The 57,671-nt window shown below is 64.4% G+C and carries 51 protein-coding genes and 1 pseudogene (2 of these 52 running past the window's edge); 40 read left to right on the top strand and 12 right to left on the bottom strand.

The annotated features are described in order from the left end of the window. The 11 genes and pseudogenes from ASE49_RS11470 to ASE49_RS11420 form a co-directional block, all read left to right on the top strand. Positions 1–989, top strand: partial view of an aldehyde dehydrogenase family protein gene (locus ASE49_RS11470; protein ID WP_235522952.1) — the 3' portion only. Its footprint begins 652 nt before the window's first position; the window shows 989 of its 1,641 coding nt (coding positions 653–1,641); its start codon lies beyond the left edge, outside the window; it ends in the stop codon at positions 987–989. Then, positions 986–2,191, top strand: coding sequence for an FAD-dependent oxidoreductase (locus ASE49_RS11465; RefSeq protein ID WP_056772114.1), 1,206 nt, complete (start codon positions 986–988; stop codon positions 2,189–2,191). The genes ASE49_RS11470 and ASE49_RS11465 overlap by 4 nt, the downstream gene beginning before the upstream one ends. A 26-nt stretch (positions 2,192–2,217) precedes the next feature. Then, a pseudogene (locus tag ASE49_RS18875) lies at positions 2,218–2,774 on the top strand (maleate cis-trans isomerase family protein); the annotation flags it as partial. A gap of 180 nt (positions 2,775–2,954) precedes the next feature. Further along, positions 2,955–3,098 carry a hypothetical protein gene (locus tag ASE49_RS18940; protein WP_442945991.1) on the top strand — a complete coding sequence of 48 codons (144 nt, stop codon included), beginning with the start codon at positions 2,955–2,957 and terminating at the stop codon, positions 3,096–3,098. A gap of 204 nt (positions 3,099–3,302) precedes the next feature. Next, on the top strand, positions 3,303–3,578 hold the full coding sequence (locus tag ASE49_RS11450) for a hypothetical protein (RefSeq protein WP_056772112.1): 276 nt from the start codon (positions 3,303–3,305) through the stop codon (positions 3,576–3,578). Next, positions 3,575–4,729 (top strand): class I SAM-dependent methyltransferase, encoded by a 1,155-nt coding sequence (locus ASE49_RS11445; protein ID WP_056772110.1) that lies wholly within the window; start codon positions 3,575–3,577, stop codon positions 4,727–4,729. The genes ASE49_RS11450 and ASE49_RS11445 overlap by 4 nt, the downstream gene beginning before the upstream one ends. A gap of 380 nt (positions 4,730–5,109) precedes the next feature. After that, positions 5,110–7,260, top strand: a complete 2,151-nt coding sequence (locus tag ASE49_RS11440; RefSeq protein WP_235522951.1) for a TonB-dependent receptor — start codon at positions 5,110–5,112, stop codon at positions 7,258–7,260. Positions 7,261–7,341: 81 nt separating this feature from the next. Beyond that, positions 7,342–8,367: an alpha/beta hydrolase gene (locus ASE49_RS11435; protein WP_056772107.1), complete on the top strand. Its 1,026-nt coding sequence runs from the start codon at positions 7,342–7,344 to the stop codon at positions 8,365–8,367. A gap of 140 nt (positions 8,368–8,507) precedes the next feature. Beyond that, positions 8,508–9,092, top strand: a complete 585-nt coding sequence (locus ASE49_RS11430; protein WP_056772104.1) for an ureidoglycolate lyase — start codon at positions 8,508–8,510, stop codon at positions 9,090–9,092. A 7-nt stretch (positions 9,093–9,099) separates the two neighbouring features. Next, positions 9,100–9,456: a hypothetical protein gene (locus ASE49_RS11425; RefSeq protein WP_056772416.1), complete on the top strand. Its 357-nt coding sequence runs from the start codon at positions 9,100–9,102 to the stop codon at positions 9,454–9,456. Between the two features lie 55 nt (positions 9,457–9,511). After that, the gene (locus ASE49_RS11420) at positions 9,512–10,696 is read left to right on the top strand and encodes a class I SAM-dependent methyltransferase (RefSeq protein WP_056772101.1); all 1,185 of its coding nucleotides are present in this window, start codon (positions 9,512–9,514) and stop codon (positions 10,694–10,696) included. A 40-nt stretch (positions 10,697–10,736) separates the two neighbouring features. Here ASE49_RS11420 and ASE49_RS11415 read toward each other — a convergent pair whose 3' ends face one another. From ASE49_RS11415 to ASE49_RS11390, 6 genes are all read right to left on the bottom strand, one after another. Continuing rightward, a complete protein-coding gene (locus tag ASE49_RS11415; RefSeq protein WP_082456415.1) occupies positions 10,737–11,699 on the bottom strand; it encodes an alpha/beta fold hydrolase in 963 nt (320 codons plus the stop codon). Positions 11,700–11,814: 115 nt separating this feature from the next. Continuing rightward, a complete protein-coding gene (locus ASE49_RS11410; protein WP_082456436.1) occupies positions 11,815–13,191 on the bottom strand; it encodes an MFS transporter in 1,377 nt (458 codons plus the stop codon). Positions 13,192–13,217: 26 nt separating this feature from the next. Next, positions 13,218–14,234: a phosphotransferase enzyme family protein gene (locus ASE49_RS11405; RefSeq protein ID WP_056772094.1), complete on the bottom strand. Its 1,017-nt coding sequence runs from the start codon at positions 14,232–14,234 to the stop codon at positions 13,218–13,220. Then, on the bottom strand, positions 14,203–15,036 hold the full coding sequence (locus ASE49_RS11400; RefSeq protein ID WP_056772092.1) for an alpha/beta fold hydrolase: 834 nt from the start codon (positions 15,034–15,036) through the stop codon (positions 14,203–14,205). The genes ASE49_RS11405 and ASE49_RS11400 overlap by 32 nt, the downstream gene beginning before the upstream one ends. Positions 15,037–15,128: 92 nt before the next feature. After that, on the bottom strand, positions 15,129–16,529 hold the full coding sequence (locus ASE49_RS11395) for an MFS transporter (RefSeq protein WP_056772084.1): 1,401 nt from the start codon (positions 16,527–16,529) through the stop codon (positions 15,129–15,131). Further along, positions 16,529–17,407, bottom strand: a complete 879-nt coding sequence (locus ASE49_RS11390) for an alpha/beta fold hydrolase (RefSeq protein WP_056772080.1) — start codon at positions 17,405–17,407, stop codon at positions 16,529–16,531. The genes ASE49_RS11395 and ASE49_RS11390 overlap by 1 nt, the downstream gene beginning before the upstream one ends. Before the next feature lie 119 nt (positions 17,408–17,526). On the opposite strand from ASE49_RS11390, the gene ASE49_RS11385 reads away from it, so the two are divergent. From ASE49_RS11385 to bla, 9 genes are all read left to right on the top strand, one after another. Further along, a complete protein-coding gene (locus ASE49_RS11385) occupies positions 17,527–18,828 on the top strand; it encodes a M24 family metallopeptidase (protein ID WP_056772076.1) in 1,302 nt (433 codons plus the stop codon). After that, a complete protein-coding gene (locus tag ASE49_RS11380; protein WP_056772073.1) occupies positions 18,825–19,685 on the top strand; it encodes an LLM class flavin-dependent oxidoreductase in 861 nt (286 codons plus the stop codon). The genes ASE49_RS11385 and ASE49_RS11380 overlap by 4 nt, the downstream gene beginning before the upstream one ends. After that, entirely contained in the window at positions 19,685–20,911 is a 1,227-nt protein-coding gene (locus ASE49_RS11375) for an LLM class flavin-dependent oxidoreductase (RefSeq protein WP_235522950.1), read from the top strand. The genes ASE49_RS11380 and ASE49_RS11375 overlap by 1 nt, the downstream gene beginning before the upstream one ends. Continuing rightward, positions 20,908–21,921: an alpha/beta fold hydrolase gene (locus tag ASE49_RS11370; RefSeq protein ID WP_056772066.1), complete on the top strand. Its 1,014-nt coding sequence runs from the start codon at positions 20,908–20,910 to the stop codon at positions 21,919–21,921. Before ASE49_RS11375 ends, ASE49_RS11370 begins: the two co-directional genes overlap by 4 nt. Before the next feature lie 122 nt (positions 21,922–22,043). Next, a complete protein-coding gene (locus tag ASE49_RS11365) occupies positions 22,044–23,252 on the top strand; it encodes an FAD-dependent oxidoreductase (protein WP_056772063.1) in 1,209 nt (402 codons plus the stop codon). A 43-nt stretch (positions 23,253–23,295) separates the two neighbouring features. Beyond that, positions 23,296–23,586, top strand: a complete 291-nt coding sequence (locus ASE49_RS11360; protein ID WP_056772060.1) for a DUF1330 domain-containing protein — start codon at positions 23,296–23,298, stop codon at positions 23,584–23,586. Positions 23,587–23,751: 165 nt separating this feature from the next. Beyond that, positions 23,752–25,149, top strand: coding sequence for an MFS transporter (locus tag ASE49_RS11355; RefSeq protein ID WP_056772056.1), 1,398 nt, complete (start codon positions 23,752–23,754; stop codon positions 25,147–25,149). Continuing rightward, positions 25,142–26,182, top strand: a complete 1,041-nt coding sequence (locus tag ASE49_RS11350) for a Gfo/Idh/MocA family protein (RefSeq protein WP_056772052.1) — start codon at positions 25,142–25,144, stop codon at positions 26,180–26,182. The genes ASE49_RS11355 and ASE49_RS11350 overlap by 8 nt, the downstream gene beginning before the upstream one ends. 89 nt (positions 26,183–26,271) lie before the next feature. Then, positions 26,272–27,183 carry a subclass B3 metallo-beta-lactamase gene (bla, locus tag ASE49_RS11345; RefSeq protein WP_056772050.1) on the top strand — a complete coding sequence of 304 codons (912 nt, stop codon included), beginning with the start codon at positions 26,272–26,274 and terminating at the stop codon, positions 27,181–27,183. A gap of 75 nt (positions 27,184–27,258) precedes the next feature. Here bla and ASE49_RS11340 read toward each other — a convergent pair whose 3' ends face one another. Beyond that, positions 27,259–28,185, bottom strand: a complete 927-nt coding sequence (locus ASE49_RS11340; RefSeq protein ID WP_056772046.1) for a formylglycine-generating enzyme family protein — start codon at positions 28,183–28,185, stop codon at positions 27,259–27,261. A gap of 472 nt (positions 28,186–28,657) precedes the next feature. On the opposite strand from ASE49_RS11340, the gene ASE49_RS11335 reads away from it, so the two are divergent. Genes ASE49_RS11335 through ASE49_RS11325 form a run of 3 tightly spaced genes read left to right on the top strand, consistent with a single transcriptional unit; the run spans position 28,658 to position 31,859 of the window. Next, complete coding sequence (locus ASE49_RS11335) at positions 28,658–29,662, top strand: ABC transporter substrate-binding protein (RefSeq protein WP_056772042.1); 1,005 nt, start codon at positions 28,658–28,660, stop codon at positions 29,660–29,662. A 36-nt stretch (positions 29,663–29,698) separates the two neighbouring features. Next, positions 29,699–30,490 carry a class II aldolase/adducin family protein gene (locus ASE49_RS11330; protein ID WP_056772039.1) on the top strand — a complete coding sequence of 264 codons (792 nt, stop codon included), beginning with the start codon at positions 29,699–29,701 and terminating at the stop codon, positions 30,488–30,490. 16 nt (positions 30,491–30,506) lie between these two features. After that, a complete protein-coding gene (locus ASE49_RS11325; RefSeq protein WP_056772035.1) occupies positions 30,507–31,859 on the top strand; it encodes an LLM class flavin-dependent oxidoreductase in 1,353 nt (450 codons plus the stop codon). A gap of 129 nt (positions 31,860–31,988) precedes the next feature. On the opposite strand, the gene ASE49_RS11320 is transcribed toward ASE49_RS11325, so the two are convergent. Then, positions 31,989–34,334 (bottom strand): TonB-dependent receptor, encoded by a 2,346-nt coding sequence (locus ASE49_RS11320; protein ID WP_056772031.1) that lies wholly within the window; start codon positions 34,332–34,334, stop codon positions 31,989–31,991. A 429-nt stretch (positions 34,335–34,763) separates the two neighbouring features. Between ASE49_RS11320 and ASE49_RS11315 the strand changes: the two genes are divergently transcribed. The 4 genes from ASE49_RS11315 (at position 34,764) to ASE49_RS11300 (ending at position 39,407) form a co-directional block, all read left to right on the top strand. Beyond that, positions 34,764–36,140 carry an FAD/NAD(P)-binding protein gene (locus ASE49_RS11315; RefSeq protein ID WP_056772029.1) on the top strand — a complete coding sequence of 459 codons (1,377 nt, stop codon included), beginning with the start codon at positions 34,764–34,766 and terminating at the stop codon, positions 36,138–36,140. A 138-nt stretch (positions 36,141–36,278) separates the two neighbouring features. Beyond that, entirely contained in the window at positions 36,279–37,271 is a 993-nt protein-coding gene (locus ASE49_RS11310; RefSeq protein ID WP_056772027.1) for an ABC transporter substrate-binding protein, read from the top strand. Between the two features lies 1 nt (position 37,272). Further along, positions 37,273–38,448 carry an acyl-CoA dehydrogenase family protein gene (locus ASE49_RS11305; protein WP_056772024.1) on the top strand — a complete coding sequence of 392 codons (1,176 nt, stop codon included), beginning with the start codon at positions 37,273–37,275 and terminating at the stop codon, positions 38,446–38,448. 2 nt (positions 38,449–38,450) lie between these two features. Beyond that, entirely contained in the window at positions 38,451–39,407 is a 957-nt protein-coding gene (locus ASE49_RS11300) for an NAD(P)-dependent oxidoreductase (RefSeq protein ID WP_056772021.1), read from the top strand. 48 nt (positions 39,408–39,455) lie between these two features. Here ASE49_RS11300 and ASE49_RS11295 read toward each other — a convergent pair whose 3' ends face one another. Together ASE49_RS11295 and ASE49_RS11290 are read right to left on the bottom strand one after the other, a co-directional pair. After that, on the bottom strand, positions 39,456–40,130 hold the full coding sequence (locus tag ASE49_RS11295; protein ID WP_056772018.1) for a peroxiredoxin-like family protein: 675 nt from the start codon (positions 40,128–40,130) through the stop codon (positions 39,456–39,458). Positions 40,131–40,236: 106 nt separating this feature from the next. Beyond that, positions 40,237–41,076, bottom strand: coding sequence for a LysR substrate-binding domain-containing protein (locus ASE49_RS11290; RefSeq protein ID WP_056772016.1), 840 nt, complete (start codon positions 41,074–41,076; stop codon positions 40,237–40,239). A 289-nt stretch (positions 41,077–41,365) separates the two neighbouring features. Here ASE49_RS11290 and ASE49_RS11285 point away from each other — a divergent pair, with 289 nt between their 5' ends. From ASE49_RS11285 to arsH, 13 genes are all read left to right on the top strand, one after another. Beyond that, positions 41,366–42,148, top strand: coding sequence for an ABC transporter permease (locus ASE49_RS11285; protein WP_056772014.1), 783 nt, complete (start codon positions 41,366–41,368; stop codon positions 42,146–42,148). 75 nt (positions 42,149–42,223) lie between these two features. After that, positions 42,224–43,018, top strand: a complete 795-nt coding sequence (locus ASE49_RS11280; RefSeq protein WP_156370275.1) for an ABC transporter ATP-binding protein — start codon at positions 42,224–42,226, stop codon at positions 43,016–43,018. Further along, positions 43,015–43,659: a cysteine dioxygenase gene (locus tag ASE49_RS11275; protein ID WP_082456413.1), complete on the top strand. Its 645-nt coding sequence runs from the start codon at positions 43,015–43,017 to the stop codon at positions 43,657–43,659. Before ASE49_RS11280 ends, ASE49_RS11275 begins: the two co-directional genes overlap by 4 nt. Continuing rightward, positions 43,656–44,882, top strand: coding sequence for a rhodanese-like domain-containing protein (locus ASE49_RS11270; RefSeq protein WP_056772008.1), 1,227 nt, complete (start codon positions 43,656–43,658; stop codon positions 44,880–44,882). The genes ASE49_RS11275 and ASE49_RS11270 overlap by 4 nt, the downstream gene beginning before the upstream one ends. Positions 44,883–44,911: 29 nt before the next feature. Next, positions 44,912–46,012, top strand: coding sequence for an LLM class flavin-dependent oxidoreductase (locus ASE49_RS11265; protein WP_056772005.1), 1,101 nt, complete (start codon positions 44,912–44,914; stop codon positions 46,010–46,012). A gap of 111 nt (positions 46,013–46,123) precedes the next feature. Beyond that, entirely contained in the window at positions 46,124–47,458 is a 1,335-nt protein-coding gene (locus ASE49_RS11260) for an LLM class flavin-dependent oxidoreductase (RefSeq protein WP_056772004.1), read from the top strand. Between the two features lie 24 nt (positions 47,459–47,482). Further along, a complete protein-coding gene (locus ASE49_RS11255) occupies positions 47,483–48,343 on the top strand; it encodes a TauD/TfdA dioxygenase family protein (protein ID WP_056772001.1) in 861 nt (286 codons plus the stop codon). 102 nt (positions 48,344–48,445) lie between these two features. Continuing rightward, positions 48,446–49,300: an ABC transporter substrate-binding protein gene (locus ASE49_RS11250; RefSeq protein WP_235522949.1), complete on the top strand. Its 855-nt coding sequence runs from the start codon at positions 48,446–48,448 to the stop codon at positions 49,298–49,300. 151 nt (positions 49,301–49,451) lie between these two features. Continuing rightward, positions 49,452–51,983, top strand: a complete 2,532-nt coding sequence (locus tag ASE49_RS11245; RefSeq protein WP_056771995.1) for a TonB-dependent receptor plug domain-containing protein — start codon at positions 49,452–49,454, stop codon at positions 51,981–51,983. A 728-nt stretch (positions 51,984–52,711) separates the two neighbouring features. Beyond that, positions 52,712–53,041: an ArsR/SmtB family transcription factor gene (locus ASE49_RS11240; RefSeq protein ID WP_056771992.1), complete on the top strand. Its 330-nt coding sequence runs from the start codon at positions 52,712–52,714 to the stop codon at positions 53,039–53,041. Positions 53,042–53,051: 10 nt separating this feature from the next. Further along, complete coding sequence (arsC, locus tag ASE49_RS11235) at positions 53,052–53,480, top strand: arsenate reductase (glutaredoxin) (protein WP_082456412.1); 429 nt, start codon at positions 53,052–53,054, stop codon at positions 53,478–53,480. Further along, positions 53,480–54,766, top strand: a complete 1,287-nt coding sequence (locus tag ASE49_RS11230) for an arsenic transporter (RefSeq protein ID WP_056771987.1) — start codon at positions 53,480–53,482, stop codon at positions 54,764–54,766. The genes arsC and ASE49_RS11230 overlap by 1 nt, the downstream gene beginning before the upstream one ends. Then, the gene (gene arsH / locus ASE49_RS11225; RefSeq protein WP_056771984.1) at positions 54,767–55,522 is read left to right on the top strand and encodes an arsenical resistance protein ArsH; all 756 of its coding nucleotides are present in this window, start codon (positions 54,767–54,769) and stop codon (positions 55,520–55,522) included. Positions 55,523–55,720: 198 nt separating this feature from the next. On the opposite strand, the gene ASE49_RS11220 is transcribed toward arsH, so the two are convergent. Both ASE49_RS11220 and ASE49_RS11215 read right to left on the bottom strand, forming a co-directional pair. Further along, positions 55,721–57,028, bottom strand: coding sequence for a GGDEF domain-containing protein (locus tag ASE49_RS11220; RefSeq protein ID WP_056771981.1), 1,308 nt, complete (start codon positions 57,026–57,028; stop codon positions 55,721–55,723). Beyond that, a protein-coding gene (locus tag ASE49_RS11215; protein WP_235522948.1) for an alpha/beta fold hydrolase crosses the window boundary here: on the bottom strand, positions 57,025–57,671 show its 3' portion. Its footprint extends 103 nt past the window's final position; 647 of the gene's 750 nt are visible here — the last part of the coding sequence; its start codon lies beyond the right edge, outside the window; its stop codon occupies positions 57,025–57,027. The genes ASE49_RS11220 and ASE49_RS11215 overlap by 4 nt, the downstream gene beginning before the upstream one ends.

Below are 57,671 nucleotides of genomic sequence, written 5' to 3'. Positions count from 1 at the left end.
CCGGCGTGCCGGCCGGCGTTATCAATATCGTCACGGGCCTTGGCGCGGAAACGGGCGCGGCGCTGGCTAATCATCCTGATATAGACAAAATCGCCTTCACCGGTTCCACGGCAACGGGCCGCGCCGTGCTGGATGCGGCGAAGACCAACTTCAAGCGGGTGACGCTGGAACTGGGCGGCAAGTCGCCCACCATCGTCATGCCGGACGCGGACCTGTCGCTGGCGATCCCCGGTGTCGCCAATGCGATCTACTTCAACGGTGGCCAGGTGTGCATTGCCGGCTCGCGCCTCTACGTCCACCGCTCGATCCACGATCAGGTGGTGGAAGGGGTGGCGCAATACGCCAAAGGGCTGAAGCTGGGCCACGGGCTTCACCCGGATACGCAGATGGGGCCGGTGGTGTCGCAGCGCCATGCGCAGCGGGTGGAAGGCTTCCTGCAACGCGCCAGCGCACAAGGCGCAACCATGCTGACCGGCGGCGAACGCACTGGGGAGGCCGGCACCTTCATCACGCCTGCCTTGTTGGTGGACGTTAAGCCGGACATGGAGATCGTGCGAGAGGAGGTATTCGGCCCGGTGCTGGTGGCGCAGGCTTTCGATGACGCGGACGAGGTGATTACGGCTGCCAACGACAGCGCGTATGGCCTTGCGGCCAGCGTGTGGACACAAGGCTTGTCCGACGCCCACCGCATGTCGAGCGCGATCAAGGCGGGCACGGTGTGGATCAACTGCCACGCGATGTACGATCCTGCGCTCGCCATCGGTGGCGTGAAGCAGTCTGGTTGGGGTCGGGACAGCGGACGGCAGGCGCTGGAAAACTACCTTGAGTGGAAGACGGTCTGCGCGGTGGTGTCCGCAAGGGTGCGTCCTTTTTTGTKGCGRTGCCRCCGGTTCCCCGAACCTCGGATAGTTGCGTGCGCCTGCCGATACTTGCGCCAAGGCCGGTCCATACCGGCCAGAGACAGGATCAAGGGGAGTCCGCTTGTATGAAGGCAGTTGAACGGTGCCAGGTGGCGATTGCTGGCGCCGGACCGGTGGGCACGGTCCTGGCCACGCTGCTGGCACAAGCGGGTATCGAGGTGGTGTTGCTGGAAGCGGGCACAGATTGCGCGCAGGACCTGCGCGCCTCCACGTTCCATCCGCCGACCCTGGAAATGCTGGACCAGATCGGCATCACCGGCATGCTGCTGGACAAAGGCCTCAAGGCGCCGGTCTATCACTGGCGAGACCGGATGTCGGGGGAAGTGATCGACTTTGACCTGGCCGAGATTGCCGACGTCACGCGCTATCCGTTCCGGATCCAGTGCGAGCAGTATCACTTGTCCCGCGCCCTTGCCGATGGGCTGGCGCAGCACCCGAGCGCATCGGTGCGCTTCGGAGCCCGGCTGCTGACGTTCGACGAGGCCGCCGATGGTGTCGACGTGGCGTATGAAACGATGAGCGGCATCGAGCGGCTGCGCTGTGATTATCTGATCGGCGCCGATGGCGCCAATTCCATCGTGCGCAAATGGCTGGGCGTGGAATTTGACGGGTTCACCTATTCCGAGCGGTTCCTGTGCCTGTCCACGTCATACGAACTGCGCGATGCCATGCCTGACCTGGCGCTGGTCAACTATGTGTCGGACCCGCAGGAATGGCTGGTGCTGCTGCGGGTGCCGACCTTGTGGCGCGTGCTGGTCCCCACCGATGGCACGTCGTCCGACGATGAGCTGCGTTCCGACGCCATGAAGAATGCGATATTCGATCGCCTGGTCGGGGAYGGCGCTGCGGTGCACACGCAGCATCGCACCTTGTACCGGGTCCATCAGCGGGTGGCGAAATCGTTTCGGGAGGGCCGGGTGATGCTGGTCGGCGATTCGGCGCATCTCAACAATCCGCTGGGCGGCTTCGGGATGAACTCGGGCGTGCATGACGCGTTCAACCTGTTCGACAAGCTGCTGCCGGTGCTCAAGGGCCAGGCGGGCGAGGAGAACCTCGCGCTTTACGATCGYCAGCGGCGCGAGGTGACGCACAGCTTYACCCAGACGCAGACCCGGGAAAACATGGCGATGATCCGCGGTGGSCAGGACGATGCCCACCAGCGTCGCCGGGAAGCGATGCTGGCGATCAAGCAGGATGACGCGCGGCGCCGGGCGTACATGCTGCGCCAGTCCATGTACGAAAGCCTCGCGCAGGCGGCGCAAATCGCCTGAGTACGGGCCAGCAGGGAGTATATGCGATGACCGACGTTCTGGGTTGGCGAAAGCTGATGGGGGTGATTGCGCCTTCGACCAATACCGTGGTCCAGCCTGACATGGAGCGCATGCGGCCCAGCGGCGTCACCAACCATTTTTCGCGGATCTACGTCGAGGATCCGGTGGCGCTGTCGAACGARGATTTTATCGCCGGCACCACCGCGATCGCCGCGAACACGCTGGATGCGGTGCGCTCGGTGATGACGTGCCGCCCCGATTACCTGGTGCTGGGCATGTCGGCGATCACCTTCTACGGCGGCGTGGAGGGTAGCCGCGTGTGGAAGCGGCAGGTCRAGGATCTCGCCGGGGTCGGCGCATCGACCGGCGCGGAGTCGGTTGCCGCCGCGCTCCACGCCTATGGCGCCAGGACGGTCAGCTTCGTGTCGCCGTACTATCCGGTCGCCAATGCCGAAGTGCGCAATTTTCTGGAGGAATCCGGCTTCACCGTGAAGCGGGACGCGGCGCTGGAGTGCAAGCGCTGGACCGATATCGCCAAAGTGACGCCTGACACCTTGCGCGACGTGATCGCCCACCTCGATGGNGAACAGGCTCAAACGCTGCTGGAGGCCGTCGCGGCTTCACCGTGAAGCGGGACGCGGCGCTGGAGTGCAAGCGCTGGACCGATATCGCCAAAGTGACGCCTGACACCTTGCGCGACGTGATCGCCCACCTCGATGGAGACGACGTCGACGCGATCGTGCAGGTCGGCACCAACCTCTCGATGGTCGATCTGGCAGCCGAATACGAAGCGAAACTGGCCAAGCCGGTCATCGCCATCAACACCGCGACATACTGGCACGCCCTGCGCGCCGTCGGCATCACCGACAAAATCAAGGGCATGGGACGCCTGTTGAACGAATTTTGAACGTCCCAAGCCGCCACCCCGCGCCGGCGAAATTCTCGGATCACCGATGAATTTGCCGTTCCGCACGACCACATGGGACAATACTGTTATCGTTTGCAGGGTCACCGCACCCGGCCAGATGCCTCAGGAGCCTGATACCCGATGACCCGATCGACATTGCCTCGCACGCCCAAACGTCTTGATGCGATTGACGGCGGCCGGCCGATGGATGAACAATTGCTGGCGATGATCGTCGGCCTGACATCCGAAGTGACGATACTGCGGGCCCGCCTCGATTCGTGCGAACGTCTGCTTGCCGCAACGGGGGCCTTGCCGGCCGGCGCGGTGGATGGCTTCGAGCCGGACGATCAGGCATCCGTGGAACGCGAAGGTTTGCGACGCGCGACGCTGCAGAAGGTTTTTCGCCCCTTGCGCGAAGCGGCGCTAGCGGAACTTGCCCAGACCGAACAAAAGTTTGCCGACGAGGACCTTGCGCGATGAGCGACCAAATTTCCGAACGCCGCCAGCAGTTCGACCACCCGTTGATCGCGGTTCCCAGTCATGACGAATTGACTGAGCAGTTGTTCGTCCGCGATCTCAAACTCTACGTCATGGGCGAGATCGAGCCGGTTCAGGCGCGCATTGCCGCAGCGGAGCAGCGCGGGGCGCGCGCAACGGGCGGAAACGATGGCGCCGGCGCGCTGCGTGCCCGGATGGCCCAGCACGAAAGTTTCGGCACCTGGCTGTCGCTGAAGCGCGAATCGCAGCGGCAGTTGTGGTCAAGCGTGGCCGCCAGCGTGGAGCGGCAGGCAGATCAGCTCGAACAGCTGGCTGACATCGCCGCCCCGCTGGGTTCGGTGCGGACCGATCCCGGTTTCGTGCCGCCCGACTATATCCAGCGCGGCGATATTCACCTTATGCCGGGCGGCAACGCGCATGATGACGGCTCGATCCTGCAGGGTGCGGTCATGGACCGGGGCGGGGCGGTTTACATGCTGGGTCGCAACGGCGGCATGCTGAACGACCTGCGCGGCCAGACGGCGATGGCGCATGTGCTGACGCGCTTCCCGGACCTTGCGCCCCGCCGTATCCTCGACATGGGCTGCGGCATCGGCACCAGCACGGTTCCCGCCGCCACCTGCTTCCCCGACGCCGAAGTGCACGGCATCGACGTTGGCGCATCCATGCTGCGCTATGCCCATGCCCGGGCCGAGCACTTGGGCGCCGCGGTTCATTTCTCGCAGCAGTCTGCTGAGCGGACCGACTTCGCGGACGGCAGCTTCGATCTCGTTTTCAGCTGCGTGATGTTCCACGAGACGTCGCAAGCGGCGAGCATGGCCATCATCGCCGAGAGCCGCCGCCTGCTGCGACCCGGCGGCGTGGCCGTGCACCTGGAGGTGCCGTTGCTGCACGACAATCAGGATGCCTGGGTCGAACTGTCGGGCGAACTGGAAGCCCAGTACAATAACGAGCCGAACTGGCATGGCGCTCTCACTGCGGATTACCGTTCGTTGTTCGAGGCGGCGGGCTTCAACGCGGTTGAAACCGGCTACCAGGCCACCAGCCCGGCGGCACGCCAGGGGCCGTTCCGCTTTGGCCCTGAAAGCGAGGGTGTGTTCCGCTCGTGGTTCGTCGCTTCCGGCGTCGCCTGACCTGAAAACCCGAAAGTGAAGCAGCGCCCGTCATTGCGAAATGACGGTGTTGTAATGCGATCAGGTGAGACGATGGAGCTTTGCGCGATCATCGCTTAGCCGCGCCTTTATGTGGCCCTGTGAGGCGCGGCGACATTCCTTGCGATGGCTGCAGGCGAAATCCCGCAGGAACGTCCTGATCCACGCCCGTTTCTATCCGCCCTTCGGTGAACTGGTCCTTCGCTGCGTGCCGTGTGCCTTCGGCAAGGCATCCTTGCCTCATAAGGCGCAGCCCCGATGCAAGCGGCGCGCACAGCTTGGGGGAATGCTTCGTACGCTCGCCCGAAAGGGCCGAGCGGCGGAACAAAGGCTGGTTCAGGGGTAGATCGGAAATGTTTCGTATGAAGAAGAAGTCCGTCGCGTGCCGCCTCGTGCGAACGAGCGTGCTTGGCGTCGCCCCGATGATGATGGCAGTGTCGGCTAACGCACAAACCGTACCTGCTGCCCAGCAGTCCGAGACGAGCGAGGGCGCGTTCGGCGACATCGTGGTCAGCGCCCAGCGTACCGATCAGCGCCTGCAGGATGTCCCTATTTCGGTAACCGCTATCACGGCTGACGAAATCGAAACCCGGCAGGTTCTGTCCGCAACGGACATTGGCCGGCTTGCCCCGAACGTCAACCTGACGTCGGTTACCGGCGGCTCGGCCGGACTGACGGCTTACATCCGCGGTGGCGGCGTCACCGATGGCGGCTACATCATGTCCGAGCCGGAAGTCGCGCTCTACGTGAACGACGTCTACAACGCGCGCATGCAGGCGGCCTTGCTTGACTTCGCGGAGATCGAGCGGATCGAAGTGCTGCGCGGGCCACAGGGCGTGCTCTATGGCCGCAATGCGGCGGCGGGCGCGGTCAACATCATCACCAAGAAGCCCGCCGACACGCTGACGGGCAACGTTCAGGTCGGTTACGGCACTTGGAACGAGCGGCGGGTGAAAGGCTATCTTTCGGTCCCGCTAAGCGCTGACGGCAAGTGGGCCGCCTCGATCAACGGAATCGTGCGCGCGCGGGATGGCGGGCGCCAGTACGACGCCACGCTGGACCGCAAGGTGGGCAACGAGGATTTCCAGGGCGGCCAGTTCGACCTTGCGTACAAGGGCTCTGTGGTCAAAGCGCGGCTGAACCTGTTTTATTTGCATCTGAAGACCGACGGTCAGTACGCCAGCAACACCATCGTCAATGACGAAGGCAAGACCGTACCGCTTTCCGGATCGTATCGCACGGTGCTCTCGCCGTTTCCGTCTTATACGCGCGTCACGCAGAAAGGGGGCTCGCTGCGCCTTTCGGCTGACTACCCGGGCGGAACACTTACCTCGATTACCGCGTACTCGCGGCTCAAGGATTCGTGGGCACAGGATTTTTCGGGCGGTGTCTATCCGGCGATGATCGGCGCGCCGGGCGACGAACCGCTTGCGCTCTACACGCGCGAAAGCGGCTCGAAGTCCTGGCAGGCCAGCCAGGAAACCCAGGCCGCAGGTGTGCTGGGTGATGACCTGGTGAATTACGTCGTGGGGCTTTACTATTTCCACGAGCAAGGCAACCAGAACATTGATTCGGTCATCTTCTTCGCACCCGCGGCGACCCGCTTTCGCGCTTCCACCGATGCCTGGGCGGGCTACGGCCAGTTCACCGTCAACGTCACCGACCGGCTCTCGCTGGTCGCGGGCGGACGCTACACGCTGGAGGACAAGTCCCTCGATGCGACGGTGAGCGGACAACCGGCGGTCAGCCGCGACCACTACGAGAAATTCACGCCCAAGTTCGGCGTCAACTTCAAGGCCGCGCCGGACATATTGCTCTACGGTTCTTACACCGTGGGCTTCAAGTCCGGCGGCTACAACGGGCTGGCCTCCACCGCCGCCCAGCTTGCCGATGCCTACCGCCCGGAAACCACAAAGGCCTGGGAAGCCGGCATCAAGGCCGACATCGGACGCACGCTGCGCGGATCGCTCGCGGGCTTCGTCAACAAGATTACCGATCGGCAGGAAACCGTGAACCTCAACGATGGCGGCTTCCTGGTCGAGAACTATAACGTGCGTATCGCCGGGATAGAGGCGGAACTGGCATGGCGGCCGGTCATGGGTCTGCAGTTCTGGGGCAACGGATCGGTGAATTGGGGCAAATACCTGTCCACCGATTCTACCGTGGCTTCGCTGATCGGCAACGATCCGCCCTCGCTGCCAAAGTACCAAGGGACGATCGGCTTCGACTATTCGATGCCGGTGGCATCCGGTACCGCCAAGCTGGGTGCTGACCTGGCACTTCGCGACCAGTACTACGCCACGCCGGATAACCTGGAGGTGGGCCACGTCAAGTCGACGCAGCTCGTCAATGCTTACGCCGGGTTCGATACCGGCCCCTGGAGCTTCCAGATCGCCGGCAAGAATCTGTTCAACCAGATCTACTGGACGACCGGCTTCGGTTTTTCGGTGATCAACCCGCGCTTCATGGCCAATCCGCGCACGGTGCTGGGCACGGTCAAGTACAGCTTCTGATTATCGCGGGAGGGGGAAGGGCGCAGGCACGGTCTCGCATCTTCCCCATAAAAACGCAGACGCAACTTGAAGGACTTTTGCATGCGCCATCGCTTCACCATTGCGTTGCTTGCGGCCATTTGCACGACGCCAGTCGCGGCTGCGGCGCCGGCATTGCAACCGACGGCCTTGGGCGCCGCACCTGCGGGTATCGCCGCAGACGGCGTTCGCGTGCTGGCGCCCGTAGCCGTCTGGCCGAAGGGCGCGCCTGAAGAAGCGGGCTGGCCTGGCAAGGCTGCTGTTTCTGTGCGCGAGGAAGTGCGGGAAAATGGCAACCTCTTCAACGTCACTGTGCCAAGCTATCAGGCGTTCCTCCCGCCGCCGGGCAAAGCGACCGGGGCGGCGGTCATCCTTGCGCCCGGTGGCGGCTTCCGGCTGCTCGCCATGAAGACCGAGGGCGTGGACGTGGCGCAATGGCTGGCCGCGCACGGCGTCGCCGCGTTCGTGCTGAAGTATCGGTTGATCCAGACGCCGCCGGGTGAAACCAACGAAGCGATGCGCAAGCGCGTCAACGCTACGCTGGCCCCGGGCGTCGGCGGAAACCCCGGCGTTGTGGACGGGTTGGAAGCCCTGCGGACTATCCGGGGGCGCGCATCTGAATACGGGATCGATCCCAAGCGTATCGGCGTGGCGGGATTTTCAGCCGGTGGCCACGTTGCGGGGATGATGGCCCTGGCCCCGAACATCGCGGACCGCCCCGCGTTCGCAGGCTTGATCTACGGGATGCCATTCACCGCGCCCCTGCCAGCTATACCCCCGGCAAACCTGCCTTTCCCGCCAGGCACGCCGAAAGAACCCTGGCTGCAGCCGACGGCCACGCCCGCACCCGAACGCCTGCCACCGCTGTTCATGGCGCAGGCGCAGGATGACGTGGTCGTCGGCATGGGTTTTCGCACCTTTTATGAGGCGCTCTATGCTGCCGGCTACCGCCCCGAAGTCCACCTCTACCAGCGCGGCGGGCACGGGTTTGGGGCGCGGTTCATCGGCGGCACGACTGACCACTGGCTTGACGAGTTTGTGTGGTGGCTGGACGGTGAAGGCATGACTAAGCCGCGCCGCGAGCGGTAACGTCGTGCTTGCCTATCCGACCAGCGATCAAACGGCTCTGTTTTTCCCAGAAGTATCAATGCAGGCGCATGATCGTGATTGACGGGACCCTGCGCGATGACTTGCGTGGATGACAGGGCGACAATTCAGGCAGGGCAAGGATGACCAAGGACAACCCCGTTCGCGAATGTACGGTAATCGACCTCGTGGTCGAGCCGGCCAGCGCCGAGGCATTGGCGCCATTCGGAGCGATCATCGGCCGCGATGCGCCGGTGACGCCGATCGCCGTGGATTTCTACAAGGGTGCGGTCAAGATGAGCTACCCGGCCCGCTTTGTGAGCGAGCATCCCGTAGAGGTGACGCTGGCGCAGATGGATCGGCGGCCGGGCGAAGTGCGCTATATGGAGCGGCATTTCCAGCATACCCAGGCGTTCCTGCCGCTGGGCGGAAAGCCCTTCATCGCGGTGATGGCGCCGCCGGGCGCGGGCGATCTGCCGGACATCTCGCAGGTTCGTGCCTTCCGGTTCGACGGTTCGGCCGGTTTCGCGATGCATCTGGGCACCTGGCACGAGTTTCCTTTCGCTCTTGAGGACGGCACCGACCTGGTCGTCATCCTGTCGAGCCAGACCGGCTACGATCTGAAGGGCAAGGATGCGATCACCGAGGAGGCCCACGGTCCCGACCTCGACAAGAAGGACATCGTGGCCCGCACCGGCAACGTGTTCCGTTTCGAACTGATGGAGTGACGTGACGATGGCAGAGCGCATCAATCTCGATCGCAAGGCGCGGTCGAAGGGGAGCCAGCCAACCGTGTTCGACGACGCCACGACCGATGCACTGGCCGGGCTGGTGCTGGCGCTTCTGGGCGAAGTGGTGGTGCTGAAGGATCGGCTCGACGCGAACGAGCGGCTGCTGGCGGCAGCGGGCTTGCACGGGCCGGCGGATGTCGACACCTTTGCGCCTGATGAGGCGGCACGCGCGTATCGCAGCGTCTATCGGCAGGGCATTTACGACCGGGTCCTGGGAACCGCGCGTGACAAGCTGACGCCGGAAGCGCTTGCTGACCAGCATGACTATGAAGGCGTGCTTGAGGCCGTGACCCGCCCCTGACGCGCGGGCCGTCGATACAGGTAATACCGACCCCCCACGGGAGCGAAAAGACGACATGGAACAATACCGCCAGGAACATTTCGGCCACGCCGTGATGCCGCAGTCCAACCACGATGAGCAGGCGATGGAAGACCATTTCCTTGCCATGCGCGCCTGGACCAACCGGAACATGGACCCGCTCGACCGGCGCCTTCTCGACGAAGTGATCGTGCCCGCCATCCAGAAAAAGTCCGGCGCCAGGCCGACTTCCAGCGTGCAGGTACGACAGGCGCTGGAGGCGCATCCGCTGCACCGCTACTGGCTCACCCTCTCGCTGTTCTACCAGGACCGCATCTGGGTGACGCTGGACGGCGCAATCGATCGCCAGTTCGATGATCTGGCGGCCAGGATCGAAGCGCAGGTGGCTGCACCCCGGGGCAGCCTGCGGCTCAACCCCGATCTGGAAATTCCACGCTATATCTCTGCCTTCGACCATCACCGGATGCCGGGCAGCTATGTTGTCGATACCGCGCAGGACGATTTCCGCGCCGGCGCCTTGTATGACCGCTTTGCCTCGACATACCTGCGCAACCTTAACGGTGGCTGGAAGAACGATGGGCGCGGGCATACGCTGGCCAGCCACGTCCAGGATTTCTATCCTGACTTCAAGCCGAAGCGCATCCTCGATCTCGGCTGTTCGGTGGGTCATTCGACAGTCGCAATCGCGCAGGCATTTCCCGATGCAGAGGTCTTCGCGGTGGACGTGGGCGCACCGATGCTGCGCTACGGACACGCTCGCGCCGAAGCGATGGGCGCCGCAATCCATTTCAGCCAGCAGGATGCCGAACACACCGACTTTGCGGATGGGAGCTTCGACCTCGTCTGCTCATCCGCAGTCTTGCACGAAACATCGACCAAGGGGATGCGCGGCATCTTCAAGGAATGCCACCGTCTGCTGCGCGATGGCGGGGTGATGTGCCACGTGGATGTGCCGCCGCGCCACGAACATATGTCGCTGTGGGACCAGATGCGCTGCGACTTCGAAAGCCATTACAACAACGAGCCGTTCATGACCTCGCTCGCGCGCACTGACTGGACCAAGGTTGCGGTGGACGCCGGATTCGATCCGGACGAGGTGCTGGTCGGCTATCGCAAGGGCACTTTCTTTCTCAAGCCCGACCGGGAGGACTTCTATACCGAGGGGCATCCCGAAGGCCGCGCGATGATCGGCAGCTGGTACGCCTGCTCGGCACAGAAATAAGCGAAAGCATCGCCCCCGGCCAAGGTCGGGGGCGACACGCTTACCGGCCGGTTACGCGCTTCAGAAACGGCATGACCCGTTCGAGCGCGCGGCCTGGACAGTCGAGCGGCATCATGTGCCCGCAGCTTGCCACGACATCCAGCGACTTGTCCTTGCTTGCCAGCAGCTGCAGCGCCTGCCGCCCGTCGCGATCGGCGGGCGTCTCGTGGTCCTGCGCACCCCACAGAAGCAGCGTCGGCGCTGTAATACGGCTGAGATCGCCGGGCGTGCGCGCAAAGGACGAAGACGCCGCCGCCGCCTTGCCGATAGCCGGATCACGCAGCATGCGGTTGTTAAGGTCGGTCCACTGGCGCACCAGCGCCGGCGTGACGCGCGCTGTATCGACCACGTTGGCCAGGATGATCTGGCGCCAGAACTCTTGCGAGTGCCAGGTGGGGTGTTTCATGTCCTGCGCCACTGCGGCCTTGAGCGCGGCTGATCCACGGTTCGGATCGAACTTGAGCGGCCCGGCGGCGATGTTGTTGAGCACCACGCCGCGGATACGCTGGGGGCGCGCGGCCACATAGGCGGCAGCCGGCAGGCCGGCGCTGGACGTCGCGACGATGACGAAGCGCTGAATGCGCAGCTTGTCCATCAACCCGTCAATCACCCGGATGCGATGATCAATCGAATAGTCGCTGGTGGGGCTTGGGCCGGACAGGCCGGCGGGCGACTGATCGTAGCGGACCACCCGGTAATGGCGGGACAGCTTTTCCGTCCACGCGTCCCACTGGCGCAGGCTGGCGAACGAGCCATGCAGCAGCAGGATGGCAGGGCCTTTGCCTTGCGCCACGTAATGGACGGTCTCGCCGTCGATCTCGGCGAACTGCGAGGCGGGCAGGGCATAGCGGCTTCGCAGCGTTGCGTCGTCCGGCAGGGCGGGTGCGTCCTCAATCGCGGCTATGGCAGGCGAGGCGGTGAGGGATGCCAGCAGACAGGCGAGAGCGAGCATTGGTTTGGTCATCGGTTGCCCTTCTTGCGCGTCGCCTGAAAAGCGAAGCGGCCGCGCCAGATTTTCCTGACGCGGCCGGTATCGCAAGTGCCCTGCGCGAGAATGACCGATTGGCGGCCTTCGCGGTTCAGCGCGGCGTTTCACCGATCAGCAGCATGGCGCATTCGCCGTCCCCACGCTCCACCGCGCGGCGCATCGCCCGGCGGGCCATGGCGTAAAGCCCGGCGGCGATGAGCAGGAACGGCGCGCAGACGAACGCGATCGACCAGCCGACTTGTGCCGGATCATGCAGCACACGTTCGGTGAAACTGGCAACCATCAGCGGGCCCAAGCTGGCGCCCAGGATCGTGTTGAGCACCAGCGTCAAGGCGATGGAGCTGCCGCGCATGCGCGCCGGGACCACCGACTGCAGCGTTGCGAACATGACCGTGCCGATCACCGAGAACACGGCGTTCGACGAGGCGACCAGAACGGTGGCGGCATGCAATTCGCCCGCCAGCACCGCCAGCACTGAAGGCAGCGCAAACACCGGGGCGATGGCCAGGATTGCGAAGCGCTTCATCGTGTGCCCCGACCGCATCGAGCGATCCAGCAGGGTTCCGCCGATCAACGGGCCGATGGCGGAAAACAGGATCGAGAGTGGGCCCAGCCACTTGCCCAGGAATGCCGGCGTGGCCCCGTAGGCGCGCATCAGCATCGTGGGTGCCCACGACGATGCGCCGTACGCCACGACGAAGGCGGTGGCGAAACCGAAGTACAAGGGCAGCAGCACCGCCTTGTTGCGCCAAAGATAGGCAGCCTCCGCTGCGCCCGGCGTGCGGGCAGGACCTTGCGCCGCCTGCATATGGCGCGCAGGTTCGCGCGTGAACAGCAGCAGGCCGACTGCAACGATCAGTCCGGTCGATCCGAACACCACGAAAACGATCCGCCACGGGACCAGGTGGCCAAGCAGCGGCACCCCTAGAAACGCACCGGCGCCCGCAGCCGTGACCAGCAGGCCGGTGAGGGAAATCGCAATGCCGTTGGCGAGGCCTTGGCCCATCATGTAGACCGAGATGGGGCGGCCGCGCCGTTCGGGGGCGAAGAGGTCGGCAATGAGCGAGATCGCCGCCGGACCCAGCGCCGCTTCGCCCAGGCCGACCATCAGGCGGCCGGTGAACAGCCACCCGAATGTCTGGGCAAGCCCGCTGCCGATCGTTGCCACGCTCCACAGCGCAATGCCGGCAACGATCAGGTTGCGGCGCGGAACGCGGTCTGCCAGCAGACCCATGGGCAGGCCCATGAACGCGTAGAACAGTCCGAAGGCGAAGCCCTGCAGCAGCCCGACCTGCTCGTCGCTGATGCTGAGATCCTGGCGGACGGGATCGACCAGGATGTTCAGCGCCGCCCGGTCGATGACCGACAGAATCCCGGCCAGGAACAGCATCCCGACCATGATCCATGCCGAGCGTGGATTGGGCCAGCTGCGGGCAGCGGCCGAAACCGCCGTCGGGGCATCGGGCATATCGCGCGCCACCGGACCAGCCACGGTCAGAGCAGGCCGCAGGCGCGGGCGCGGGTCTTCACGTAGTCGCCCAGCCAGTCGAGATTACGGAAGCGCAGCGTGCCGCGTCCCACCGCTGTCGAGCTATGCGCCATGCCAGCGATCAGGCGCAGGGCCTTGGCCATCAGGAACAGCTCGATGTTGTCCTTTTCTTCCGAGGTGAAGGGGCGCACGGATTCGTAGCCCTTCTCGAACGCTTCGCCGATCTTGGGGTCGAAGCCGTAGAACAGGTTGCCCCACACGAAGTTCTGGACATCCTGCATCAGGAAATCCTCGCCCGCCGCGTCGAAATCCAGCAGCGTGATCTTGCCGTCTTCATCGACGTGCACGTTGCTGGGGTGGAAGTCACGGTGGCAGACGCCGAGCGGGACCTTGCCCGAAGCAGCCAGTTCGTCGAGCCGCTTGTCAAGATTGGCAGCGATGATCGGGTAATCGTGCAGGTCGTCCGGACGATCGTACACGAAGTCGATCAGCGCGGGCATGCAGATGTTGTAGTCCTTGGCCGTATCGGTCGAGAACTGGTGGTCCCGTCCGGCCCATTCATAGCCGTGAAGGTGCATTTCGGCCATGGCCGCGCCAATGCGGAAGGCGGTTTCTTCGGACAATCGGTCGCCGAACTTCACGCCGGGCGCCCAGTCGTAAAGGGCAATCGCGCGCTCGCCTTCGGGCGATGCGACCTTGAAGTACAACGCGCCGTCATGCTGGGGCACGCCAACCGAGGCGGCAAAGCCCTGCTGGCGCAGATAATCAAGGAAATCCAGCTCGTAAGCTACGTCATCGACGTCGCGGTACGTCTTGCGCCAGACGCGCAGGGCATACTTTGTGGTCTCATCCTGAACGAGATAGACGTCGTTCATGCCGCGATAGAGCAGGAAGCACGTCAGTTCGCCATTGATCGGATACCGGCGCGCGACTTCGCGGGCGATGAAATCGGGGTGAAGGACCGAGTGCGAGACCTCGGCAATGGGAAGCTCAGAGGCCGTCAAGGAAGTCACGCAGTTCATTGGCAATTCGCTCCGGTGCAATATCGAAAATGTCTTTGTTGAGGTCGAGAAGTTCCACCGTCGTGCAGGACGGCATGCGGCCAGCGGCCTGCTTGGAGATTTCCAGCAGATCCTCGGCTGTCTGGATGAGCACGGCAGGCTGGGTGACCAGCCCCAGGCGGGAGAAATCCCATGCCCATACGCCGGTATAGGCCCAGGTGAAGCGGTGTAGGACGCGCGCCTTGTCCGCGAAGTTCCAGATCGCCTTATCAAGCGACTGCCGCGGGTCGCGATCGACCACGATGTAACCCCACAACCGGCCAAGCAGACCCAGGATGACGTCGCCGCTTTCGTCCGGTTCCGGGAAATGTGTGGCTTCGTCCAGCTTCTTCGCCAGCGTTTCGGCATCGAACATCGGGATGCCTGTAAGACCCAATGCCCGAACGCGGTCGGGGCGGGCAATCGCCAGTTCGCACGAGAGCAGCGTTCCGGTGTGAAAGCCGTAAAGATCGACCATACCGTCAAGCACGCCGGCGGCAGCCAGGGCATCCAGCCCGTCGGAGAACGCCGCCGCATAGCCGGCCATGCCCGGCGGTGCGGGGGGCGCGTCGGACATGCCGTAGCCGGGCGTGTCGAACGAAACTACCAGCCGGTCCCGTGCGAGTTCGCGGATCAGGGCCTCGTACTCGTACCCCGAAGAGGGGTTTTGGTGCAGCAGCACGATCGGAACGTGGCCGCCAGTTACCTCTCCGGCGATGCGATAATGCATCTGGCCGTAGCGGCAGGTGGTGTATGCGCGGCTGATGACGGGCGTTTGGGTCATGGGAACACGATGCTCTTAGTGTGTTGGAAACCGTCTTGTCGAACACGGACTCTCCGCGCAGCGGCGAGTCCAGCGGCCAACCGCAACGGGTACTAGGTCGCCGTGTCGCCCAGGCCTTCCGGGGTTGCCAGGCGGGTGGCTGCGAGTTTGTCTTCGTCAAGGTCGTAGGCCCACAGGAACAAGCCGTTGATGGCGAACATGGCGGACGGAATGACCGCAAAGCCCATCTTGAGCGCCAGCATCGCGCTTGCTGGCTGCAGGACCAGCGCGCCGCCGGTGGTCGGAACGTAGCCCAGGGCATGAAGGAACAGTCCCAGCACGGCAACGCCCAGCGCGAAGCTGACCTTCTCGATCACCGCGATCGCGCTCGATAGCAGGCCCTCTCGCGCCTCGCCGCTCAGCAGGCGATCGTAGGCCTGGGTGTCGCCAAGCATGGAGATCGACATCAGGATGATCGCGCCTGATCCAAGCCCGCCGAAAACGCCGCGCGCAGCGATGCCCAGGTTGGTGATTGACTGGTCGGCCAGCAGCCAGCTGAGCGTGGTGAGGCAGAAAATCATGACACCGATCAGGTACGTGCGACGCTTGCCGATGGTCCTGCCGGTCCACACCCAAAGCGGCATGGCAAGCGCGGTGACCACGTTCTGGACGACGGCGAAGACGATCTGCCCATCGTAGCCCACCTTCAGCACGTTGAGCATGAACAGCAGCATGGTGGACGCGACCGAGGCGAACGATAGGAACTGGAAGACCTTGGCGCCCAGCAGCATCATGAACGGGCGGTTGCGCGCAATGGCCCGCATCTGCGCAAAGCCGGGGAGGTGCTTGCCGGCGACAGGGGCGGTGCCGTGCTGGACGGGCACGGAGAGCACGGTTCCGGTCATGCTGCCGCCGATGATCAGCGCCATGACGACGCCCATCGTCGCGAAACCGGATCGTCCGCCCCCGCCGCTCTGGATCAGCCAGGCGGTGCCTGCCATGGCCAGCAACTGGCCGATCGACACGAACACGGTGCGAAAAGAGATGAGGCGGGTGCGTTCATGGAAGCCATCGGTCAATTCCGACGGCAGCGCCATGTAAGGCACGTTGAATAGCGAATAGGCGGTGGAATAGATCACCAGACCCGCCACCATCCATACCATCAGCGCGCCCTGGCCCATCATCGGCGGGGCGAACAGCATCAGGAACGCGACCACCGAAAGCAGCGCGCCGCCCAGCATGAACGGCTTGCGGCGGCCCCAGCGCGTGCGGGCCCGGTCCGACATGCTGCCGACGGCAACGTCGATCACCGCGTCCGCGAGTTTGGAGATCATCAGCAGATAGCCTGCGATCTCGGGCGACTGGCCCAGCACCGTGGACATCAGCGCGGGGAAATACGTCGTCACGGTGTTGAGCATGATCGACACGCCCACGGTGCCGACGCCAAAGCCCAGGCAGGTGCGCATGCTGATGCGCGCCTGCGGGGCGGCATGCGGGAAAACCGGCGTCTTCATCATGCGTCCTTTTCCAGGAATGCGCCGATCGCCAGTGCGCGCGCGCTGGCCGATCCGGCGGTCGTTGCCGCCTGGCCGTCGGCCAGCAGCCCCAGCGCCGTATCCACCGAAGCATTGAGCAGGGCCAGTTCGGTTTCCGGCTTGAGCAGCAGCGTAGGCGCGGCGATGGCGGGCATGCGTTCGAATGCGCGATACCGGAAGGCGGCGATGTATGGCTTGGAATATGTGTCCAGCGCCTTCAACACGTCCAGCGTGATGCGGTGCAGGATTTGCGGCGGCGGCATGCCCACGGCCAGCCGATGCTCTGCATCCTGCAGGAAATGCGGGAAGAACAGCGCCTGGTCGCGGCAGAAATTGAAAGCCCAGATCAGGTGGCGACCGTAAGCGTCAGGTTCCACCACCGGAGCATAGTTTGCGATGACCGCGTCGCGCAGATCGTCGGCATATTCGGTGATGCCGTCAAGCACAAGCCGGCGCACCCGTGCAGGATATCCCGCCGCCAGTTCGCAGGCGATACGCGCCCCGGTGTGCGTGCCATAGGCATCCACCGCGCCAAGGCCGAGGGCGGCGCAGAGCCGGTCCATCGATCCGGCAAAATAGGCGATGTCAGGCTCAGCCGGGGAGGGTGCGACCGAGTCGCCGTTGCCCAGCGTGTCCGGCGCGATGATTTCGCCCAGGCGCCCTGCTGCGCGCAGTTCCAGCATCAGGTCCTGCATGAACCATGAGGACGCGGGCGATGCGTGCAGAAGAAGGACGGGCGTGTGGCCCGGCTCGGCGGCGGGCAGGCGGCGCATGTGCACCTGGCCTTCCTCGATCCTGACGAAGGCGCGTTCTATGGCGTTGCCGCTGTCTGCAAGGTGGGGGTCTGGCTTGCTCATGTGCCGCAGACCTACCGCGCAGCGCGCGTCGCGGCCCCCTGCAGGAAAACTTGATCAGCAGGCGGATAGTTTGATCCCCTTCGACCACTTTGGCGCGCAGGCGGCTCCATAACACGGCGATGCAGACGGTTACGCACCCCGATGACGAGGGGCTCCTCAATGCCCTTGGACGCACAGGGCCGATAAACCTGGCCCGGGCCGTCGCGGTCATGGAGCGGCACGGTCTCGACGGCCTCGTACTGGGCGATCCTGTCAACGTTTTCCATGCGCTTGGTCACTGGCCGCAGATCGGGCGGACGCGGGCAGGCCAGCCGCCCGGCACTTTCGCGCTGATCGTGCGCGAGCGTCCCGAGCAGTTCGGGCTCGTCACCTCGCGTTTCCTGCACCACTATTCCTGGGCCGATGGCCGCGACCGCAACGATGTCGCCATCTGGCTCTACACCATGCTTGGCGACGAGGGCGATGAGACGGTCGGCGCCGTCCCCTCCACGCCCGTGCTGCCGCGCGGCGATGACGCCGTACGCACCGCTGCCGAACGGCACCGCGATGCGATCTCCGGGCGCGAGGCCGGCGCGATGACGGCGCTGCATGACGCGGGCGGGGCCATCGTCGCGGCCATGCGCGGGCTGGGGTTGTGGCAGGGCCGCATCGGCTACGACCATCCGGTCATCGCGCAAGTCGCAGGGCGGCACGAACATCCCGGCGCCATGGTGCAGGCCGACAACGTGCTGCGCGAGATCCGACTGGTGAAATCGCCGCTGGAACATGCGCTAATGGCGCGGGCTGCCATTGCGAACGTCGATGCGCTCAACGCGGTCGGCCATGCCGTTCGCGCTGGCGCCACCCATGCCGAGCTGCAGGCGCTGTTCCGCGTCGAGACCGCCGTGCGTGGCAACACCGCCGTCTTCCTCAACGTCGATCGCGTGTCGTCGGAACTGTCGCGCCTTCAGGTCGCGGATGGGCAGACGATCATGCTGGATGGGGTGAGCCAGCACCTTGGCTATCATGGCGACTTTGCGCGTACTGTGTTCATCGGCGAGCCCACGCGCGCCGCCGCCAAGGCGGCCGAGGCGGCGGCATTCGGCTGGCAGGCGGTGCGCGAACAGCTGCGGCCAGGCCTGCGCTATTCGCAGATCGCGGCGCTGGGCGAGGCGGCGATACGAGCCGCCGGGTATGAGGCCGTGATCGGCTTTGGCCCCCACAGCGTGGGGCTGGCCCATACCGACGAGCCGGGCGAAGTGCACGGCGGTTTCTGGCGCAAGCCCGACATCGTGCTGGAGCCGGGCATGATCATCTCCGTCGATTGCCCGACGCTCGATACCGGCATCGGCGGGTCCGCGCATTGCGAAGACCTTGTGCGCATAACCGACACGGGCTGCGAGCCCATCCATCCTCTTCACGAACCGGTGATCATCGTATGACCAGACCCTTCATCCTGTCCGCCTCCGTTGCCGAGGCTTCCTTCGCCGTGCCCGATGATGGCCTGACGGTGCTGCGCGCAGCCGAAGATGCGGGGCTGGACCTGCTGGTCATGGGCCGCGCCGGCGAACGGCCGTTCGATGCGCAGGTGCTGCTGGCGTGGGCCGCGCCGGTGACCTCGCGGCTTGGCCTCGTCGCCACCGTTCCGGCCACGAACGCGCATCCGTTTCATGTCGCCCGGGCGCTGTCGGCGATCGACTTCCTCAGCAACGGCCGCACCGGCTGGTCGGTCATTCCCGAAGGCGCCCCCGATGGCATGGCCGAGGATATGGTCGGTGCTGCACGCGCGCTCTGGGACGGCTGGGGTAGCGAGACGCTGATCCTCGACAAGGCCAGCGGGCGATATCTCGATGCGTCCAAGGTCCAGGCATCGAACTACGATGGCCCGTTCTTCAAGGTGGCCGGTCCGGTAAATGCCATGCGTCCGCCTCTGGGCCACCCCGTGCTGGTCGTGGACGGTGAGGCGTCGATCGCGATTGCCGATGCCGATATCGCCCTGTTCGTCGACGGGGCCGCGGCGCCTGCGGCGACCAAGCGCCTGCTCAAGGTGGCGGTCGACGCCGATCCTGCCGGGCTGCGCGCGCGCTTCGATGCCGGCGAGATCGACGGCGTTCACTTCACCCTCACTGACGGTGCGGCGCAGCTTGCGGCGATCGGCGCGCGCTTCGGCAGCCTTGTCACAACCCATGCCGATGCGGGCGCCGACTTGCGCCAGCGCCTTGGTCTGCCGCTGCCCACGACCGCGTCCAACCAGCCTGGCGGCGCCGTGATCCCTGCGATGCATTCGGAGTTCGCATGATGGACAATCAAATTCACTTGTGGGCCTTCCTTCAGGGCATCGGCTTTTTCCCCAGCGGTTGGATGCACCCGCGTGCGCGGCCCGAAGGCGTGTTTGCGATGGACTACTACGCCCGCGTCGCGGCGCTGGCTGAACAGGGCCGCTTCGATGCGATCGTCTTTGGCGACCAGCTCCAGTCGCGCGGAGCCGGTGGCCGCACGCCCGAGCGTATGGCGATGCCGACGCTCGATCCCGTCAGCCTGTTGACCGCGATGGCGGCGGTAACCCGGCACATCGGTCTCGTCGCCACCGTGTCCACCACCTATAACACGCCCGAGATGCTGGCCGAACGCTTCGGCACGATGGAGCGGATCACCGGCGGGCGATCCGGCTGGAACATCGTCACCACCGCGCATCCGGCAACCGCGCCCAACTTTGGGGAGGCTGACCTTCCGCCCAAGGACGAGCGCTATCGCCACGCCAAGGATGTTGTCGCCAAGGCCTGCGAATTGTGGGCAGCGATGGACCAGGAAGGTCCGGCTCTGCCGCAGGGACGTCCCGTCTTGGTGCAAGCTGGCCAGTCCGCCGATGGCCGCGACTTCGCGGCGCGCACCGCGGAGGCCATCTTCTGCCCCGCCGCGACGATCGAGGCCGGCATCGATTTTCGCAATGACTTGCGCGCCCGCGTAGCCGACGTTGGGCGCAACCCGGACGCTGTGCGCATCATGCCGGGCCTGTCGTGTGTCCTTGGCGGAACCGAAGAAGAGGCGCGCAGCAATCACGCCGCGATCCTCGATCTGGCCGACGATGCGCTGGGAATCGAGTATCTGTCGGAATCGCTGTGTTGTGACCTGACGGGCTTTGATCCGGCCGGGCAAATCCCGGTCGATACGATCCTGGCGCAGACCCTGCTGCCCAAGGCCGACATCGCCCGCGCCATTACGCCGGCGGCCGAGAAGGGCACCCCGCTTGGCGAATTTGCGGCGCACTTCATGCGTCATCCGCGTGGACACAACGTGTTCCTGGGAACGCCGGAACAGATGGCCGAGATGATGATCGCCTGGCGTGATGCCGGGGCGTGCGATGGCTTTACGTTGCAGCCCAGCTACATGCCCGGCGGCCTGGAAGATTTCGTCGAGCAGGTGGTTCCGATCCTGCAGGCGCGGGGTCGGTTGCGTACCGAATATCCCGGATCGACCTTGCGCGCCTCGCTGGGCCTGCCCGCTCGTGAAACGGTGACGGCGTGAGGATCCGGAACGTTCTGCTGGCAACGCTCGGAGCGATCGTTCTTGTCGGCGGTGGCACGGTCCTGGCGTTGCGCGCCGGTGCTGGCGAGACCGACCGCGCGCAAGCGGAGAAGCGCTGGGCGGATGGTACCTCGCGCTTCGTGGAAGTGGATGGCGTGGCCGTTCATGTGCGCGAGGAAGGCCCGGTCGGTGCGCCCGTCGTGGTGCTGCTGCATGGCTCCATCGTCAACCTGCACGAATGGGATGGCGTCGCCGATCGGCTCAAGGACCGCTACCGTGTGGTCCGGTTCGACTGGTCACCTTACGGGCTGACCCGGCCTGACCCGTCCGGTGTCTATTCCACGCCGCGCGCCGCGCAGCTTATGGATGGACTGATGCGCAAGCTGGGGCATCAGCGGTTCGCGGTGGTATCGACGTCCAATGGCGCCAACGTTGCGCTGGAGAACAACCGCGCGTATCCCGGCCACGTCACGGCGATGGCCTTTTCCATCCTGCCGCTTGAACGGCCAAGCCAGACCCGCAAGGTTGACTGGCGCCTGACGTGGATGCTTGCGTTCCATAAGGCGGTGCTGCCGAACTGGCGCTCGCACCTGTTCTGGAAGCTGATGCTGGAAGACACCACGCCGCCGGGGTTCCACCCCACCGAACGCATGGTCGACCAGATCTACGACATGAACAACCTGCCCGGCGCGCTCGAACGGCAGGCGCAGTACATCCAGGCCAACGTCAAGGCGTTCCAGACTTCGGACGTGGGCGCGGTTGCCGAGGCGGTGCGCGTGCCGGTTCTGCTGCAGTGGTGCACGTACGACGACGTCATATCCCAAGGCCCGCAAGCCTCGGTGAAGCGCTTCACGCATGCCCCGGTCACGCTGATCACGTACCCCGACCTTGGGCACTTCCCGATGTGGGAGAACCCCGAAAAGTTCACGCGCGACATCAAGTCCTGGCTCGACACCATCAAGTCTGTGCCATCGCCCGCGCCCACGGCCGCGCCCACACCCCGGGTCTGACCGCCTACCTCATCGTCCCGCCGATCCGGCCACCGAGTGTCGGATAGATCCCGCAGTGCGTGCCCAGACGCAGATAGCCGGGAATAGGCCTCTGCGTACTAAAGATTGGAGTTTCCTCAAAAATGTCAGGGATAGATCGTTGCCAGGTGGCGATTGCCGGCGCCGGCCCCGTGGGCACCGTCATGGCCACATTGCTTGCCCAGGCCGGCATATCGGTGATCGTGCTGGAGGCCGGGCAGGACTGCGCCCGCGATCTGCGCGCCTCTACTTTCCATCCACCAACCCTTGAGATGCTTGACCAGATCGGCATCACCCCGATGCTGCTCGACAAGGGTTTGAAAGCGCCGGTCTACCAGTGGCGCGACCGTGGGTCAGGCGAAAAGATAGAGTTCGACCTGAGCGAACTGTCCGACATCACCCGTTATCCGTTCCGCATCCAGTGCGAGCAATATCACTTGTCCCGCGCTCTTGCGGAAGGGTTGGAAACCCACCCGCAAGCCGACGTGCGGTTCGGCAATCGTCTGCTGTCATTTGTCCAGGATGATGCCGGTGTGGATCTGTCGGTCGAGACGATGACGGGTATCGAGCGCATCCGCGCCGATTTCCTGATCGGTGCGGACGGCGCGAACTCGGTCGTGCGCAAGTGGCTTGGCATCGAATTTGACGGATTTACGTATCCCGAGCGGTTCCTGACGCTGTCAACCGAAACCGATCTGGCCGCGTATCTGCCCGACCTTTCTTACGTGAACTACGTGTCGGATCCCAGCGAATGGCTGGTGCTGTTGCGCGTGCCGTCGGTGTGGCGCGTGCTGGTGCCCGTGAACGGGGCTGTAGACGAGGCAGAGCTGACGTCGGATGTGAACAAGAATGCGATCTTCGATCGTCTGATCGGCAGCGGGGCTTCGGTGAACACGCAACATCGCACGCTGTACAAGGTGCACCAGCGCGTCGCGAAATCGTTCCGCGAAGGCCGAGTGATGATCGTGGGCGACGCCGCCCATCTCAACAACCCGCTGGGCGGCTTTGGCATGAACTCGGGTTTGCATGACGTGTTCAACCTGTTCGAAAAGCTGCTTCCGGTGCTGAAAGGACAAGCGCAGGCAGACCCGAACCTGTCCTTATACGAACGGCAGCGGCGCGAAGTGACGCACTCGTTCATCCAGAGCCAGACCAAGCAGAACATGGCGTTCATCAGTGGCGGCGCAGGTGCGGCGCATGAGGCACGTCGTCGCGAATTGCTGGCGATCCAGCAGGATGACGCGCGTCGCCGGGCCTATCTGATGCGCCAGGCCATGTTCCAGAGCCTGGAAGACGCAGCCCTGATCCGCTGAACCTGCCGGGTACGACCGCACGGCCCCAAACAAGAGGTTTCCTATGCCCGCATGGTTCGTCATCACCACCAAGGTCCATGACCGCGAAGCCTTCACCCGGCTCTATTCCCCTGCGGTCGCGGAACTGGCGCAGCGCCACGGCGCCCGCTACCTGCTGCGCGGTCGACAGGGTCGCATACTGGAAGGCGAGGGCTACGAAGGTGGCGGCGCGGTGATCATGGAATGGCCGGACGCCGAGATGGCGATGACGTTCTGGAACTCGCCCGAATACGCGGACGTCAAAAAGCTGCGCGAAGGTATCGCCGACGTGAGCGTGATGCTCGTAGAAGGCTGAGATACCGGCGCTTGGCGCATGCGTGGCGGATCGGGTGGGGACTTTCTTTAGAATCCTCCGGGTCAGGGTAATTTCTATCCGGCCACCGGAGATTCATCTGCCCGGCTCGCCTCTCGTCCCGTTATTCGGCACGGTGGATTGGACCAGAACACACAGGTTGCGCCAATGATGTCCTCCCCAGTGCGTCCCGATGGACGCCTCCCTTTTTCGACGAAGGCCGGTTTCGGGATCGGGCAGGTTGCCAGCCAGTTATTCCGCGATGCGCCGTCGTTGCTGCTGCTGTTCTACCTCACCAACGTGGTGGGGATCGCGCCGGGCATCGCGGGAACGGCGATCTTCGTCCCCAAGGTGGTGTTCGCGCTGGTTTTCGATCTTGGGGTGGGCGTCGCTTCCGATCGTATGGCGGCGTACTTCCCGCGCCGCCGCTGGCTTCTTGTCGGAGGAATTTCGGCGCCGTTTGCGATGCTGGCCGTGTTCGCCGTACCGGCCGGCACGACGGCGTTCCAGGTAACTTGGGTCGTCGTTACGTTCAGCGCCTACATGGCGGTCTACTCGGCGTTCTCGGTGCCGTACCTCGCACAATTTTCCGAGATGTCCGCCGATCCGGTCGAGCGGACCGAGCTGATGGGCTGGAAGCATGGCTTCACCGGCCTGGGCATTCTGCTCAGTTCCTCGGCGGCGCCGATGCTGGTGAGCGTGCTGGGTGCCGACCGCAAGGCGCACCTGATAACCATGGGCGTCATCGGCCTGGTCTGCCTTTTGTGCCTGACGATCGCGTGGCACTTCGCCAGTCGTATTCCGGCGCCAGCGAACCCTGGAAAGCCCTTCGCAGTCAAAGACCTGCCGCGCGCGTTCACGGACCGCCGGTTCATGATCCTGTGCCTGTCAGCGATCGTCATGACCGTGGCGGCGGGGATCTCCTACGCCAGCTTCCCGTTCTTCGTGAAGTACGCGATGGGCCTGCCCCAGCCGTTCCACCACATCGGGGTGATGTCGGCGATCATGGCCTGCGCGGTCATGGCCGCAACGCCGCTGTGGGTCATGGTGGCGCGGCGCATCGGCAAGACGCCGACATACGTCATCGCCGCTGCCGGGCACGGACTTTTCACGCTGGTTTGGGGTTGGTTCCCGCAAGCGCCGATCGAGGTGGCCTATGTCCTGGCTGGACTCACCGCAGCGTGCAACGCGGGCTGGGGCACTATCGTGCTGTCCCTTCTATCCGACAGCATCGCGGGTGCGCGCAGCGATTATGGCGAGAATCGCGCCGGTTCCTATTCCGCGATCTGGTCGGTTATCGAAAAGGCTGGCATCGCGCTGGGCGGCACCCTCGTGGTTGGGCTGATCCTGTCGCTCTACGGTTTTGACGCCGGCGCTGCGCGTGCAGGCCTGCCGCAGTCACCCGCTTCGGTCGCCGGCATCGTCATGAGCTTCGCCACGGTTCCGGGCATAGCCAAGCTGCTGGCGGCGGCGATGATCTGGCGCTTCGTGGACGAACATCCCGAGCATTCGGGCCGATCGCCGCGTATCGCCGCGTCCAAATCCGCAGGACGGTTCAATGCCTGACATCGACGACAAGCCGCTGGGCCTGGCCGTAATTGGCTGCGGCCGCATTTCCGCGTCGCACTTTGCCGCCGCAGCGGCACTGCCCGCGGACATCCGCATTGTCGCCGCGGTGGACTTCAACCTCGCTGCCGCGCAGGAGGCCGCACAGCCCTTCGGGGCAGCCGCCTGTGCAACGCTGGAAGAGGCGCTGGCGATGACCGAGGTCGAGGCGGTGCTGATTGCCACGCCCAACCACCTTCATGCCGCGCAGGCGCTGGCGGCGCTGGTTGCGGGCAGGCATGTCCTGGTCGAAAAACCGGTCGCCGAGACTGGCGAGGAGGCGGCGGAGCTTGCGAGGGAGGCAGAGGCGCGCGGGCTCGTGCTGGCGGCGGGCCATACTTTCCGCCACAATGCCGCCGTGCGCTACATCGTCGATAACGCAGAGAGGTTCGGGCGTCTGCGTGCGGTCGAGGTTTCGTCCTGCGTCCACTGGGACGGACCGCAGGCCCCGTGGTGGGCGCAACGCAGCGCCGAGGACGGGCTGATTCTCTCGCTTTTCGCTCCGCATGCGCTGGACTTCGTGCAACTGATGATGGACGGGGACGACCCGGTGCGCGTCCACGTCGAAGCCGCGCGGCACCAGTCGGGCTGGGCCGGCGAAGACGAAGCAATGATCCTCATGGCCTATCCCGGCCGGCGGATGGCGAGCGTGCACATTTCCTACAATCAGCCTTCCGTACTGGACCGGAAGGTGCTGCATTTCGACAAGGGTGTGCTGGAAATCGAGCATGGCGAAATCCTCAGCTGGAATGGCGACGTGCTGGTTGCGCCGCCCGCCGGTGTGCTGATCGATCCGCGCCGCATGGGCGGACGGACGCTGGCGCATTATTTCACGGCTCAGTTGCACGAGTTCGCCGAGGCGACACGCGGGCGTGCACATCGCTGTCCGACCGGCCACGATGCGGCGCGCCTTATTGCGCTGATCGATCGGGTCAAGGCCTCGTCCCGGGCGAATTCAGCCGATGATGCCATCGACCCGCCGCCGCCCGTCTGACGTGTGGTCGCGCGTGGTGGCGCGTTCCACCCTTGCGGTCCGGATGGACCGCGTTGTCAGATTTCGAGGGCAGATAGGGTCATGATCGCATGAAATCATCCGCTGCCCGATCGCTGCTTGCGTTGCTCGCGTTCTGGACGTTCGGGGCGGCGCCGCCGATGCCGGACCCACTGACCCGGCCGATCGCACCCGAACTGGCCCCGCGCTGGCTGGAACCCCAAGTGCCGATGCGTATTCATGGCGGAACCTGGCTGGTCGGAACGGTCCACATGAACGTGGTGCTGATCGACACTGGCGCCGGGCTGGTGCTCATCGACGCCGGCCTTCCGCAGGCCGCGCCGCTTATCGAGGCCAACCTGCGTGCCGCCGGTTTCGACATTTCCGACGTAAAACTGATCCTCAGCAGCGAACCGCATTATGACCATGCCGGCGGCATTGCCGCTCTGGCGTGGGACAGCGGCGCTGCGGTTTGGGCGACCCGCGCGGGCGCCAAGGTCCTGCGCGCTGGCCGTAGCGGCGCGGACGACCCGCAGCAGGCGACCTTGTTCGCCTTTCCCGCCGTGCGCCGCGTGCACATCGCGCGGGATGGCGAGACGCTTCGCATGGGCAACACTGCGATCGTCGCTCATGCGACACCGGGCCACACACCGGGCAGCGCAAGCTGGTCATGGACATCGTGCGAAGGCGCGGATTGCGCGCAGATCGTGTTCGCGGCCAGCCTCAATTCGCTGACCGATGGCGTCTATCGCTGGTCGGATCCCGTCCACGCCGGTGCAATCCCCGCCTTCCGCCGCAGCTTTGCCACCGTCCGCGCCCTGCCGTGCGATATTCTGATCACCGGCCATCCCGAACACTCTGACGGTGAGGCCAAGCGTGCCCGTTTTCTAGCCGATCCGCAGGACAACGCCTTTCGTGTGCCGGGTGCATGCCGCACGCTCGCGGATCGTTACGAACGCGCCCTGGACGAACGGCTGGCCGCCGAGCGCGCGCCCCCGCGATAGCGCATGTCTGCGGGTGGGAGGTGCGCCGACATCTAGTCGCTGCTCGGCCTTACGAAAGCGGGGCGTTCATGTCCGTCACGGAAGGGTGCGGGCCATGCGAAATCCGACGAATACCGAGCGGACGTCGTTTTGCATAACGCGGCTGGCCGAACGCATGCTGCCGGGGTGGGGGCTGTGCGATCCGCCGCGGATCGTCCGCAGCTTGCAGTCCCCCGATGTCCACGCCCTGCCGTCTGTGGGCGCGCCTTCGTACGTGTCGTGCCAGCAGTCCTGCGTGAGCTGGTAGAGGTCGCCGATCATGTCGTAGAGACCCCAGGCATTCGGGGCAAACGTGCCGACTGGCGAGGGGCCGTAGAAGTCGTCATGGCACTGGGCGACCACCCAGTCCTTGTCGCGCGCGCCCACCGTCAGGTCGGCGCCATTCGCGTAAACGCACTGCAACTTGATGTCATCGCCCCAATAGCGCGAAGTCGTGGTGCCGGCGCGGGTGGCGTATTCAAACTCCGCCTCCGAAGGCAGGCGGTATGTGCGCCCGGTCTTCTTTGAATACCAGGCGATATAGGCCTGCGCATCAGCAAAATTAACGCAGGTGACGGGATGGGTGGGGGACTGCGGAAAGCCGGTACTCTGCCAGTCGGCATCAGCCCGCATTGCATAAGCCGTTCCTGCATATGCATAGCAGCCTTTGGCCCCGAAGCCCGTTGCCCGCGTGAACTCGTCAAAATCGGCCATCGTCACCATGTAACGACCGATCTCGAAGGCGGGTATCGAGACTGCGTGCTGGGGCTTTTCGCGCGGGGCATAGTCATCGTCGAGCGGGTTGCCCGTATGATGTGTCAGTGCCTGCTCGCGGGCAGTCTCCGCTTCGGAGGACCCCATGACGAAGCGTCCTGCGGGGATACGCACCATTTCCATGCCGGACGGAGCGGCCGCAGACACGGAAACGGGTAGCATCAGTGCAATCGCAGCAAACGCGAACAATCGGCCCAGATTTTGCATCATTTTCCTCTCCCGATGCCTTGCAGGCCACGCGACAAAGATCGCTGACGACAGGAAATTCGTGATCATCTCCGAATGGGGGGATAGGGACTATGCGTGATCCCACCCAAGTGCTTGGTGCAGCATCACCGCCTGGTGGATTGCGGAGTGGCAATGCGCTCCCCCTCGCGCGACCTGGCGCGCGATCCGGCTTGTTATACCGTGCTGTTGGCCAGGACACAGGTTGAACGCGTCCATGCCGCGCGCACCGTGCTTCCCGAAAACGACAATGTGGTCTGCCGGCTGGTCCAATTCTTCAAGCTCAGCTTGCTCTTACAGCAAATCCGCGAACGCAATCCGGGCAACCTCTACAATCAGAATGCTACCGCTGTTCACAGCCCACTTATGAATTATCCCGTGTTCGAACGAGAAATGCCAAATTGTCCGTCGCAGGGAATTGTGTTGGTCACATCTGAGGATTTTCCAAGGATGGACGATGTCGGATCAGGCGTTTGCGAACGCGTTTACCGGGCGGTTAGGCTTTGCCAACCGGCGTGCCGTACTGGCAGGGGTGGGCGCCATCGGCGCCACGGTGGGCCTGGCCGCGTGTGGCGGGGGTGGCAAGAACGGTCGGACAAGCCTGGTGCTGGGCGATCAGCTTCATCTGATCCAGTCTCAACTGGAAGCTGCCGGCGCCCTGAAAGACGTGCCCTATACCTATGAATGGGCCAGTTTTTCAGGTGCCGCGCCGTTACTGGAGGCCCTGGCTGCGGGCGCTGTGGACACCGCGCCTGCAGGCGATCTGCCGGTGGTGCTGGCTGCCGCTGCCGGCGCGCCGCTCAAGATCGTCGCTGCCTCTGTCGGCTCGCCGCGCGACATTGCCATCATCGTGCCTGCCGGTTCGCCAATCAGATCGGTGGCGCAGCTCAAGGGGCGGCAGGTCATCGTCTCCAGCGCGCGCGGCAGCATTTCCCATTACCTGCTGCTTGAGGCGCTGAAGGAAGCCGGGGTCGATCATCACGAAGTGAAGATCGGCTTCATGTTGCCCAACGATGCTGCGGCGGCGTTCGCATCGAACCGGATCGACGCCTGGGCGACCTTCGGCACCTATCAACTCGCGGCTGAAACCGCAGGCGCACGTGTGCTGCGTGATGGCACCGGCATAAATTCCAACCTGACCCTGATCGCCGCCAACGAAGCGTCGCTACGCGATCCGGCCAAGCGCGCCGCGATTAGGGATGCCATCGCGCGGATGAAGCGGGCCAAGGACTGGGTGATCGCCAACCCGGCCGCGTATGCACAGGTATTCGCCAAGGTAACCAAGCTCGATCCGAAACTTTCGCTGGCGCTGGTGCAGCGTCAGAACGGGCCAATGGTCGCGCCAACTCCGGCCGTGCTGGCACCACTGCAGCGCGTGGCGGACCGCTTCTATGCTGACGGCGAAATGCCCGCGCACGTCGATCTCGCCAAGATCATAGACACCGGCATCCTCGCCGCTTGAACCCTTTTCCCGACATCACGATCAACGGAGCCCCCAATGGCCACAGTTCTCAAGGAAGCATTTTTCCGCGATCCCGGCATCAGCGAAGCGGAATGGAAAGTCCGCATTGATCTTGCCGCGTTCTATCGTCTGTCCGCGATCTACGGTTGGGACGACTTCATCTATACCCACATTTCCGCCCGCGTGCCGGGGCCGGATCATCACTTTCTGATCAACCCGTTCGGCCTGATGTTCGACGAGATCACCGCGTCCAGTCTCGTCAAGGTCGATCTTGATGGCAACATCATTGGCGAGAGCGCTTACGGCATCAATTATGCAGGCTACGTGATCCACTCCGCCATCCACGGCGCGCGCGAGGATGCCTTGTTCATCGCGCACTTCCATACGGCGGACGGCATGGCCGTATCGGCTCATGCCGAAGGGCTGCTGCCGCTTAATCAGCGATCCCTCGCTCTGATCCCGCGCCTGTCCTATCATGACTACGAAGGCGTCGCGCTCAACCTGGATGAGCGGGAGCGGTTGGTAGCGGACCTGGGCGACACCAGCATCATGCTGCTGCGCAACCACGGCACCCTGGCGCTGGGGGCTTCGGTGGGCGAGGCGTTCAGCGGGATCTATCATCTGGAGGCGGCGTGCAGCGCGCAAGTGCGCACGCTCAGCATCGGGCGTGACAATGTGCTGATCGCCCCGGAAGCGGCGCAGGAAGAAGTGCGCCGCCAGATCGGACGCGAACGGGCGCCATCGGAAGGTGAGAAATCGCATTACGATCTCGTGTGGGAAGCAGCCTTGCGCAAAGCCGCGCGCCAGCTTCCCGGCTTCGACGCGTGACCAAGGAGGTTTCGATATGACCAGGCAGCGCCAATTGAAACTGGGCCTCGTGCCTACCGGCGTCGGTGGCCCCGGCGATAGCAACCGCTGGCTCGATCCCGAAATTCCGGTCGATGCCAGCGTCAACATCGACTGGTACATCGATGTGGTGCGCCAGGCGGAAGCGGCCAAATTCGACCTCGTGTTCATCGTCGACAGCCAGTTCATCACCGCCAATTCACCGCCGCACTACCTCAATCGGCTGGAGCCGCTGACGGTGCTCTCCGCCCTGGCTGTCGCCACTAGCCAAATCGGCCTGGTCGGCACGCTGACCACCTCGTACAATGATCCGTTCAACGTGGCCCGCCGGTTCGCCTCGCTCGACCTCATCAGCAAGGGCCGGGCAGGGTGGAACGTGGTCACCAGCGGGGACGCGGGCACGGCCGGCAACTTCAGCCAGCCCGAGCATTTCGACTACCACACCCGCTATCGCCGGGCGAGCGAGTTCCTCGATGTTGCGCGCGGGCTGTGGTCGTCGTGGGAGGATGGGGCGCTCGTGCGTGACCGCGCGACCGGGCAGTTCCTCAATCCCGAAAAGCTGCACCGGCTGGACCACAAGGGTGAGTTCTTTCAGGTGGTCGGCCCGCTCAACATCCAGCGTTCGCCACAGGGGGAACCGGTGATCTTTCAGGCGGGCGATAGCGATCAGGGGCGCGATCTGGGGGCCACAATCGCCGATGCGATTTTCACCCATGCCGCCACGATCGAGCAGGGGCAGGCGTTCTATGCCGACCTGAAAGGCCGCGCCGCGCGCCTGGGCCGCGATCCTGACCAGATCGTCATCCTGCCCGGATTTACGGTCTACGTGGGTGACACCGACGAGGACGGCAAGGCGATCGAGCGGCATTATCGCAGTGTCGATCAGAGCTTCGCGCAGGCCCTGGCAGAATTCGGACGACCGTTCGGCTGGCACGATTTCCGCCAGTACGATCCCGATGCGCCGTTCCCCATTGCGGCGCTGGAGCATGCCAAAAGCAGCTTTTACACCCATGCCAAGGCCATCACCGAGCTTGCCGTGGAGCAGGGTCTGACTTTGCGGCAGGCAGTGGAACGGGCGCGTATCGGACGTGGCAGTCCTTTCGCGGGTTCGGCTGAGACGGTCGCCGATGAAATTCAGCGCTGGTTCGAGGGGCGGGCGCTGGATGGTCTTAACGTCCACATGGGCCATCCGGAGCAGTTTCGCCGCTTCGTGAACGAGGTGGTGCCGATCCTGCAGGCGCGTGGGCTGTTCCGCACCGAATACGAAGCGCAAACGCTGCGTGGCAATCTGGGTCTGCCGATCCCGCGCAATCGCCATGAGATACAGGCAGTGCGCTGCGACGCGGCCTGACTGCTGCAGCCCACCTGCGTAAAAAGCCCGCCGTCCTGCAAAGGGCGGCGGGCTTTTGTGTGGGCGGCCTAAGAGGCCGACGAAAGGCGGGCCGGCGCTTCACATAGCGCCGGCCCGTTTCCCCGCGCTTTAGAAGGTGGTGCGCAAGGTGACGCCGTAGGTGCGCGGATCGCCCAGCACGCCTTGCACGATGCCCACGGTGCTGCTGACCGCCAGGGTGTTCCAGTATTTCTCGTTCAGAAGGTTCGCGGCCCATACCGAGACATCCCAGTTCCCCTTGTCCGCACGCACACCCACGCGCGCGCCGACCAGCGTATAGGCGGGTGCCTTGGCGTAAGGATCGTCGTTGACAGTCGAGTAGAACGACGAGCGATACGCCACGTCGCCGCCGACATAGGCGCTGTTGCCGCCGCCGACCGGCGTGGCATATTCACCCCAGATCGAGCCGGCCCACTTCGACACGCCGCTCAGGCGCTGGCCCGAAATGTCGCAGTAGCTTTGGTACGACTGCGCATAGGGGCACAGGGCATTGGTGTAGCGCACGTATTTGGCATCGGTGAACGCACCCGAAGCGGTGAGCGTAAGGCCCTCGACAGGGGTTGCGCGAATGTCAACTTCGGCGCCGCGCGAACGCACCTTGCCGGCGTTGCTGAGATACGTGACACGATTGTCGGTGTCGTAGATGTTGGCCTGATAGTTATCGACGTTGGTCCAGAACAGCGCGGTATTGAAGGTCAGCCTGTTCTGGAACAACTGGGCCTTGAGGCCCAGTTCGAAGGCATCGACCTTTTCCGGCTTGATGAACACATCGAGGCCCGCATTCTGGCGAACCAGATTGACGGCTGCCGACTTGTACCCGCGCGAATAGGTTGCGTAGAAGCTGGCATTGTCAGTGGCCTGATAATTGAGGCTGAGCAGGCCCGAGACATTGCCCGCGCCTTTCGACACGTAATAGTCGCCGCCCGATGGTGCGTAGGCATTGCGGATCGCCTGGGCGGTGGCGGCGTAGGCGCCAAGGGTGGACACGGCGGCCACATCGCCGTCCTGGGTGGCAGCGTAACTGCCGCTTTTCTTCTCCCACGTATAGCGCAGGCCACCCGTCACGCTCAGCCGGGGCGTGAACGTCCAGGTCAACTGACCGAACGCGGCGTAGCTGTTGGTTTCCGGCTTGGTGATCGCGTTGGCTTCCAGGCCGTTCAGCAGCGCGTCGGGCCCGGATGGGTTGATCAGCCACTTGGCCGCATCCTTGCCGTAAACCGTGTTCTGGTAGTTCGTCTGCTTCTGCCAGAAGTAATAGAGGCCGGCGGTATATTGCAGCGGACCGGGCGTGGCCGAACTGATGCGCAGTTCCTGGCTGAACTGTTTCTGATGCGGGCCGACGGTGGAGTTGCCGTAAATTTCAGCGCCGGTCTGGTCTCCGTCGTAATGCGGGAAGTAGTTCCAGAATCGGTATGCGGTGATCGCGGTGAGGATGGCGTTACCCACCTCCTGGTCCACATGCAGCGATACACCGCCCGTGTTGAGCTTTTGATCGTGGCTGCTGTTAATGTCGGTGATGCGATCGAACTCGCCCTTGTCCGGCAGGGTATAGCCGACCGAAGCGGCCTTCGCATAGAAATCGCGCGCAACTTTGGTGCCATTGGCCAAGGTGGGGGAAAGAACGCTGGCGACAGTGGTGAATCCGATCGTGCCGTACAGCGTGCCATAGTCACCGATCAGGCGGACCTTGGTGGTGTCGGTCGGCTTCCACAGCACGTCCAGCTTGCCTGAATAGCTGTGCCGGTCATCCCACTTGTCCTTGTAGGTGCTGTTGTAGATCGTACCGTCGCGCACGTTGGACGAGCCGGCGATGCGGATTGCCAGCGTGTCCGAGATCGGCACCGATGCGGATGCCTGCGCGCGAATGTAGTTGTAGTTGCCATATGTCAGCCCGAACGAGCCCTCTGGCGTGAAGCTGGGTTCACGCGTGCGGATATCGATCGCGCCCGCCACGGTATTCTTGCCGAACAGGGTGCCTTGGGGGCCGCGCAGGACCTGCAGGCTTTGCACGTCGAGCAGGTCGGAAACCGCGGTGCCGGTGCGCGCGTAATATACGCCGTCGATGTAGATGCCCACACCTTGGTCCAGGCCTTCGTTGGCCTGACCGCTGTTGGTGCCAAGGCCCCGGATGGTGATCGTCTGGTTGCGCACGCTGAAGCCCTGCACCGACAAGCTGGGCGAGAAGCGCTGCAAGGTCCGGATGTTGAAATCACCGGGGACCGAATCGATCTGCTGGGACGTCAGCGCCGTGATCGCGATCGGCACCTTGCTGACGTCATCACCCTTGTACCGACCCGTGACGACGATCTCGGTCCCAGTCGACGCGTCTGCAGCGGCATCAGCCGCCACCGGCGCGGCGTCGGCGGCCCACGCTGTGCCCGGCACGATCAGTGCGCTCGCCGCAAGCAGGGTGGAGCGCAGGAGCACGGATGACATACATAATTCCCTTTGTTGTTCGTCACATAGTTGCGTGGGAGGGCAAAGCCGCCGGCTTGCCCAAGTGGATGCAGAGCGCACGAAGGCGGGCCGCCATCCGGGGGATGGGGCACGACAAGGCGGCTTTCATCATGTCGGGTGGCAGGTCCGCGCGTGCGGGTCCTGCAGTGAAAATGTTGCGCGGCGGGTTGCGGCTGAGGCCAGCGCCCGTCACCGGCCTGGTTGCCCACCCGCCTCGCTCACGTTGCCCTGCCGATACGAGAGCAGCGAACGCGCATCAAATGACGAGTTTCAATCGTTCCATGAGATGCGCTCAATGGTCCCGCCATGGTGCAGACAAGATCTCGATTGCCAGACCGGCGTGGAACGGGGGATACCGCGCACCGTTCATTGCTCCCAAGCCTCGCATAACAAGGAAAGCAGTTCTCCATGCCATCAACCCCATCGCGCGAGACACTGCCGGTCGCAGTCGTGGGAGGGGGTTTCAGCGGCACCCTGTTGACGATCAACCTGCTGCGCCATGGTGCGCGCGTGGTGCTGATCGAACGCGCGGTAACGCAGATGGCAACCGGCCTGGCCTTCGGCACGGCGCGGCCCGAACACCTGCTCAATGTACGGGCGGCGAACATGAGCGCGTTTCCCGACGATCTGGGCCACTTCGTGCGCTGGCTCGGGGTGTCGGGCAGCGACGCGGTCAATCGCTTCGTGCCGCGCCGCATCTACGGCGAATATCTGCGCGATTTACTGGACGAAACGCTGGCTGCAGCAGACGGGCGCGGCGCGGTCAAAGCCGGCGAAGCCACCGCCGCCCGGTTCGAGGATGAACGCGTGGTCCTGACGCTGGATGGCAGCGAGGAACTGGCCTGCCGTACGGTAGTGCTGGCGCTGGGCAACTTCCCGCCCTCGCTGCATCCCGCCTTGTCGGACCTGCCGCCGGAGATCTGCTTCACCAACCCCTGGCAGGCTGCCGGCTATCCCAGGCTCGACGCCGTGAATGAGGTTCTGCTGTTGGGAAGCGGGCTGACGGCGATTGACGGCGTGCTCTCGCTGGAGCGGGCCGGCTATCGCGGGCGTTATACCGCGCTGTCCCGGCGCGGCCTCAAGCCGCGATCGCATGCGCTGAGCGGCCCGAGCGTGGAGCGGGTTGCCGCACCGGAGGCCCGGGGATCGCAGCTTTTGCAACAGGTGCGCGCACGTGCTTCGCAAGTGGAGTGGCGGGTTGCGGTGGATGAACTGCGCCCGCACACGCAAAACATCTGGCGCCGGCACGATCATGCCGGCCAGGCGCGCTTCCTGCGCCATCTGCGGCCCTACTGGGATGTGCACCGCCATCGCCTGGCGCCGGAGATCGGCGAACAGATCGCGGCGCTGGAGCGGGAAGGGCGGCTGCGTTTCGTGGCGGGCAAGCTGGTCAGCGCCACCCCGGAAAATGGCCCGGAAAATGGCAGTGCACGGGTAATCTGGCGGCCCAGAGGAACGGACGATCGGGACAGTGTGCAGGTCGGCCTGATCGTTACGTGCACTGGCCCGGACGGGGACCTGACCCATGCCTCCGATCCCTTGATCCGGGACCTTTTGCAGCAGCGCCGCGTGCGCGCCGACGCCCATCGTCTTGGTCTGGACGTATCGCACACCGGCAATGTCCTTGACGCATGGGGAGAGCGGCAGGACGATCTTTTCGCCGTGGGGCCGATCACAAAGGGTGAGGCCTGGGAGATCGTCGCGGTGCCGGACATCCGCCGGCAAGTCTGGGATCTGGCGCGCTACCTCACTAACGCCCATTGGGTGGAGGGCGAAGGTCTGTAGGTGCCGGGCGGCTATCACGCCCTGGGAGCGGGCTCGATTGGCAAAGCTCAACGGCGGCGCAAGAGAACTCATTTGCCGTAATCGTCCGGCGTCCCCCACAGGTCAGCCGACTGATTACCGTGAGGACGCTCGCCCAGCATGATTGCGAAAACAGCACATTTCGACCGGCGCGCGGTGCTGTGGGGCGGTAGTGCCCTGCTGGCGACGGCGCTGGCCGGTTGCTCGACTACAGGCAGCACCTCGGCCCTGCGCATCCCGATCACCGGCAAGGGGGAGAGCGATACCCGGCTGCTGTTCAGGCACGCCGGGCTGAAACCGGACTTTCCGGTTGCCTATTCCGAATTTCAATCCGGCCAGCTGGTGATAGAGGCGTTCAATTCGGGCTCGCTCGATTTCGGCGGAACCAGCGAAATCCCACCGGTGTTCGCAGCCGCGTCTGCCGTCCAGAACTTTCGCCAGATCGCGGTGCTGCGCGGCGACGTGAACAACCAGGTCGTGCTCGTCCCCAAGGGATCGCCAATCAGGACGCTGGCCGATCTCAAGGGCAAGCGCGTGGGGTATGTGCGGGCGACGACCTCGCAGTATTTCCTCATCCGCATGCTGTCCTCGGTAGGTCTGGCGTGGAGCGATATCGAGCCGGTGGCGATGACGGTTCCCGATGGCGCCGCCGCGTTCTCGCGCGGGTCGCTTGATGCCTGGGCCATCTATGGCTTCCCGATCCAGCGCGCGCAGGCGACAGAGGGCGCGCGGGTGCTGAAAACCGCGCTCGGTTTCCTGTCCGGCAACTACATCATGTCCGCTCACATTGATGCCATTGCCGACAAACAGAAGTCCGAATGGATCGGGCGCTATCTGGGCCTGTTGCAGAAGGGCTATCACTGGGCCGCGCAGAACAAGGATCTCTGGGCCGATATCGTCGCCGCCGATATCGGCGTGGACGCGGCTTACGTGCGCGATCAGTTCCACCATTGCAGCGCCGACTATGCCTTGCGACCGGTAACCGCGGACGCGATCGGATCGCAGCAGCAGGTCGCCGACGTGTTTACCAAGGCGGGCCTCATTCCCAGGCGCGTCGATATCCGCCCCTTGTGGGTGGACAGTTTCAATCCCGTTATCCTCAAGGAGATCTGAGATGGTCGCACTGGCCTCTCCGCTCGGCGCGCCGACAGCGCCAGGCGATGAAACCCTGCGCGCGATCACTGCGGAACTCGCGCTGAGCGCCGAGCGCTATGACCGGTCGGGCGAATTTCCGCGCGCCAACTTCGATCTGCTCGCGCGCGAAGGGCTGATCGGCCTGACCGTGGACCCCGCGCTGGGCGGGCATGGCGGCAGCTATCGCGAGGCGATGCGCGTGCTTGGCGCCGTCGCCCAGGGCGAGCCGTCCACCGCTCTGATCCTGTTCATGACTTATGCGTTTCATGCCGCGCCTGACAAGAACGACCGTTGGCCCAAGGCCCTCTATCGCCAGCTGGCGCGCGAAGCGGTGCAGGGGCGTGGCCTCATCGGCACCTTTCGGGTGGAGCCGGAACTGGGCACTCCGGTGCGCGGCGGCCTGCCCAAGACCACCGCGCGGCGCACTTCGGAAGGATGGCGGATCAGCGGCGAGAAGATCTACGCGACCGGTTCGACCGGGTTGGACTGGTTCGCGGTGTGGGCGCGAACCGACGACGAGCAGCCAAAGGTCGGTACTTTCCTGGTCGATCCGGCGACGCCGGGCATCACTATCGTACCCGAGTGGGATCATCTGGGCATGCGCGCCACCGTGAGCCACAAGGTGGTGTTCGATGATGTGCTGACGCCGCTTGATCACGCCGTCGATGTGCGCTGGCCGCAGGAATGGGCACCGCAACCGGGCAGCGCCAACGGGCAGATGCTGTGGAACGCGCTGGCCATCGCCACGATCTACGACGGCGTCGCGCGCGCGGCCCGTGACTGGCTGGCCGGGTATCTGAACGAGCGCGTGCCCACCAACCTTGGCGCATCGCTGGCCACGCTGCCGCGCGTTCAGGAAAAGTTCGGCGAAATCGAAGCGCTGCTGTACGCCAATCGCGTGCTGATCGACACCGCCGCCGAGGCGGCTGATCGTGGCGCTGTGCCTTCGCCGGTCGAAGCCAATCTGCTCAAGCATATCGCCAACGCCAATGCGATCCAGGCAGTCGCCATCGGTCTGGAGTTGACCGGCAATCCCGGTATGAGCCGCCGCAATCCGCTGGAGCGTCATTACCGCGACGTGCTGTGCAGCCGCATTCACTCGCCCCAGGCAGACACGGTACTGGTTGGGGCGGCGCGCGCCGGTCTGGGGGTCTGAGCGTGTCGCTCATCATCGCCAGTCAATTCGATGCTGCTTTCAACCAAGAGCTGGCGCAGCACCCGTCGCGGCCGGTAATCGTCAGCGCCGCACCTGACGCGCCGTGGACTGCCGCGAATGATGCGGATGTGCTGCTGGCGGCCCCGACCCCTGCGTGGCTTGCGCGTCCGGCGCCGCGTCCCGATGTATGGCCGGGCCGGCTACAGTGGGTCTATTGTGGTTCGGCGGGTGTGGATTTCTACCCCGAATGGCTCCTCGATGCGCCGCTGGTGACGTGCGGGCGGGGTGTCGCATCGGACGAAATCGCCGAATATGTGATCGCCGCGATCTTCGCGCAGGCCAAGGGCCTGGACGCGGCGACCATCCATGCGCGCGGCGATTGGAGACAGCGCTCGCTGGGCCAGGTTTCGGGCACGACAATCGGTATTGTCGGCCTGGGTGCGATCGGTTCGGCGGTGGCGCGGCGCGGGATCGCGCTGGGCGCCCATGTGATCGCGGTGCGTCGCTCGGGACCAGAAACGCAGCTGGGGGCCGGGCTTGCCGGCGTGGAACTGGCAGGCAGCATGGCCGAACTCGCGACGCGGGCGCACCACATCGTGCTGGCACTCCCGGCCACTGCCGAGACCCGCCGCCTCGTAGACGCAGGATTCCTTTCCCGCGTGCGGCCCGATGCGCACCTGATCAACGTGGCCCGGGGATCGGTGGTGGATCACGACGCGCTCCTGCTGGCGTTGGACGAAGACCACCTGGCCTTCGCGACGCTGGACGTGACCGACCCCGAACCTTTGCCGGAAGGGCATCGGCTGTACACGCACCCCAAAGTGCGCCTGACGCCGCACATCGCCAGCAATTTCCAGCGCGTGCGGCATCGCCTGCTGGCAAAAGTGCACGACGACCTCAGTCGCTACACGCGCGGCGAGCAGCCCAGTGATGTCGTGGATAAGGTGCGCGGGTATTGAGCAGGCGTCACGCGCCGCGACCGGGCGACGCTTAGCGCCGCTGCCTGATCAGCGCGCGGCGGTTTCCACGGCGCGGGTCGCCTCGTGCGGCAGTGAAGCGAGGATTGTTTCACTGTCCGTGCGCTTGAGCCAATCCGGGCTGACATTGAAAAAGCGGATGCGCGCGTCTTGATCGAGGACGAGGACGGCGGGCTTGTCGATTTCGTAGCTGTTGGTGCCCAGCGTCGCGCCGATCCAGTTCTGGTCGGGCGCAACGGGCGGTTGGTCGTCGGGCAGGAAGGTGATGCCCAGCGCGCGCGCCAGGGCATAGCCGGGATCGCTGGCGACCTTGAAGCCAAGATTGTGGCGCGCGATGAGGTCAGGGTCCACCGGCACCTGGGCGCTGACAGCGATCAGCCGCACGCCGCGCGCCTCAAGCCGTGGCAGCAGCGTTTCGTTGTAATAGGGCAGGGCGATGTTGCAGGCGGGGCAGCCGCCGAAGCGGAAGAACACCAGCACCGCCCAGCCATCGGCAAGGATCTGATCGCGCGTCAGGTCGCGCCCGTGCTGGTCCACCAGCGTGAACGGGGCGACAGCATCGCCGATCCGGGGCAGGGCGGCGGGGTCATGCCGCTCGACCAGGACGCGCCGCACAGCGGCATTGTGCGCCAGCTGCTCGGCGCTCCACGTGCGATCGCGCTCGGCCTGGAGGGCGGCGAAACGGTCGGTCAGGCTGGTGCTCATCTTGGCCTCTTATCGCTATCTAAGACGGCCAATGCTATGCCGCGGCGGCAGCGGGGCGACCAACGAGAAGCCTTCGCGCCAACTTGAGATTATCGAATAAGGTCAGTCAGGCAGGTAAGCCCGCCACCACTTCGCGGGCCAGCGCGGCCAGCTGGCTGGTCGGCCCGTCAAGCCCCGGCGCGGTGTGCAGAATGCATGAGACATGCGGCAGATCGGGCAGAAGACCGGGGTCGATCGGCGCGTCGTTAAGGAACATGCCGGTGCGGCAGGTGATGCCAAGCCCCGCATTGACCGAGGCGCGCAGGGTCGTGAGGTTCGGGGTTTCCACCGTAATCCGATAAGGTCGCCCGGCGTCCTCCAGCATGCGGATCGCCGCCTCGCGAAAGCGGCAGGGCGGTTCGAGAACCGCGATCGGCACGGTATCGAGCAGCGCCAGTTCCTCCTTGCCGAACCAGGCCATCGGGGCCGTCGTCACCGCATGGCTATCGTTCGGTGCGGCAAAGCCCAGCACGATGTCCAGCTGGCGGCGTTCGAGCAGATCGAGCAGTTCGGCGGTGCCGGCGACGCGGGCGTACAGTTCGGCCTCCGGGTGTAACTCGGCGAACTGGGCCAGCAGGCCGGTGAGCAGCAGTTCGGCAAAATCCTGCACCATGCCGATCCGCGCCGGCCCGGAGAACTGGCCGTTGGTTACGGCGGCCACCGCTTCATCGTGCAGCGCCAGAACCTTGCGCGCGTAATCCAGCATTAGGTCGCCGTGGGCGGTCAACGCCAGGCGGCGGCCTTCGCGCAGGAACAGCGATTGCTGCAGCAGTTCTTCAAGCCGCTTGATCTGCAGACTGAGTGCGGACTGGCTGACGAACACACGTTCGGATGCGTGCAGCATCGAGCCGGTATCGACGATCGCCACGAAGCTGCGCAGGAGGTTTGTAGGGAGATTTACGGGCATCGCTGAAACTTTCCGCAAGGGCTGCCCGTAGGGCTGGACGACATGCGCATGACATATGCGTGATTCTCAATCAAAATAGTAGACATTTAACCCCATGCAGTATTTCTGTCTTACCGTCAGCAGGTGGCGACCCTCGACGTATCCGCCCCGTTTTCGCCACATCCTGCCGGTGGCTGCCCGTTTTCAAGGCTCACTATGAGCCGCGCTAATACCCCACACGGCTATTCTCAATTGAAATAGTAGAGTGTTAGGTGCCAGCTTCTTTGGACCAAAACCGCAAGGCCTGACGATGTCCGTACTGACGAAACTAAACCGGTCCCTTGGCGGTGCGCGCTGGCTGTCGCCGCTGCTGCTGCTGCTCGCATTGGAGATCGGATCGCGCACCGGCATAATTCCGGAGCGGACGCTGGCGGCCCCATCGAAAGTGCTGGCGACGCTGTTTGGCATGATCGTGTCGGGAGAGCTGGTGGACAATCTGTGGGTGTCGTTCGTGCGCATCGTTATCGGGCTTACGATCGGGATTTCGGTTGGCGTGGTGCTGGCGCTGGTCGCCGGCCTGTCGCGCAAAGGCGAAGTGGCGGTCGATCCGATCATGCAGATCAAGCGCACGATCCCCACGCTGGCGCTGACCCCGCTGTTCATCGTGTGGTTCGGCATCGGCGAGACGCCGAAGATCGCGCTGATCGCCTTCGCGTCGATCTTCCCGGTGTACCTCAATCTCTACAGCGGTATCCGCAGCACCGATCTGCGCCTGCTGGAAGGCGCGCGGAGCCTGGGCCTGAGTCGGCCAGCGCAGATCTGGCATGTGATCCTGCCGGGCGCGTTGCCATCGCTGCTGGTGGGGCTGCGCTATTCGCTGTCGATTTCGGTCCTGGTGTTGGTGGTGGCCGAACAGATCAACGCCTCTGCCGGGCTTGGCTATCTCATCAACAATGCGCGCGATTTCATGCGCACCGACATCATTCTGGTGTGCCTGATGATCTATGCCGCGCTGGGCCTTTCCGCTGACGGGCTGGTGCGTGCGATCGAGCGGCGCGCGCTGGTCTGGCGCCCCGAAATCGTCTCTCACTGAAGTTTGGGCCCGATGCAAAAGCCTGTCTCCTCCATTTCCCGACCGCCGTACCGCTTCGATCCAAAGGACAGAACCGTGGACGCCAGAGTGAACCAGTTTACCGCACTTCCTCCCACCCGCTCGCCGCGTGAGGCCGCCGTGAAGCTCACAAACTTCACCCGCACCTTTGGGCAAAACACGATTATATCGGGCCTGGATCTTGAGATCGAGGCCGGAGAGTTCGTCGTGCTGCTGGGCCGTTCGGGCTCGGGCAAGACGACGCTGCTGCGCACGCTTGGCGGTCTGGACGACGTCAAAGGCCAGGACGTGACCGTGCCTGCGAACCGCGCTGTGGTGTTTCAGGATGCACGGCTGCTGCCGTGGAAGCGGGTGTGGCGCAACGTCGCGCTTGGTCTGAAGGGCCGCGACGCGCGCACTGCCGCGCAGGATGCGCTGCAGGAAGTGGGGCTTGGCCATCGCCTTGATGCATGGCCGCTCACCTTGTCCGGCGGCGAGGCGCAGCGGGTCGCCCTGGCGCGCGCGCTGGTGCGCGAACCGCAGTTGCTGCTGCTGGACGAACCGTTTGCCGCGCTGGACGCCTTGACGCGCCTGCGCATGCACGAACTGGTGCTGTCGCTATGGCGTCGCCACCGTCCGGCGGTGATGATGGTGACGCACGACGTGGACGAAGCCATTGCCCTGGCGGACCGCGTGATCCTGCTCGACGGCGGTCGGATCGTCGCGCAGGAACGGATTACCGCCGCGCGCGGTGCGGAGCGGTCGAGCATCGCGGCCGGTTTGCGCCAGCGCTTGCTTGACGCGCTGGGCGGTACGCTGGTGCAGGATCATCCGGCTGACATCGTGGCCCTGCACGCCGGGGCACGGCTGTGAACGCGCGCGCTTCGTTTGCGCCTTCGCCATTAACCGAGGCCGAGCCGGTGGTGGACACTACGCCGCTGCGCCGCTTTGTAGGGGCATTTGCGGCGCTGCTTGACGGCGCGCAGGACCGTAACGAGATCCTGGCGGGCGGGCGCGGCCTGTTGGCCCGGCTGGTGGCCAAAGACGGCTGGCTGCCCGACGATTTCGCCCGGCCACACCCCGCGCGCTACCAGCAATATCTCCTCCACTGCGACAGCGCTGAACGTTTCAGCGTCGTGTCTTTCGTGTGGGGGCCGGGACAGGCGACCCCCATTCATGATCACCGCGTCTGGGGGCTGGTCGGCGTCCTACGCGGCGCGGAAAAAGTGCAGGGGTTTCGCCAGCGACCGTCCGACGGATCGCTGGTGCAGTACGGGCCGACCCGCGAATTGCGCGAAGGCGAGGTGGAACTGATCGACCCGCGCGACGGCGATATCCACCGGGTCGAGAACGCCTTTGCCGATCGCACGTCGATTTCGATCCACGTCTATGGCGGAAATATCGGCGCGGTGACGCGCGCCACGTTCCGCCCCAACGGCGAAGAGCGGCCCTTCAGATCGGGCTACGCGAACAACACCCTGCCCAACATCTGGGACGTGTCGAGGACAGCATGACCATCACCCCCCTACAGGTGCGCAGCGCCTTGCTGGCCCGCACGGAGATTGCCATCCTGGACGTGCGCGATGAAGCACAGTTTGCTGCGGCCCATCCATTGTTCGCCGCGCAGATCCCGCTGGCGCGTATCGCGATCGAAGCGCCGTGGCGTTTGCCACGCCAGGACGTGCCGATCGCCGTCTATGATGACGGTGAGGGGCTGGCAGCCAAAGGCGTAGCGCAATTGCGCGATCTTGGTTTCACGCACGTCGAGGAACTTGAAGGGGGTCTCAGTGGCTGGCGCGATGCGGGCTACGAGGTGTTCGAGGACGTCAACAGCTACTCCAAAGCGTTCGGCGAACTGGTCGAGCATCGGCGCAGCACGCCTTCGCTGCCCGCCGGCGACGTGCGCGCGCTGATCGACGAGAAGGCCGATATCGCCATCCTCGACGCCCGCCGCTTCGAGGAATACGCGACGATGAGCATCCCCACGGCGCGCAGCGTGCCGGGGGCGGAACTGGTGCTGCGGGCACACGCCGCCGCGCCCGATCCCGATACCACGATCATCGTGAATTGCGCGGGGCGCACCCGTTCGATCATCGGCGCGCAGTCGCTCATCAACGCTGGCGTCCCCAACCGCGTCTTCGCTTTGCGCAACGGCACGATCGGCTGGACCCTGGCCGGCCAGCATTTGGAGCACGGGCGGCAGGAAAGCGTCGACCTTTGCGACGGGGTGGATGAGGCACGGGCGAGGGCGCGGGCCGTTTCCTACCGCGCTGGCGTCCGCCGGATCGACGCGGCGCAGCTTGCCGCCATCGCCGCTGAAAGCCACCGTACGCTCTACCGTTTCGACGTGCGCCAGCCCGATGCCTATGCCGCCGGGCACCTGCCGGGGTTCCGCAATGCACCGGGTGGCCAGCTGGTCCAGGAAACCGATCACTTCGCACCCGTACGCGGCGCGCGGATCGTCCTGGCGGACGACCTTGGCCCCCGTGCCGACATGACCGCATCCTGGCTTGCGCAGATGGGCTGGGAAGTCCTGGTGCTGGAAGCCGACTTTACGGGCGAGCTTGCCACCGGCCCTGACGGCGCCCCGCCGCCGCGCGGGCCTGAGGGTCGTTACAAACGGCCCTACGAGGGCACGGACAACCCCGCCGCCGCCATGCAGGCCTATCTCGATTGGGAATACGGCCTTGTAGCGCAACTGGAGCGGGACGGCACCCACGGCTTTTTCGTCATCTGACGTATCGGAAAAAACAGGAGTACCCCGACATGACTGTAAAGTTCATCGGCTACATCGGCTTCAACGACAATTCCGAAATACATGCCGCCACCCGTTCCCGCGTGCTGGACCGTGATTATGTGGAGGCCGCCGCGCGCGCACAGGAAGAGGGCCGCTTCGATCGCGTGCTGATCCCGTTCGGCTCGGCCTCGCCCGAAAGCCAGATCGTGGCTGCGCATGCGGCGGCGATCACCACCACGCTTGGCTTCCTGGTCGCGCATCGCCCCGGCTTTACCCAGCCCACCTTGGCGGCGCGTCAGCTGGCCACACTTGATCAACTCTCGGGCGGGCGGGTCGCGGTGCACATCATAACCGGCGGCGCGGACGAGGAAATGGCGCGCGATGGGGACGTTGGTTCGCTCAAGGCCACGCGCTACCAGCGCACGGACGAATATCTGGAGGTGTTGCGCCGCGAATGGACCGAGGCGCAGCCGTTCGATCATGCCGGTCGCTTCTTCCAGGCGCGCGGCGCGTTCAGCGCGATCAAGCCCGATAACCTGCCCGTGTTCTTCGGCGGCTCCTCGCCCGAAGCCATCGGAGTGGCCGGCCGCCATGCCGATGTCTACGCCTTGTGGGGCGAAACGCTGGAGCAGGTTCAGGACGTGGTACGCACGGTGCGTCACGCCGCCGCCCAGCATGGTCGCAAGCCGGGCTTTTCGCTTTCCCTGCGCCCGGTGATCGCCGATACCGAGGAAGCCGCGTGGAAAAAGGCCGACGCCATAGTAGAGCAAGTGCGCGCCTTGCGCGAAGCCGCCGGGCAGCCGACCAGCGGCCATCGCCCGCCCAATGCAGGCTCGCTGCGTCTGCTGGAGACCGCCCGTTCACAACGCCGCGATACCCGGCTGTGGACCGGCGTTGCGGCGCTGACGGGCGCGGCAGGCAACAGCACCGGGCTTGTCGGAACGCCCGAGCAGGTGGCCGATGCGATGCTTGAATATTATGACGTCGGTATCGACCATTTCCTGATCCGCGGCTTCGAACCGCTTGCCGACTCCATTCAGTATGGCCGCGAATTGCTGCCGCTTGTGCGTGCGAAAGTGGCGCAGCGTGAATCGACCAAGCGGGCAGAAGATATCGCACTGGCAAGTTGAGCCCAAGTGCGCGCCGACGCATTGGCAGAACTCGTGGAGATATAAGTCCTCCGCGTTGGTTGGCCTGCACTTTACTCCATAGATTGGACATAGCAATCAGGAGGACGTAATATGGCTGGAAAGCAAATAAAGCTCGGTTTTATTCTTCACGGCGTGGGTCCGGGTTGGGACGATTGGCGCCACCCGGATGCCCAGGTAGATGCCAGCACCAGCCTGCCGTTCTACGTCCGCCAGGCCCAGGCGGCTGAGCGCGGCAAGTTCGACTATCTCTTCGTTGCAGACAGCGTGTCGATCAACGCGCGCTCCTCGCCGCATTACCTCAACCGCTTCGAGCCTTTGACGATCCTGTCGGCGCTGGCGGCGGTCACGCAGCAGATCGGCCTGGTCGGCACGGCCACGGTCAGCTACACCGAGGCGTTCAATCTGGCGCGCCAGTTCGCCTCGCTTGACCATCTGAGCGGCGGGCGCGCCGGGTGGAACGTGGTTACCTCGTGGCTGGCGGGCAGCGCGGCCAATTACGGCAAGTCCGAACATCTGGGCCATGCCGAGCGCTATCGCCTGGCTGACGAATACCTCGATGTCGTCAAAGGCTTGTGGGATAGCTGGGAAGACGATGCGCTGGTGCGCGACAAGGCCAGCGGGCAGTTCCTCGACCCAGACAAGTTGCATGAGCTGAACCACAAGGGCGAATACCTGTCGGTCAAAGGCCCGCTCAATATCTCGCGATCACCCCAGGGACAGCCGGTGATCTTCCAGGCCGGATCGTCCGAGGACGGGCGCACGTTCGCCGCGCGCCATGCCGAGGCGATTTTTACCCATCAGGAGGATCTGGCCGAGGCGCAGGCGTTTTACGCCGATCTGAAGGCCCGTGCGCGCGGTTTCGGGCGCGATCCTGAAAAACTGCTGATCCTGCCCGGTGCCCGGCCCGTGGTCGGCTCGACGGAAGCGGAAGCCGAGCGGCTCCATGATGAACTGGCCGGGCTGGTCAGCCTGGAGAACGCCTTGCGCGCCTTGGGCCGGGCTTTCAACGATCACAACTTCAGCGTCTACGACCCAGAGGGGCCTTTCCCGCAGCACGTTGCCGAAGAAGGTCGCAAGAGCAACCAGAGCGCCTCGGAACGCGTGCTGGGCTACGCCGCCGAAGGCCTGACGCTGAGCCAGATCGCGCTGCGTGCGGCAACACCCAAGGGGGGCTTTGTCGGCACGCCGGAGCAGATCGCTGATCGTTTCCAGTTGTGGCTCGACCAGCGTGGATCGGATGGCTTCAACCTGTTCGAATCGGTGCCGGGCCAACTTGAAGTGTTCGTCGATCATGTCGTGCCGATCCTCCAGCAGCGCGGGATCTACAAGCAGGACTATGCGGGAACGACCTTGCGCGAAAACCTCGGGCTCGACGTGCCTATAAACCGCAACACCGCCGCCCGCCTGGCCCGCGCCGCCGCCTGACAGATCCGTAAAGGAGAAAAAACCATGGCTACCGCCCACAGCATTTCTGGCCAGTCACAGGCCGGTCTGGTGATCCGCCCCGTACAGCCCACCATCGGGGCCGAGATCGAGGGGGTCGACTTGTCCAAGCCGCTGACAGATGAAATGCGCAACGCGATCCGTGCCGCCGTCTTGAAATACAAGGTCGTGTTCTTCCGCGATCAGGCGCTCGATGATGCGAGCCAAGCCGCGTTCGCGGGCAACTTCGGCCCGCTCTACACCCATCCCACCACGCGGCATGAAACTGCCAACACCGCCGTGCACGCGATCAATGCAAGGTACGATCGAGAGTTCGAAAAGAAGCTTGGCCGCAAGCTGAAGGCTGGCGATGCGTATCATACTGATACCAGCTGGCGCCTGGTGCCGACCTGGGGCGCGGTCCTGCGCGATGTCAACCTGCCCGAAGTGGGCGGCGATACGATCTGGGTGGATGCGAACCTCGCATACGAGACGCTGTCGGATGAGCTAAAGGCGCGCCTGGACGGCAAGTACGTGACGCACAACTTCTCGGACTCGCTGGAGCTGGCGGGCCATGAATATCCCATCGTCTCGCACAAGGTGGTGCGCACCCACCGGGAGACCGGGCAGAAGATTCTGTGGGTCAATTTCCAGCAGCAGCCCCAGATCCTGGGGGTCGAGCTTTCGGAAAGTCGTGAATTGCTTGACGAAGTGCTGCGCCAGTACAAACGACCCGACGTGCAGGCGCGTTTTTCTTGGCGACCTGGTACGGTGGCGTTCTGGGATAACCGCGCCGCGGTTCATTATGCGGTGCGCAACTACGGCGATTTTCCGCGTGAACTGCACCGTATCCTGATTGCCGACGAACCCTTGTGGACGGACTTGTAATTCATGTTTGATCGGCGCGCGCTGCTTGCAAGTCTTGGGTCATCGCTACTGCTGACAGGAACCCTGGCAGCGTGCGGGCGGGGGGCCGGCGGGAATGCAGGCGTGCTGCGCGTCGGCAGTCAGAAGGGCGGCACGAAGTCGCTCATGCTGGCATCGGGCGCGTTGGACGGCATCGCATACACCGTCGAATGGTCGGAATTTCCGGCAGCACAAAACCTGCTCGAAGCCCTGGGTAGCGGCGCGATCGATACCGGGCTGGTGGGCGATGCACCGTTCCAGTTCGCGTATCAGGCTGGCAGCCCGATCAAGGCGATCGGCGCGCAAGTCGCCGATCAGCGAACATCCGGCGCCATCGCCATCGCCGTGGTCGTACCTGCCAGCTCATCGATCCGCGATGCCAAGGGTTTGAAGGGCAAGCGGATCGCGACTACGCGCGGCAGCGTCGGCCACTATCTGTTGCTACGGGCGCTGCTTTCGGCAGGGCTAGGCCTCAAGGACGTGACGGTGGTGTTCCTCTCGCCCAGCGATTCGCGGGCCGCCTTGCAGAGCAAGGCGGTCGATGGCTGGTCGACCTGGCAACCGTATATCGCGGCTGCACAAGCGGATGGGAACCGCATCGCCATCAGCAACGCAGGCCTTGCGCAAGGCTTCGGGTTCGATATCGCCCACGAGGCTGCCATTAAAACCAAGCAGCCGCTGCTGGCTGATTTCCTCCGGCGCGAGGCCAAGGCGCTGACCTGGGTGAGCACGCATTCTGGTGCCTATGCCAAGGTGCTTGCCCAGGAAACCGGGTTGCCGCTTGAGATCGCCAGGCAAACGGCGGCCACCAGTCGGCTTTCTGTACCGATCGACCAGTCGCTGATCGACCGGCAGCAAGTGGTGCTGGATACCTTCCGCAAGTTTGGCGAGGTGAAGACCGACCGCTCGCTCAAAGATGCGTTTGTCCCGAACGTATAGGCTTACCCGCGCGGCGCCGCCTTCTCCGGCGCTCACAACCCCCGTTGAATGAAGTAAAACTTGAGGTCGATACAGGAATTTCAATTTCTACTAATTCAGTAGACATGTGATGTGGTCGGGGACGAAGACATAGTTCCAGGGGCACATGTCAATGAAGATACTGAGATCGGTCGCGTTGGCGACGAGCCTGTCCGCGATTGCGTTTGCAACTAACGCGTATGCAGCAGACGCGGCCGCGACAGCCGATGCGGCGGCCCCGGCGGACAGCGTGGAGGGCGGCGCGATCATCGTTACCGGCGCACGCGGACAGACTGCGCGCTCGGTTGCGGACAGCCCGGTGCCGGTGGACGTCATCGGCCCGGCAGAGCTGAAGTCCACCGGCCGCACCGGCCTGAAGGAAATCCTGGGCAACATCATTCCATCGCTGACCATGCCCGCGCTTGGCGGTGGCGGCACGTCGGCCAGCGTGAGGCCGATCTCCATTCGCGGCCTTTCGGGCGATTATGTGCTCGTGCTGGTGAACGGCAAGCGCCGCCACACGACATCGCTCATCAATAACCTCTCGCGCATTTCCGGCGGCTCGACACCGGTCGACATCGACCTCATTCCCACCAGCGCGGTTGGCCGCATCGAAGTGCTGCGCGATGGCGCTGCGGCGCAATATGGCTCGGACGCGATTTCCGGGGTCATCAACATCATCCTCGACGATAGCCCCAGCGGCGGCGACCTGTCGCTTACCGGCGGGCAGCTGTATTCCAAGGGCGGCGAACTGGCGCAGGTGTCCGGCTCCTACGGCACGCGTCTGGCCGACGGCGGTTTCGTGCGCTTCGCGCTGGAAGCCAAATACCACGACCGCGCCACGTCCTCCGCGCAGCCGGTGCCTTACATCTACCCCTTGGTAAACGGCCAGGCGGACCCGCGTGAAAGCAGCGCCAACCATCTCATCGCCGGCGGCTATGGCCGCTCCAACCGCGACAAGATCGTCAACACCAGCTACAACGCCGAGCTTCCGCTGAACGATGACACCACGCTCTATTCGTTTTCGACCCTTAGCTATCGCGACATCAAGGATGCACGCGGCGCGGCGTTTGCCGCAGCTACGGGTTATGGCGGACAGGCGAACACGCAGGGCTCTTCGGTGCTGCCGCAGATCTATCCTGGCGGCTTCCAGGCCTATCGCCGGATCAGGGAGTGGGATTACCAGGCCGCGCTCGGCATCCGTTCGCAGGTGGCCGGATGGGACCTTGATTTATCGACGACGTATGGCAAGGACAGCGTAGAGCTAAGCGCCGAAAACACGCTCAATCCCTCGCTGGGTCCGACCAGTCCGACCGAATTCTACATGGGCCGCCAGAAGCAGGACTTGTGGGTCAACAATCTCGACATCAGCCGGCAGTACGACGCCGGCTTTGCCAAGCCGCTCAATGTCGCGTTCGGTGTCGAGCATCGCTGGGAGCGGTTCCAGAACATCGCCGGCGAACCCGATAGCTACCGCGATGGAGGCTACGTGATCCCGGCGGATGGTACGCCGTTCGGGCAACTGTACGGGGGACGCTCGCCCTCACCGGGCCTGGTCTCGTTCACCGGCACATCGCCGGCTGACGCGACCAGCCTCAGCCGCAGCAATCTTGCCGCCTATCTCGATCTGTCGACCGACGTTGCGAAAGGGTGGTTCGTGGGCCTTGCCGGGCGCTATGAGCATTATACCGACAGCGCCGGTGACACGTTCAGCGCCAAGGCCTCCACCCGGATCGAACTGGCGCCGGGCCTGGCGCTGCGCGGCGGGGTCAACACCGGCTTTCGCGCGCCGTCCCTGGCGCAGACCGGGTTCTCGACCACGCAGAACACCGTCACCGTCATTGGCGATACCCGCGCACTGACGACCTCGAAGTTCCTGCCGGTCAACAGCGCCGCCGCGCAGGCGCTGGGCGCCAAGCCGCTGAAGCCGGAAAAGTCGCTCAACTTCACCGCCGGGATCACATACGAAAGCGGCCCGCTGCGCCTAACCGTCGATGCCTACCAGATCCGCATCGACGACCGGATCGTGAAGACCGAATTTCTCGGCACAGCCGCCAATGGTGGCACAGCGGTGGCGGCGATCCTGCGCGCCAATGGCATCACCGGCGTGGATAGCGCCCAGTTCTTCACCAACGCCATCGACACGCGGACGCGGGGGATCGATGCGGTGGCCGAATACACGCTGGACACGCAATCGCTGGGCACATTCCGCCTGAGCGCGGCCTGCAGCTACAACCGGACAAAGATCCTGCGGGTGATCGACAATCCTGCGGAACTGAGCAACCTCAACGTCACCCTGTTCGGCCGGCAGGCGCGTCGCGATCTCGTGGCAGCCACGCCGCGCTCCAAGGTCGTGCTGACCGCAAACTGGTCGTCCGGGCCTGTAAAAGCGCTCATTCGCGAAACGCGCTACGGGCAGTATACCGAGTCCAGCAATGTCGCCGCATCCGATCGGACCTTTGGCGCAAAGTGGATTGCCGACGCCGAAATCAGCTACCAGTTGACCCGGTCGCTGGATGTCGCAGTCGGCGCCAACAACGTCTTTGACACGTACCCCGACAAAAACGGCATCATCGCATCGGACGGCTCGGGCCAGTACGGCAACTTTGCACCGTTCGGCTTGAGCGGAGGTTTCTATTATGCACGCCTCGGTTTCAAGTTCTGACGTCTGTGGCCCTACCCCATCGGGTATTGCCCAGAACGCGTCATGAGCGTGGAGAGCAAGCAGTAGGCTTGGCCGAGGTCGCGGTTGTAGCCGGGCTTGTAGACGAGCTGGTAAGCGAGCGAAAGGCCACACCCTTTACCGCGACCAGCGTGTGATACGCCTCGCCGAGATATTCCGAATCCGGATACGGTTGTTGCCCGTCGCGGACGAGGACGCCGAGGTCACCGGCAACGACGTCCCGCTGGTGCGTGCGGCTGATGCCATTAACGATGAACATCGAGCCGATTGCGTCGTTTCCGCTTTGCCATTCGTTGCGCTTTTACCCGTACGGCAGCGGCGGTGCTCCATCTCGGCATCGAGCGCGGTATAGGGCAAAGCCGGTATTATTGCCGTTTTCCTCCTGCCGGTTGGGCTGGAGGTTGTCTTCGAGCTGACGGGCTTGGTGATGTTGCAGTAGGCAGCCAGCGTGGCATCAAACACGATCAGCAAGGCAGCGGCGTAAGCATGGAAGGATTGTCCGAGCGCGCACATGGCGCGGTAGGTGCCATTCGCCCGCGGGCGCCTCACGACCAGGATGAGCCATTCATAGGCGCGGCCAAGGATGGCATTTTTAGCCGAAACCTGCTCTTCGTGAGAACGCTCTGTCCGAGGATGAGCGGCGATCGGAAAGTTATCGGAAAATCCCGATGCTTCTTGACTGCACCAATCCCATCGGATAATTCCGATGCATGGAAACTTACGCCTCTCTCGAAATTCTGGGTGCTTTGGCGCATCCCACTCGGCTCGATGCTTTTCGCCTGCTTGTTCGGCACGAACCTGATGGCCTATCGACCGGACAGCTCGTCGAGGCTTCCGGGCTGACCCAAAGCACATTTTCCACTCATTTGGCCGTGCTCGTGAAAGCCGGACTCGTCCTTTCGGACAAGCGCGGTCGCCAGCAGATCCAGCGTGCGAACATCAGCGCGCTGAAGGGGCTCATGCTCTTTCTGGCCAAAGACTGTTGTCAGGGGCGATCCGAACTTTGCGAGCCGCTCGTCGCCGAACTCACCTGTTGCTGAAGGGTTCACCGTGGCTACTGACATCATCATCTATCACAACCCGGACTGCGGCACGTCGCGCAACACGCTGGCGATGATCCGCAATGCGGGCCTTGAGCCCCATGTCATCGAATATCTCAAAACGCCGCCCTCGCGCGCTCTGCTGGTCGAGTTGATCGACCGCGCCGGGATCGGCGCGCGCGCCCTGTTGCGCGAGAAGGGAACGCCCTATGCAGAGCTGGGCCTGGGCGACACCGCTTTGACGGATGACGCGCTGGTCGATGCGATGATGGCGCACCCGATCCTCATCAACCGGCCTCTGGTCGTCTCGCCTCTGGGCGTAAAGCTGTGCCGTCCGTCCGAAGCCGTGCTTGATCTGCTGCCCACCGGTCAGCTCGGCACGTTCGCCAAGGAAGATGGCGAGCAGGTGGTGGACGCCTCGGGCCAGCGCATCGCCTGATGCTGCTCGCTGTCCTGATATTCGTTGCCACGATCACGCTTGTCATCTGGCAACCCAGGGGTCTCGGCATCGGGTGGAGCGCGCTGGGTGGCGCGGCGGTGGCTTTGCTTCTGGGCGTTGTCTCACTATCGGATATCCCGGTGGTGTGGGGCATCGTATGGAACGCGACGGCTGCGTTCGTCGCGATCATTATCATCAGCCTGCTACTCGACGAAACCGGATTTTTCGAGTGGGCCGCGCTCCATGTCGCCCGATGGGGCAAGGGCAATGGTCGCCGCCTGTTCGCGCTGGTCGTGCTGCTGGGCGCGGCCGTTTCGTCCCTCTTTGCGAATGACGGCGCGGCGCTGATCCTGACACCGATCGTCATCGCCATGCTGCGTGCACTGGGATACGGCGACAAGGCCACGCTCGCCTTCGTCATGGCAGCCGGGTTCATCGCCGATACGGCAAGCCTGCCTCTGGTCGTGTCAAACCTCGTCAACATCGTGTCGGCCGACTTCTTCGGTCTGGGCTTCGGCGAATATGCGAGCGTCATGGTGCCGGTCGATGTGGCGGCAATCGCCGCGACGCTGGGAGTGCTGATGCTGTTTTTCCGGCGCGATATTCCGGCGACCTACGACATGGCGGCGCTACGCGCGCCACGTGAGGCGATCCGCGACGCCGCGACCTTCCGCGCCGGGTGGATCGTGCTGACGCTGCTGCTGATCGGCTTCTTCCTGCTCGAACCGCTGGGCGTGCCCGTTAGCGCCGTCGCCGCTGCCGGCGCAATCCTGCTGCTTGCGATTGCGGGCAGAGGGCACGTGATCCAGACCCGCAAGGTCATGCGCGAAGCGCCGTGGCAGGTCGTGATCTTCTCGCTGGGCATGTATCTGGTCGTCTATGGCCTGCGAAATGCCGGGCTGACCCACCACCTCGCCGCACTGCTCGATCAGACCGCCCAGGGCGGCGTGTGGGGCGCGGCGCTGGGAACCGGCATGATCGCGGCGGCCCTGTCGTCGGTAATGAACAACATGCCGACCGTACTGGTGGGGGCGCTGTCAATCGACGCCGCGCAAGCCACGGGCGCGGTGAAGGAAGCCATGATCTACGCCAATGTGATCGGCTGCGACCTCGGACCCAAGCTCACACCCATAGGCTCGCTTGCGACCCTGCTGTGGCTCCACGTTCTCGGCCAGAAGGAGATCAGGATCGGGTGGGCCTATTATTTCCGGGTGGGCGTGACGCTCACTACTCCTGTCCTGCTCATCACCCTCGCCGCTCTCGCCTTGCGGATTGGATTAGCCTGAATGCCTCTTCGTAATCTCCATGACGCCGACAGCCTGCCGGCGCTCGATCCCGCCTATATCCACCAGCGGCCCGCATCTGGGCTGGGCGCGCTGGACCCCGCCCCGCGCATCCTGCTGCTCTATGGCAGCCTGCGCGATCGGTCCTTCTCCCGTCTTGCCGTCGAGGAAGCTGCGCGCCTTCTGCGTCTGTTCGGCGCGGACACCCGGATCTTCGATCCCTCGACGCTGCCGCTGCCCGATCAGGTAGCGGGTGACGATCATCCTGCTGTCCATGAGCTGCGTGAACTTTCTATGTGGTCCGAAGGCCAGGTATGGTGCAGCCCGGAACGGCACGGGCAGATTACCGGCATCATGAAAGCGCAGATCGACCATCTGCCGCTGGAGATGAAAGGGATGCGGCCGACGCAGGGACGCACGCTTGCCGTCATGCAGGTGTCGGGAGGATCGCAATCGTTCAACGCGGTAAACACGCTGCGCCTGCTCGGCCGCTGGATGCGGATGTTCACCATTCCCAACCAGTCGTCCGTGGCAATGGCCTACAAGGAGTTCGATGAAGCGGGCCGCATGAAGGCGTCGAGCTATTACGACCGGATCGTGGACGTGATGGAAGAGCTGGTGCGCTTCACTGTCCTCATGCGCCCGCACGCGCAGCAGCTTGTCGATCGCTATTCGGAACGCAAGCAGCAGGGTGTGCCCGTCGATCCGACAACTGACCTTTCAGCCATTGCTATCTCAGGCAGGTCCGGCAGAAACTGACGGGTTCCGGCGGGAGCAGTCGTTCCTTGCAGGTAGCGCGATTCGGGCCTGCGCTGCGGGCCAGTTGCACGGTCCTTTGCGATACGATCGGGGGTATCGGCCAGCCGTTTCTGCGGATGCACGCCGTTGCGTATGGCCGTCTCTAGCGGCCAACACAGGGCGGTAACGCGTTTGCCGCTACGGTCGGCCTGGCGCGGCTTATGCCATGATCACGCGGTTTCTTCCTGCTTGCTTGGCCCGGTAGAGAGCAGCGTCGGCGCTCTCGATGAGGCTTTCCAGGATTCCGCTGATCGCCGGGTCGGTGGTTTTCGTGGTCGCCCCGCCGACGCTCGCGGAAACGGTGATGGCGATCTGGCCGATCAGCACCGGTGTGCTGGCAATGGCGTTGCGTAGCCGTTCGGCAATCACGGCGGCTTCGTTTTCCGTGGTGATCGTCAGTAGCCCGATAAATTCCTCGCCGCCGAACCGGGCGAAGAGGTCCCCCTCGCGCAGGACATCGTTGCACCGGCCTGCGACCGCCTTCAACACGGCGTCACCCACCGGGTGGCCGTGCGTGTCGTTGATCTGCTTGAAGTGATCGATGTCGACCATCAGCAGCGCTACGGCGCGCTCTGCAGTTGCGGCGGCGGTCAGGATCTGCGCAGATTGCTCCTCGAAGTGTCGCCGGTTCGGGAGGCCGGTCAACGGGTCCGACTGAGCCAGCCCCCGCAGCGTGGCGGCAATGCGCAGTTCTGCGGTGACGTCGGTGAAAAGCCAGATCCGCCCGTGCTGTCCATCGCCGCTCACCGGATGGGTGTCCACTTCGTATGTCTTGTCGCCCAGAACCCAGTGATGGGCGGCAGCAAAGTGCACATTGCCGACCCGCGCCGCATAGGCGGCTTCCAGTTCGGCATGATTGGCGCACCGCTCCCGCAACGCGCGCATCGGAGCCGCCAACTCGCTTGCCCGGTGCGATCCGGGCCGGCACGCAAGCAGCGCCGCCGCGCGTTCGTTGATCATCGCGCTTTGTCCGTCACCGTCGAACAAGACGATGCCTGACGGGACGCTTTCCAGCAGATCGTTGAACTGGTCGCGCATGGCGACTTGCCTTACCGCCTCCCGGCGGGCGGCAAGGGTGCTGGCGACACTGCTGGCCAACAGACGCACATGCTCGATTAGCGGCGCAGGCGAGGGGGCGTGAGCCCATAACAGCAGCAGGCCGCTCTTCGGGGCATGCTCGGCCGGCGCGGGCACGAACAGGAGGCTGGCCGGCATTTCGGGCAAGGCATGGATCACTGCCGTGGGCAGCCGAAAGCCGCTGGCGGCGGCAGGGATGGCCGACCATGCGCTATCGAACAGCCCGCTTCGCGAGAGGTTGAAGCTGCTAAAGGCGTGCGGCGGGGAGGAGGCCACGGGGGACGCGCGCCCCGCCTCGTCGACCTCCAGCGCCATGACGAGGTCCGCTTCGCATGCGACCCGCGCAAAGCCGCACAGCTCATACAGGGCCTCGTTCGAAGAGGGGTTCACGATACGATCCCTGCCAGCCTGTGCTCAAGAATGCGACGAACCTCATCCGGGGCGGTGATGTGTGGAAGATGGCCGGAGGCGTCGATCACATCCAGGGTTGCGTCCGGCATCGCGGCCGCGAGCCATTCTCCGACCTCAACGGGCACCGCAACGTCGGCGGCGGTCTGGATCAGATGTACGGGCGTGGGAACGCGCCGTGCGGTCTTGCGCATGTCTGACCCGAAGATCGTCCGCGAGGTGTTGAGGGCAACGTCCGGCCGCATCTGAAAGAGGGTGCGGGAGAAATCGGCTACCGCCTGGCTGTCGTCAACGCCGACGACCACCGGCGCGAAGCCCGCCACCCATGCCTGGAAGTTGGCGGCCATGCTTGCGAACAACTGGTCCAGACCCGCCTGCTCGAACCCGCCGACATACGCGTCATCGTTCAGGTATCGCGGGGAGGCGCCGATCATCACCAAGCGCGAAAACAACTCCGGGCGCGCGCAGGCTGCGGCTGCGCCGATCATGCTGCTCATGGAATGGCCAATGTAGACGCAGCTTTGCACACCGAGTTCGTCGATGATTTCGATCAGGTCGTCGGCGTATCCGAACATCGATCCATGTCGGTTGAAGTCGTAGCTGTCAGCGCCGGCTGGTCCGCATC

This window comes from Novosphingobium sp. Leaf2, from assembly GCF_001421325.1.
In the GTDB taxonomy this organism is placed as follows: Bacteria; Pseudomonadota; Alphaproteobacteria; order Sphingomonadales; family Sphingomonadaceae; genus Novosphingobium.
This window is presented reverse-complemented; position numbering and strand designations above follow the sequence as displayed.

Coding starts and splice junctions, on each gene's coding strand:
- ASE49_RS18940 (WP_442945991.1), top strand. CDS start 2,955: ATGGTCGATCTGGCAGCCGAATACGAAGCGAAACTGGCCAAGCCGGTC.
- ASE49_RS11450 (WP_056772112.1), top strand. CDS start 3,303: ATGGATGAACAATTGCTGGCGATGATCGTCGGCCTGACATCCGAAGTG.
- ASE49_RS11445 (WP_056772110.1), top strand. CDS start 3,575: ATGAGCGACCAAATTTCCGAACGCCGCCAGCAGTTCGACCACCCGTTG.
- ASE49_RS11440 (WP_235522951.1), top strand. CDS start 5,110: ATGAAGAAGAAGTCCGTCGCGTGCCGCCTCGTGCGAACGAGCGTGCTT.
- ASE49_RS11435 (WP_056772107.1), top strand. CDS start 7,342: ATGCGCCATCGCTTCACCATTGCGTTGCTTGCGGCCATTTGCACGACG.
- ASE49_RS11430 (WP_056772104.1), top strand. CDS start 8,508: ATGACCAAGGACAACCCCGTTCGCGAATGTACGGTAATCGACCTCGTG.
- ASE49_RS11425 (WP_056772416.1), top strand. CDS start 9,100: ATGGCAGAGCGCATCAATCTCGATCGCAAGGCGCGGTCGAAGGGGAGC.
- ASE49_RS11420 (WP_056772101.1), top strand. CDS start 9,512: ATGGAACAATACCGCCAGGAACATTTCGGCCACGCCGTGATGCCGCAG.
- ASE49_RS11415 (WP_082456415.1), bottom strand. CDS start 11,699: ATGACCAAACCAATGCTCGCTCTCGCCTGTCTGCTGGCATCCCTCACC.
- ASE49_RS11410 (WP_082456436.1), bottom strand. CDS start 13,191: ATGCCCGATGCCCCGACGGCGGTTTCGGCCGCTGCCCGCAGCTGGCCC.
- ASE49_RS11405 (WP_056772094.1), bottom strand. CDS start 14,234: ATGAACTGCGTGACTTCCTTGACGGCCTCTGAGCTTCCCATTGCCGAG.
- ASE49_RS11400 (WP_056772092.1), bottom strand. CDS start 15,036: ATGACCCAAACGCCCGTCATCAGCCGCGCATACACCACCTGCCGCTAC.
- ASE49_RS11395 (WP_056772084.1), bottom strand. CDS start 16,529: ATGAAGACGCCGGTTTTCCCGCATGCCGCCCCGCAGGCGCGCATCAGC.
- ASE49_RS11390 (WP_056772080.1), bottom strand. CDS start 17,407: ATGAGCAAGCCAGACCCCCACCTTGCAGACAGCGGCAACGCCATAGAA.
- ASE49_RS11385 (WP_056772076.1), top strand. CDS start 17,527: ATGCAGACGGTTACGCACCCCGATGACGAGGGGCTCCTCAATGCCCTT.
- ASE49_RS11380 (WP_056772073.1), top strand. CDS start 18,825: ATGACCAGACCCTTCATCCTGTCCGCCTCCGTTGCCGAGGCTTCCTTC.
- ASE49_RS11375 (WP_235522950.1), top strand. CDS start 19,685: ATGGACAATCAAATTCACTTGTGGGCCTTCCTTCAGGGCATCGGCTTT.
- ASE49_RS11365 (WP_056772063.1), top strand. CDS start 22,044: ATGTCAGGGATAGATCGTTGCCAGGTGGCGATTGCCGGCGCCGGCCCC.
- ASE49_RS11360 (WP_056772060.1), top strand. CDS start 23,296: ATGCCCGCATGGTTCGTCATCACCACCAAGGTCCATGACCGCGAAGCC.
- ASE49_RS11355 (WP_056772056.1), top strand. CDS start 23,752: ATGATGTCCTCCCCAGTGCGTCCCGATGGACGCCTCCCTTTTTCGACG.
- ASE49_RS11350 (WP_056772052.1), top strand. CDS start 25,142: ATGCCTGACATCGACGACAAGCCGCTGGGCCTGGCCGTAATTGGCTGC.
- bla (WP_056772050.1), top strand. CDS start 26,272: ATGAAATCATCCGCTGCCCGATCGCTGCTTGCGTTGCTCGCGTTCTGG.
- ASE49_RS11340 (WP_056772046.1), bottom strand. CDS start 28,185: ATGATGCAAAATCTGGGCCGATTGTTCGCGTTTGCTGCGATTGCACTG.
- ASE49_RS11335 (WP_056772042.1), top strand. CDS start 28,658: ATGTCGGATCAGGCGTTTGCGAACGCGTTTACCGGGCGGTTAGGCTTT.
- ASE49_RS11330 (WP_056772039.1), top strand. CDS start 29,699: ATGGCCACAGTTCTCAAGGAAGCATTTTTCCGCGATCCCGGCATCAGC.
- ASE49_RS11325 (WP_056772035.1), top strand. CDS start 30,507: ATGACCAGGCAGCGCCAATTGAAACTGGGCCTCGTGCCTACCGGCGTC.
- ASE49_RS11320 (WP_056772031.1), bottom strand. CDS start 34,334: ATGTCATCCGTGCTCCTGCGCTCCACCCTGCTTGCGGCGAGCGCACTG.
- ASE49_RS11315 (WP_056772029.1), top strand. CDS start 34,764: ATGCCATCAACCCCATCGCGCGAGACACTGCCGGTCGCAGTCGTGGGA.
- ASE49_RS11310 (WP_056772027.1), top strand. CDS start 36,279: ATGATTGCGAAAACAGCACATTTCGACCGGCGCGCGGTGCTGTGGGGC.
- ASE49_RS11305 (WP_056772024.1), top strand. CDS start 37,273: ATGGTCGCACTGGCCTCTCCGCTCGGCGCGCCGACAGCGCCAGGCGAT.
- ASE49_RS11295 (WP_056772018.1), bottom strand. CDS start 40,130: ATGAGCACCAGCCTGACCGACCGTTTCGCCGCCCTCCAGGCCGAGCGC.
- ASE49_RS11290 (WP_056772016.1), bottom strand. CDS start 41,076: ATGCCCGTAAATCTCCCTACAAACCTCCTGCGCAGCTTCGTGGCGATC.
- ASE49_RS11285 (WP_056772014.1), top strand. CDS start 41,366: ATGTCCGTACTGACGAAACTAAACCGGTCCCTTGGCGGTGCGCGCTGG.
- ASE49_RS11270 (WP_056772008.1), top strand. CDS start 43,656: ATGACCATCACCCCCCTACAGGTGCGCAGCGCCTTGCTGGCCCGCACG.
- ASE49_RS11265 (WP_056772005.1), top strand. CDS start 44,912: ATGACTGTAAAGTTCATCGGCTACATCGGCTTCAACGACAATTCCGAA.
- ASE49_RS11260 (WP_056772004.1), top strand. CDS start 46,124: ATGGCTGGAAAGCAAATAAAGCTCGGTTTTATTCTTCACGGCGTGGGT.
- ASE49_RS11255 (WP_056772001.1), top strand. CDS start 47,483: ATGGCTACCGCCCACAGCATTTCTGGCCAGTCACAGGCCGGTCTGGTG.
- ASE49_RS11245 (WP_056771995.1), top strand. CDS start 49,452: ATGAAGATACTGAGATCGGTCGCGTTGGCGACGAGCCTGTCCGCGATT.
- ASE49_RS11240 (WP_056771992.1), top strand. CDS start 52,712: ATGGAAACTTACGCCTCTCTCGAAATTCTGGGTGCTTTGGCGCATCCC.
- ASE49_RS11230 (WP_056771987.1), top strand. CDS start 53,480: ATGCTGCTCGCTGTCCTGATATTCGTTGCCACGATCACGCTTGTCATC.
- arsH (WP_056771984.1), top strand. CDS start 54,767: ATGCCTCTTCGTAATCTCCATGACGCCGACAGCCTGCCGGCGCTCGAT.